The 56,005-nt window shown below is 69.2% G+C and carries 54 protein-coding genes and 1 pseudogene (2 of these 55 cut by a window edge); 25 read left to right on the top strand and 30 right to left on the bottom strand.

What is annotated here, in order from left to right:
* The 10 genes and pseudogenes from ACWHMB_RS07235 to ACWHMB_RS07190 all read left to right on the top strand — a co-directional run.
* Positions 1 to 377, top strand: partial view of an amidohydrolase family protein gene (locus ACWHMB_RS07235; RefSeq protein ID WP_293223445.1) — the 3' portion only. It extends 556 nt beyond the left edge of the window; only the last 377 of its 933 coding nucleotides appear in the window; its start codon lies beyond the left edge, outside the window; it ends in the stop codon at positions 375 to 377.
* 2 nt (positions 378 to 379) lie between these two features.
* Positions 380 to 751: pseudogene (ligA, locus tag ACWHMB_RS07230) on the top strand (protocatechuate 4,5-dioxygenase subunit alpha); the annotation flags it as partial.
* A gap of 144 nt (positions 752 to 895) precedes the next feature.
* Positions 896 to 1,744 (top strand): class III extradiol dioxygenase subunit beta, encoded by an 849-nt coding sequence (locus ACWHMB_RS07225; protein WP_377480805.1) that lies wholly within the window; start codon positions 896 to 898, stop codon positions 1,742 to 1,744.
* 44 nt (positions 1,745 to 1,788) lie between these two features.
* Positions 1,789 to 2,745 (top strand): Gfo/Idh/MocA family oxidoreductase, encoded by a 957-nt coding sequence (locus tag ACWHMB_RS07220; protein WP_377480449.1) that lies wholly within the window; start codon positions 1,789 to 1,791, stop codon positions 2,743 to 2,745.
* Between the two features lie 42 nt (positions 2,746 to 2,787).
* Positions 2,788 to 3,957, top strand: a complete 1,170-nt coding sequence (locus ACWHMB_RS07215) for an ABC transporter substrate-binding protein (RefSeq protein WP_377480453.1) — start codon at positions 2,788 to 2,790, stop codon at positions 3,955 to 3,957.
* 30 nt (positions 3,958 to 3,987) lie between these two features.
* Positions 3,988 to 4,842 (top strand): branched-chain amino acid ABC transporter permease, encoded by an 855-nt coding sequence (locus ACWHMB_RS07210; RefSeq protein ID WP_377480456.1) that lies wholly within the window; start codon positions 3,988 to 3,990, stop codon positions 4,840 to 4,842.
* Between the two features lie 11 nt (positions 4,843 to 4,853).
* The gene (locus tag ACWHMB_RS07205; RefSeq protein WP_377480459.1) at positions 4,854 to 5,885 is read left to right on the top strand and encodes a branched-chain amino acid ABC transporter permease; all 1,032 of its coding nucleotides are present in this window, start codon (positions 4,854 to 4,856) and stop codon (positions 5,883 to 5,885) included.
* A gap of 101 nt (positions 5,886 to 5,986) precedes the next feature.
* On the top strand, positions 5,987 to 6,706 hold the full coding sequence (locus ACWHMB_RS07200; RefSeq protein ID WP_377480463.1) for an ABC transporter ATP-binding protein: 720 nt from the start codon (positions 5,987 to 5,989) through the stop codon (positions 6,704 to 6,706).
* A complete protein-coding gene (locus ACWHMB_RS07195) occupies positions 6,699 to 7,433 on the top strand; it encodes an ABC transporter ATP-binding protein (protein ID WP_377480467.1) in 735 nt (244 codons plus the stop codon). Before ACWHMB_RS07200 ends, ACWHMB_RS07195 begins: the two co-directional genes overlap by 8 nt.
* Positions 7,430 to 9,322: an FAD-binding monooxygenase gene (locus ACWHMB_RS07190; RefSeq protein ID WP_377480469.1), complete on the top strand. Its 1,893-nt coding sequence runs from the start codon at positions 7,430 to 7,432 to the stop codon at positions 9,320 to 9,322. The genes ACWHMB_RS07195 and ACWHMB_RS07190 overlap by 4 nt, the downstream gene beginning before the upstream one ends.
* A gap of 479 nt (positions 9,323 to 9,801) precedes the next feature.
* Here ACWHMB_RS07190 and ACWHMB_RS07185 read toward each other — a convergent pair whose 3' ends face one another.
* The 14 genes from ACWHMB_RS07185 to mltG form a co-directional block, all read right to left on the bottom strand.
* Entirely contained in the window at positions 9,802 to 10,236 is a 435-nt protein-coding gene (locus tag ACWHMB_RS07185) for a MerR family transcriptional regulator (RefSeq protein ID WP_377480808.1), read from the bottom strand.
* A gap of 129 nt (positions 10,237 to 10,365) precedes the next feature.
* A complete protein-coding gene (locus ACWHMB_RS07180) occupies positions 10,366 to 10,728 on the bottom strand; it encodes an integration host factor subunit alpha (RefSeq protein ID WP_293223982.1) in 363 nt (120 codons plus the stop codon).
* A gap of 19 nt (positions 10,729 to 10,747) precedes the next feature.
* Positions 10,748 to 13,186: a phenylalanine--tRNA ligase subunit beta gene (gene pheT / locus ACWHMB_RS07175; protein WP_447648487.1), complete on the bottom strand. Its 2,439-nt coding sequence runs from the start codon at positions 13,184 to 13,186 to the stop codon at positions 10,748 to 10,750.
* A 12-nt stretch (positions 13,187 to 13,198) separates the two neighbouring features.
* On the bottom strand, positions 13,199 to 14,269 hold the full coding sequence (pheS, locus tag ACWHMB_RS07170) for a phenylalanine--tRNA ligase subunit alpha (protein WP_447648486.1): 1,071 nt from the start codon (positions 14,267 to 14,269) through the stop codon (positions 13,199 to 13,201).
* Between the two features lie 119 nt (positions 14,270 to 14,388).
* Positions 14,389 to 14,745 (bottom strand): 50S ribosomal protein L20, encoded by a 357-nt coding sequence (gene rplT / locus ACWHMB_RS07165; protein WP_293223988.1) that lies wholly within the window; start codon positions 14,743 to 14,745, stop codon positions 14,389 to 14,391.
* A 27-nt stretch (positions 14,746 to 14,772) separates the two neighbouring features.
* Positions 14,773 to 14,976 (bottom strand): 50S ribosomal protein L35, encoded by a 204-nt coding sequence (gene rpmI / locus ACWHMB_RS07160; RefSeq protein WP_009517525.1) that lies wholly within the window; start codon positions 14,974 to 14,976, stop codon positions 14,773 to 14,775.
* 140 nt (positions 14,977 to 15,116) lie between these two features.
* Positions 15,117 to 15,734 carry a translation initiation factor IF-3 gene (infC, locus tag ACWHMB_RS07155; RefSeq protein ID WP_293225372.1) on the bottom strand — a complete coding sequence of 206 codons (618 nt, stop codon included), beginning with the start codon at positions 15,732 to 15,734 and terminating at the stop codon, positions 15,117 to 15,119.
* 86 nt (positions 15,735 to 15,820) lie between these two features.
* On the bottom strand, positions 15,821 to 17,728 hold the full coding sequence (thrS, locus tag ACWHMB_RS07150; protein WP_377480478.1) for a threonine--tRNA ligase: 1,908 nt from the start codon (positions 17,726 to 17,728) through the stop codon (positions 15,821 to 15,823).
* Between the two features lie 257 nt (positions 17,729 to 17,985).
* Complete coding sequence (locus tag ACWHMB_RS07145) at positions 17,986 to 18,660, bottom strand: ankyrin repeat domain-containing protein (RefSeq protein ID WP_377480480.1); 675 nt, start codon at positions 18,658 to 18,660, stop codon at positions 17,986 to 17,988.
* Positions 18,657 to 19,463 (bottom strand): TatD family hydrolase, encoded by an 807-nt coding sequence (locus ACWHMB_RS07140; RefSeq protein ID WP_293225366.1) that lies wholly within the window; start codon positions 19,461 to 19,463, stop codon positions 18,657 to 18,659. Before ACWHMB_RS07140 ends, ACWHMB_RS07145 begins: the two co-directional genes overlap by 4 nt.
* Positions 19,464 to 19,490: 27 nt before the next feature.
* On the bottom strand, positions 19,491 to 19,871 hold the full coding sequence (locus ACWHMB_RS07135; protein WP_293225364.1) for a PilZ domain-containing protein: 381 nt from the start codon (positions 19,869 to 19,871) through the stop codon (positions 19,491 to 19,493).
* A gap of 22 nt (positions 19,872 to 19,893) precedes the next feature.
* Entirely contained in the window at positions 19,894 to 20,973 is a 1,080-nt protein-coding gene (locus tag ACWHMB_RS07130) for a DNA polymerase III subunit delta' (protein WP_377480483.1), read from the bottom strand.
* Positions 20,974 to 20,981: 8 nt separating this feature from the next.
* On the bottom strand, positions 20,982 to 21,638 hold the full coding sequence (tmk, locus tag ACWHMB_RS07125; protein WP_293222097.1) for a dTMP kinase: 657 nt from the start codon (positions 21,636 to 21,638) through the stop codon (positions 20,982 to 20,984).
* On the bottom strand, positions 21,638 to 22,639 hold the full coding sequence (mltG, locus tag ACWHMB_RS07120) for an endolytic transglycosylase MltG (RefSeq protein WP_377480811.1): 1,002 nt from the start codon (positions 22,637 to 22,639) through the stop codon (positions 21,638 to 21,640). The genes tmk and mltG overlap by 1 nt, the downstream gene beginning before the upstream one ends.
* Before the next feature lie 45 nt (positions 22,640 to 22,684).
* Between mltG and ygfZ the strand changes: the two genes are divergently transcribed.
* Entirely contained in the window at positions 22,685 to 23,623 is a 939-nt protein-coding gene (gene ygfZ / locus ACWHMB_RS07115) for a CAF17-like 4Fe-4S cluster assembly/insertion protein YgfZ (protein ID WP_377480486.1), read from the top strand.
* Between the two features lie 3 nt (positions 23,624 to 23,626).
* Here the strand turns inward: ygfZ and ACWHMB_RS07110 are convergent, their stop codons facing one another.
* The 8 genes from ACWHMB_RS07110 to ACWHMB_RS07075 all read right to left on the bottom strand — a co-directional run bounded on the left by ACWHMB_RS07110 (position 23,627) and on the right by ACWHMB_RS07075 (position 32,106).
* Positions 23,627 to 24,508: a YbgC/FadM family acyl-CoA thioesterase gene (locus ACWHMB_RS07110; RefSeq protein WP_293222101.1), complete on the bottom strand. Its 882-nt coding sequence runs from the start codon at positions 24,506 to 24,508 to the stop codon at positions 23,627 to 23,629.
* Positions 24,509 to 24,580: 72 nt separating this feature from the next.
* Complete coding sequence (locus tag ACWHMB_RS07105) at positions 24,581 to 25,534, bottom strand: alpha/beta hydrolase (RefSeq protein ID WP_377480489.1); 954 nt, start codon at positions 25,532 to 25,534, stop codon at positions 24,581 to 24,583.
* A gap of 38 nt (positions 25,535 to 25,572) precedes the next feature.
* On the bottom strand, positions 25,573 to 26,754 hold the full coding sequence (locus ACWHMB_RS07100) for a M20 aminoacylase family protein (protein WP_293222103.1): 1,182 nt from the start codon (positions 26,752 to 26,754) through the stop codon (positions 25,573 to 25,575).
* A gap of 33 nt (positions 26,755 to 26,787) precedes the next feature.
* Positions 26,788 to 28,086: an MFS transporter gene (locus ACWHMB_RS07095; protein ID WP_377553519.1), complete on the bottom strand. Its 1,299-nt coding sequence runs from the start codon at positions 28,084 to 28,086 to the stop codon at positions 26,788 to 26,790.
* Positions 28,087 to 28,227: 141 nt separating this feature from the next.
* Entirely contained in the window at positions 28,228 to 29,145 is a 918-nt protein-coding gene (locus tag ACWHMB_RS07090) for a 2-keto-4-pentenoate hydratase (RefSeq protein ID WP_377480496.1), read from the bottom strand.
* Between the two features lie 64 nt (positions 29,146 to 29,209).
* A complete protein-coding gene (locus ACWHMB_RS07085; protein ID WP_377480499.1) occupies positions 29,210 to 30,154 on the bottom strand; it encodes an AEC family transporter in 945 nt (314 codons plus the stop codon).
* 17 nt (positions 30,155 to 30,171) lie between these two features.
* Positions 30,172 to 31,074, bottom strand: a complete 903-nt coding sequence (locus ACWHMB_RS07080; protein WP_377480502.1) for an NAD(P)-dependent oxidoreductase — start codon at positions 31,072 to 31,074, stop codon at positions 30,172 to 30,174.
* A 72-nt stretch (positions 31,075 to 31,146) separates the two neighbouring features.
* Positions 31,147 to 32,106, bottom strand: a complete 960-nt coding sequence (locus ACWHMB_RS07075; protein WP_377480505.1) for a Bug family tripartite tricarboxylate transporter substrate binding protein — start codon at positions 32,104 to 32,106, stop codon at positions 31,147 to 31,149.
* 190 nt (positions 32,107 to 32,296) lie between these two features.
* Here ACWHMB_RS07075 and ACWHMB_RS07070 point away from each other — a divergent pair, with 190 nt between their 5' ends.
* The 14 genes from ACWHMB_RS07070 (at position 32,297) to ACWHMB_RS07005 (ending at position 46,731) form a co-directional block, all read left to right on the top strand.
* The gene (locus ACWHMB_RS07070) at positions 32,297 to 33,088 is read left to right on the top strand and encodes a crotonase/enoyl-CoA hydratase family protein (protein WP_377480508.1); all 792 of its coding nucleotides are present in this window, start codon (positions 32,297 to 32,299) and stop codon (positions 33,086 to 33,088) included.
* A gap of 54 nt (positions 33,089 to 33,142) precedes the next feature.
* The gene (locus ACWHMB_RS07065; protein WP_377480511.1) at positions 33,143 to 35,044 is read left to right on the top strand and encodes a feruloyl-CoA synthase; all 1,902 of its coding nucleotides are present in this window, start codon (positions 33,143 to 33,145) and stop codon (positions 35,042 to 35,044) included.
* Between the two features lie 14 nt (positions 35,045 to 35,058).
* The gene (locus tag ACWHMB_RS07060; protein WP_377480514.1) at positions 35,059 to 36,306 is read left to right on the top strand and encodes a thiolase family protein; all 1,248 of its coding nucleotides are present in this window, start codon (positions 35,059 to 35,061) and stop codon (positions 36,304 to 36,306) included.
* Positions 36,307 to 36,498: 192 nt separating this feature from the next.
* Entirely contained in the window at positions 36,499 to 37,263 is a 765-nt protein-coding gene (locus ACWHMB_RS07055; RefSeq protein ID WP_377480516.1) for an SDR family NAD(P)-dependent oxidoreductase, read from the top strand.
* Positions 37,264 to 37,271: 8 nt separating this feature from the next.
* On the top strand, positions 37,272 to 37,685 hold the full coding sequence (locus ACWHMB_RS07050; protein ID WP_293222123.1) for an acyl-CoA thioesterase: 414 nt from the start codon (positions 37,272 to 37,274) through the stop codon (positions 37,683 to 37,685).
* A 62-nt stretch (positions 37,686 to 37,747) separates the two neighbouring features.
* The gene (locus ACWHMB_RS07045; RefSeq protein ID WP_293222127.1) at positions 37,748 to 38,884 is read left to right on the top strand and encodes an ABC transporter substrate-binding protein; all 1,137 of its coding nucleotides are present in this window, start codon (positions 37,748 to 37,750) and stop codon (positions 38,882 to 38,884) included.
* 68 nt (positions 38,885 to 38,952) lie between these two features.
* Positions 38,953 to 39,429 (top strand): MarR family winged helix-turn-helix transcriptional regulator, encoded by a 477-nt coding sequence (locus ACWHMB_RS07040; RefSeq protein WP_377480520.1) that lies wholly within the window; start codon positions 38,953 to 38,955, stop codon positions 39,427 to 39,429.
* A gap of 151 nt (positions 39,430 to 39,580) precedes the next feature.
* A complete protein-coding gene (locus ACWHMB_RS07035) occupies positions 39,581 to 39,889 on the top strand; it encodes a winged helix-turn-helix transcriptional regulator (protein ID WP_293222131.1) in 309 nt (102 codons plus the stop codon).
* Between the two features lie 73 nt (positions 39,890 to 39,962).
* Positions 39,963 to 40,307: an FKBP-type peptidyl-prolyl cis-trans isomerase gene (locus tag ACWHMB_RS07030; RefSeq protein ID WP_377480524.1), complete on the top strand. Its 345-nt coding sequence runs from the start codon at positions 39,963 to 39,965 to the stop codon at positions 40,305 to 40,307.
* A gap of 187 nt (positions 40,308 to 40,494) precedes the next feature.
* The gene (gene grpE / locus ACWHMB_RS07025; protein WP_377480527.1) at positions 40,495 to 41,079 is read left to right on the top strand and encodes a nucleotide exchange factor GrpE; all 585 of its coding nucleotides are present in this window, start codon (positions 40,495 to 40,497) and stop codon (positions 41,077 to 41,079) included.
* 111 nt (positions 41,080 to 41,190) lie between these two features.
* On the top strand, positions 41,191 to 43,191 hold the full coding sequence (gene dnaK / locus ACWHMB_RS07020; RefSeq protein ID WP_377480813.1) for a molecular chaperone DnaK: 2,001 nt from the start codon (positions 41,191 to 41,193) through the stop codon (positions 43,189 to 43,191).
* 87 nt (positions 43,192 to 43,278) lie between these two features.
* Positions 43,279 to 43,869, top strand: a complete 591-nt coding sequence (locus ACWHMB_RS07015) for a TMEM175 family protein (RefSeq protein WP_377480530.1) — start codon at positions 43,279 to 43,281, stop codon at positions 43,867 to 43,869.
* Between the two features lie 45 nt (positions 43,870 to 43,914).
* On the top strand, positions 43,915 to 45,054 hold the full coding sequence (dnaJ, locus tag ACWHMB_RS07010; protein WP_447648485.1) for a molecular chaperone DnaJ: 1,140 nt from the start codon (positions 43,915 to 43,917) through the stop codon (positions 45,052 to 45,054).
* A 15-nt stretch (positions 45,055 to 45,069) separates the two neighbouring features.
* Positions 45,070 to 46,731: a phosphoethanolamine transferase gene (locus ACWHMB_RS07005; RefSeq protein ID WP_377480536.1), complete on the top strand. Its 1,662-nt coding sequence runs from the start codon at positions 45,070 to 45,072 to the stop codon at positions 46,729 to 46,731.
* A gap of 54 nt (positions 46,732 to 46,785) precedes the next feature.
* On the opposite strand, the gene ACWHMB_RS07000 is transcribed toward ACWHMB_RS07005, so the two are convergent.
* From ACWHMB_RS07000 to ACWHMB_RS06965, 8 genes are all read right to left on the bottom strand, one after another.
* The gene (locus ACWHMB_RS07000) at positions 46,786 to 47,904 is read right to left on the bottom strand and encodes a PA0069 family radical SAM protein (protein WP_377480539.1); all 1,119 of its coding nucleotides are present in this window, start codon (positions 47,902 to 47,904) and stop codon (positions 46,786 to 46,788) included.
* A 26-nt stretch (positions 47,905 to 47,930) separates the two neighbouring features.
* Entirely contained in the window at positions 47,931 to 49,283 is a 1,353-nt protein-coding gene (locus tag ACWHMB_RS06995) for an ATP-binding protein (protein WP_377480542.1), read from the bottom strand.
* Positions 49,280 to 49,945, bottom strand: a complete 666-nt coding sequence (locus ACWHMB_RS06990) for a response regulator transcription factor (RefSeq protein ID WP_377480545.1) — start codon at positions 49,943 to 49,945, stop codon at positions 49,280 to 49,282. Before ACWHMB_RS06990 ends, ACWHMB_RS06995 begins: the two co-directional genes overlap by 4 nt.
* 4 nt (positions 49,946 to 49,949) lie before the next feature.
* Positions 49,950 to 50,522, bottom strand: a complete 573-nt coding sequence (locus ACWHMB_RS06985) for a DedA family protein (protein WP_377480548.1) — start codon at positions 50,520 to 50,522, stop codon at positions 49,950 to 49,952.
* Between the two features lie 82 nt (positions 50,523 to 50,604).
* Positions 50,605 to 51,048: a hypothetical protein gene (locus ACWHMB_RS06980; protein ID WP_377480551.1), complete on the bottom strand. Its 444-nt coding sequence runs from the start codon at positions 51,046 to 51,048 to the stop codon at positions 50,605 to 50,607.
* Between the two features lie 56 nt (positions 51,049 to 51,104).
* Entirely contained in the window at positions 51,105 to 52,715 is a 1,611-nt protein-coding gene (locus ACWHMB_RS06975) for an ArnT family glycosyltransferase (RefSeq protein ID WP_377480555.1), read from the bottom strand.
* 34 nt (positions 52,716 to 52,749) lie between these two features.
* Positions 52,750 to 53,550 (bottom strand): COG4705 family protein, encoded by an 801-nt coding sequence (locus tag ACWHMB_RS06970; RefSeq protein ID WP_377480558.1) that lies wholly within the window; start codon positions 53,548 to 53,550, stop codon positions 52,750 to 52,752.
* A 118-nt stretch (positions 53,551 to 53,668) separates the two neighbouring features.
* Positions 53,669 to 56,005, bottom strand: the 3' portion of a protein-coding gene (locus ACWHMB_RS06965; protein WP_377480562.1) for an efflux RND transporter permease subunit. It continues 741 nt past the right edge of the window; 2,337 of the gene's 3,078 nt are visible here — the last part of the coding sequence; the start codon falls outside the window, past its right edge; its stop codon occupies positions 53,669 to 53,671.

Below are 56,005 nucleotides of genomic sequence, written 5' to 3'. Positions count from 1 at the left end.
ATCACATGGGCCGACCTGATGTGACCAAGTCGGTCGACGGCCCCGAGTTCGAGCTGTTCATCAAGTTCATGCGCGAGCACGCCAACGTGTGGAGCAAAGTCAGCTGCCCCGAGCGCCTGTCCGTCAGCGGCCCGCCGGCGCTGAATGGCGAGCGCGCCGCCTACCGCGACGTGGTGCCGTTCGCGCGCCGCATCGTCCAGAGCTTTCCCGACCGCGTGCTGTGGGGCACCGACTGGCCGCACCCCAACCTCAAGCAGCACATGCCCGACGACGGGCTGCTGGTGGACTTCATCCCGCACATCGCGCCCACCGCCGATCTGCAACGCCAGCTGCTGGTCGACAACCCGATGCGCCTGTACTGGCCCGAGGAGGCCTGAGCATGTCCCTGAACAAACCCTATCTCGACGTCCCCGGCACCACCATTTTCGATGCCGACCAGAGCCGCAAGGGCTACTGGCTCAACCAGTTCTGCATGAGCCTGATGAAGGCCGACAACCGCGCGCGCTTCAAGGCCGACGAGGACGCCTACCTGGCCGAATGGCCCATGACCGACGAGCAGAAGGCGGCCGTGCGCGCGCGCGACTTGAACTGGATGATGCGCACCGGCGGCAACATCTACTTCCTGTCCAAGCTGGGCGCCACCGACGGCCTGAGCTTCCAGCAGATGGCCGGCAGCATGACCGGCATGAGCGAGCAGCAGTACCGCGACATGATGGTGGCCGGCGGGCGCAGCCCCGAGGGCAACCGCGTGGTGGGCGAGCACGGCGACGCGCAGGGCCCGGTCAACCAGAGCGCGGCCTGGAAGGACTGGGAACAGCAGACGCAAAAACGCCTTGCAGCGGCCGTCCAGCAAGCGCACGATGCTTCCAATAAAGCAGCAACCGGTCATGCCCGCATCAGCGCCTCGGTGTATTCCTCGCACGTGCCGGCGATCGGCGCGGCGATCGACCACGGCAAGACGGCCGAGCCCTACTGGGCGCCGATGTTCGCCGGCTTCGAGCCCAGCAAGGCGTGGATGAAGACGCATCGGCCCGACGTGGTGTTTTTGGTCTACAACGACCACGCCACCAACTTCGACCTCAGCGTGATTCCCACCTTCGCCATCGGCACGGCGGCCGAATTCGAGCCCGCCGACGAAGGCTACGGCGCGCGCCCGGTGCCCAAGGTGATCGGCCACCCCGAGCTGGCCTCCCACATCGCCCAGTCGGTGATCCAGCAGGGGTTCGACCTGACCCTGGTGAACGAGCTGAAGGTAGACCACGGCCTGACGGTGCCCATGAACCTGATGTTCGGCACGCCCGCCGAATGGCCGGTGCGGGTGATCCCGTTTCACGTCAACGTGGTGCAGTACCCCGTGCCCTCGGGCGCGCGCTGCTTCGCGCTGGGGCAGGCCATCCGCCGCGCCATCGAGAGCTTCGACCAGCCGCTGAACGTGCAGATCTGGGGCACCGGCGGCATGAGCCACCAGCTGCAGGGCCCGCGCGCCGGCCTGATCAACCGCAAGTGGGACAACGCCTTCCTGGACCGCCTGATCGCCGACCCGCAGGACTTGTCGGCCATGCCCCACATCGACTACGTGCGCGAGGCCGGCAGCGAGGGCATCGAGCTGGTGATGTGGCTGATCGCCCGCGGCGCCATGGCCGACGCCGGCGGCGGGCGCTCGCCGCGCGTGGCGCACCGCTTCTACCATGTGCCGGCGTCGAACACCGCCGTCGGCCATCTAATTTTAGAAAATCAGGCCTGAGCCCGCGTCCATCAAGCGCGAGCAGCTATCAAACGAGAAGCATCATGACCCAACCCATCAAGGTCGCGCTGGCCGGCGCCGGCGCCTTCGGCATCAAGCACCTGGACGGCATCCAGAACATCGACGGCGTCGAGGTGGTGTCCCTGGTCGGGCGCCGCCGCGAACCCACGCAGGCGGTGGCCGACAAGTACGGCATCGGCCACGTGGCCACCGACCTGGCCGAGAGCCTGGCGCGGCCGGACGTCGACGCGGTGATCCTGTGCACGCCCACGCAGATGCACGCGGCGCAGGCCATCCAGTGCCTGCAGGCGGGCAAGCACGTGCAGGTCGAGATTCCGCTGTGCGACAAGCTGGCCGACGGCCAGCGCGTGCTGGACGCGCAGCGCAAGGCTGGCCGCGTGGCCATGGTCGGCCACACGCGCCGCTTCAACCCCAGCCACCAGTACGTGCACAAGAAAATCGCGGCGGGCGAGTTCCACGTGCTGCAGATGGACGTGCAGACCTATTTCTTTCGCCGCACCAACATGAACGCGCTGGGCCAGCCGCGCTCGTGGACCGACCACCTGCTGTGGCACCACGCCGCGCACACGGTCGATCTGTTCGCCTACCAGGCCGGCAGCCCCATCGTGCAGGCCAATGCGCTGCAGGGCCCCGTCCACCCCGAGCTAGGCATCGCCATGGACATGAGCATCCAGCTCAAGGCCGCCAATGGCGCGATCTGCACGCTCAGCCTCAGCTTCAACAACGACGGGCCGCTAGGCACCTTCTTTCGCTACATCGGCGACAGCGCCACCTACATCGCGCGCTACGACGACCTGGTCAATGGCAAGGAAGAAAAAATCGACGTGTCCAAGGTGGCGGTGTCGATGAACGGCATCGAGCTGCAGGACCGCGAGTTCTTCGCCGCCATCCGCGAAGGCCGCGAGCCCAACGCCAGCGTGGCCCAGGTGCTGCCCTGCTACGAGGTACTGCAACAGCTCGAACAGCAGCTGAACGCCTGACCGACGCCCAACCTTTTTGATTTGCCAACCAAGGAGAACGACATGAGACTGAGCAAGACCCTGGGCGTCGCCGCCCTCGCGCTGGGCGCCGCCCTGGCCTTCGGCCCGGCACAGGCCAAGGACCTGAAGATCGGCCTGGTGCTGTCGATCTCCGGGCCCTTCGCCGACTACGGCAAGCAGATCCGCCGCGGCATCGACCTGTACATGGCCGAGCACGGCGACACCGTGGCGGGCCGCAAGGTGCAGCTGATCGTCAAGGACGACACCGGCATCGCGCCGCAGATCGCCAAGCGCGAATCGCAGCAGCTCATCATCAACGACAAGGTCGACATCCTGGCCGGCTACGACCTCACGCCCAACGCCTTCTCGGCCGCGCCGCTGGCCACCGAGGCCAAGGTGCCGATGGTGGTGATGAACGCGGCCACCGCCTCGGTGGTCGAAAAATCGCCCTACATCGTGCGCACCTCCATGACCATGCCGCAAAGCGCCTGGGCCATGGCGCAGTGGGCGCATGCCAACAAGGTCAAGAGCGCCTACATCGTGGTCGCCGACTACGGCCCGGGCCATGACTCGCAGGCCGTGTTCACCAAGACCTTCACCGGCCTGGGCGGCAAGATCGTCGGCGAGGTGCGCACGCCGGTGAACACCACCGACTACTCGCCCTTCCTGCAGCGCCTGAAGGACGCCAAGCCCGACGCGGCCTACTTCTTCGTGCCGCCCGGCAGCTCCATGGTGGCGCTGTCCAAGGGCTTTCGCGAACTGGGCCTGGACAAGCTGGGCATCAAGGAAATGGGCCCCGGCGACATGACCGACGAAAGCTCGCTGGCCGCGCTGGGCGACGCCGCGCTGGGCTTCATCACCGCCTTCCACTACTCCGACGCGCACGACTCGCCCGAGAACAAGGCTTTTACCGCCGCCTATGCCAAGGCCTACAAGGACGACCGCCCCAACTTCATGACGGTGGGCGGCTACGACGGCATGCACGTGATCTACGAGGCGCTGAAGAAGACCAAGGGCGACGCCAGCGGCGACGCCTTCATCGCCGCCGTCAAGGGCCTGAAGTGGATCAGCCCGCGTGGCCCGGTCGAGATCGACCCGAAGACGCGCGACATCGTGCAGAACGAGTACATCCGCAAGCTCGAGCGCGTGGACGGCGTGCTCAAGAACGTCGAGTTCGACACCTTCAAGGCCGTCAACCCGCAAACGCCCTGATCGACCGGGGCCACGGCCCAGGGAACAACCATGACGATCCTCTTTGACGGCATCGCCTCCGGCATGCTGCTGTTTCTGATCAGCGTCGGCCTGTCGGTCACCCTGGGCCTGATGAACTTCGTCAACCTGGCGCACGGCGCATTCGCCATGATCGGCGGCTACGCCTGCGTGGTGCTGCTCAACGACTACGGCGTGCCCTTTCTGGCCACCCTGCCGTTCGCGGTGCTGGTGCCGGCCCTGGTCGGCATCGTGCTGGAGCGCACGCTGTACCGGCGCCTGTACGCCGCCTCCGACCTGGATCAGGTGCTGTTCTCGCTGGGCCTGGTCTTCATGGCGGTGGCCGGCGCGCACTATTTCTTCGGCGCCCAGCAGCAGCCGCTGCACCTGCCGGACTTTCTGAAGGGCCAGATCCATCTGCCGGGGCTCGACGTCGGGGTGTATCGTCTGTTCCTGGTCATCGTGGGCCTGGTGGTGGCTTTCGGCCTGCAGTGGTCCGTCGTCAAGACGGCGTTCGGCGCCCGCCTGCGCGCCGCGGTGGACAACCAGCGCGTGGCGCGCGGCATGGGCATCGACGTCAACCGCGTGTTCAGCCTGACCTTTGCCCTGGGCTCGGCCCTGGCCGGCCTGGGCGGCGCGCTGGGGGTGGAGATGCTGGGGCTCGACCCCGAGTTTCCGGTCAAGTACCTGGTGTATTTTTTGATCGTCGTTTCGGTGGGCGGCAGCGGCAACATCCTGGGCTCGCTGTATGCCGCCATCCTGCTGGGCGTGGCCGACGTGGTGGGCAAGTACTACATCCCGCAGATCGGCGCTTTCATCATCTACGCGGTCATGGTGGCCACGCTGATCTTTCGCCCCCATGGCCTGTTCGGCCGTGCCCACAAGTAAAGAGGCCCCGCATGACGACCTCGATTCGCGGCACGGCGAACGCCGACGTGCTGACCCGCTTTCGGCGCTCGGCGCACTGGAAGCCGCTCGAATACGCCTTCTGGTGCCTGCCGGTGCTGGCCTACTTCGCCTTTCCGGGCAACTACCTGCTGCTCAGCCAGATCGCCATCACCGGGCTGTTCGCGCTGTCGCTCGATTTGATCTTCGGCTACGCCGGCGTGATCTCGCTGGGCCACGCGGCCTTCTTCGGCGTCGGTGCCTACACCGTCGGCCTGATGGGCTCGCACGGCTGGAGCGACCCGCTGCTGGGCCTGCTGCTGGCGGCGCTGTTTGCCGGCATCGTCGGCTTTCTCAGCAGCTTCCTGCTGCTGCGCGGCAGCGATCTGTCGCGCCTGATGGTCACGCTGGGCGTGGCGCTGATGTTCTTCGAGCTGGCCAACAAGCTGACGCGCATCACCGGCGGCGTGGACGGCCTGCCGGGCATCACCATCGGCCCCATCCTGGGCGTGTTCGACTTCGACATGTTCGGCCGCACCGGCTACATCTATTCGGTCGTCGTGCTGTTCGTGCTGTTCTGGCTGGCGCGCCGGCTGGTGCGCTCGCCCTTCGGCCAGAGCCTGCGCGGCATCCGGATGAACGCGCTGCGCATGCCCGCGCTGGGCGTGCCGGTGAACCGCCGGCTGGTCAAGATCTACACCATCGGCGCGGCCTATGCCGGGGCGGCCGGCGCGCTGCTGGCGCAGACCAACCAGTTCGTCTCGCTCGACGTGCTGAGCTTTCAGCGCTCGGCCGACCTGCTCTTGATCCTGATCCTGGGCGGCGCCGGCCACCTGTACGGCGGCCTGATCGGCGCCGTGGTGTTCGTGGTGCTGCACGACCAGCTGTCGGACCTGAACCCGCAGTACTGGCAGTTCTGGCTGGGCCTGATCCTGGTGCTGCTGGTGTTGTTTGCGCGCGGCGGCATCCTGGGCACGGCGCAGCAGTGGATCGAGTCGCGCCGCCAGCGGACGCAGGCACGCCAGCGTGCCGGGAGCACGTCATGAGCGCCGCCGGGCCGTCCCAAGGCGCGAAGGCCCCCTCGGGGGGCAGCGCAGCAGGCGCAGCCGCGAAGCGTGGGGGCGCTGTTTTACAAACCCATGACCTGGTGCGCACCTTCGGCGGCTTCGTCGCCACCGACCACGTCAACCTGGTGGTCGAGCCGGGCGCGCGCCACGCCCTGATCGGGCCCAACGGCGCCGGCAAGACCACCCTGATCAACCTGCTGACCGGCTACCTGGAGCCCAGCGCCGGCCGGGTCGAGCTGCTGGGCCAGGACGTGACCACCATGGCCCAGCACGAACGCTGCCGCCAGGGCCTGGTGCGCACCTTCCAGATCAACCAGCTGTTCGCCGACATGACGGTGCTCGAATCGGTGGCCATGGCCGTCAGCGAGCAAAGGGGCCTGGGCACGCGCTGGTGGAAGCCGCTGGCCGGGCACGGCGAGGTGGTGGACCAGGCGGCCGCCATTCTGGAGCGCCTGAAGCTGCTGCCCGACGCCTACGAACGCACGCGCAACCTGGCCTATGGCCGCCAGCGCCTGATCGAGATCGCGCTGGCGCTGGCCATGCGCCCCAAGGTGCTGCTGCTGGACGAGCCCGCCGCCGGCGTGCCCACCAGCGAAAGCCAGGAACTGTTCGAGACCATAGCCGAGCTGCCGCGCGAGGTGACCATCGTGCTGATCGAGCACGACATGAACCTGGTGTTCCGCTTTGCCGAGCGCATCTCGGTGCTGGTGTCGGGCGCGATCCTGGTCGAAGGCGCGCCCGACATGATCGCCCAGCACCCGCGCGTCAAAGAGGTTTATCTGGGAGAAAGCCATGGCTGAGCTGCTGCGCATGGAGCAGGTGTGGGCCGGCTACGGCGACGCCATCATCCTGGAAGACGTGTCGTTCACGCTGGCGGCCGGCGACAGCCTGGCCCTGCTGGGGCGCAACGGCATGGGCAAGACCACCCTGCTGGCGACCCTGATGGGCGCCACGCGCCTGCGGCGTGGCCGAATCCCCTTCGAGGGGCGCGACATCGCCACCCTGCCCAGCCACCAGCGCGCCCGCGCCGGCCTGGGCTGGGTGCCGCAGGAGCGCGACATCTTCCGCTCGCTCACGGTGGAAGAAAACCTCACGGTGGTGGCGCGGCCGGGCGAATGGAACCTGGCGCGCGTGTACGAGATGTTCCCGCGCCTGCAGGAGCGCCGCGCCAACATGGGCAACCAGCTGTCGGGCGGCGAGCAGCAGATGCTGGCCATGGGCCGCGCGCTGATGCTCAACCCCAAGGTGCTGCTGCTGGACGAGCCGCTGGAGGGCCTGGCGCCCATCATCGTGCAGGAGCTGCTGCACATCATCGACCGCATGGTGCGCTCCGGCAGCATGGCCGTGGTCCTGGTCGAGCAGCATGCGCGCCAGATCCTGCCCATCACGCGCCAGGCGCTGGTGCTCGAGCGCGGGCGCGTGGTGCACGCCGGCCCCAGCGACGCACTGCTGCGCGACGACGCCGCGCTGGACGCCTGGCTGGGCGCCGGCGCCACATCCGAATCCAACCACGAGACAACGCAATGAAGTTCCATCACCAAGGCTATGTATCCGGCGACCCGCGCATCCAGCCGGCGGCCGGCGTCGGCATCGACCGCCCCACCGAGCTGCCCGAGCAGGTCGACGTCCTGATCGTCGGCGCCGGCCCGGCGGGCATGCTGGCCGCCGCCCAGCTGGCGCAGTTTCCGGACATCGACACCCGCATCGTCGAGCGGCGCTCGGGCCGGCTGGAGGTGGGCCAGGCCGACGGCATCCAGCCGCGCAGCGTCGAGACCTTCCAGGCCTTCGGCTTTGCCGACCGCATCGTGGCCGAAGGCTGCCTGATCGTCGAGACCGCGTTCTGGAAGCCCGACCCACAGGCGCCCGCGCGCATCGTGCGCACCTCGCGCGTGCTGGAGGACCCCAACGGCGTCAGCGAGTTTCCGCACATCACCGTCAACCAGGCGCGCGTGCTGGACTACTTTGCCGAGGCCATGGCCAACGCCGCCACGCGCATGACGCCGGACTGGGGCCTGGAGTTCCAGGACCTGCAGGTGGCCGACGCGGGCGACTACCCGGTCAGCGTCACGCTGGTGCACGGCGACGGCCCCAACAAGGGCCAGACCCGCCGCGTGCGCGCACGCTACGTGGTGGGCGCCGACGGCGCGCACAGCCGCGTGCGCGGGGCCATCGGCTGCACGCCCTCGGGCGACACCTCCAACCACGCCTGGGGCGTGATGGACGTGCTGGCCGTCACCGACTTTCCAGACATCCGCGTCAAGTGCGCCATCCAGTCCAGCCACGACGGCAGCATCCTGCTGATCCCGCGCGAAGGCGGGCACATGGTGCGTTTTTACGTCGACCTGGGCGACGTCGACCCCAACGCGCGCGCCACGGTGCGCCAGACCACCGTGGAGCAGACCATCGCCCGCGCGCAGAAGATCATGCACCCCTACACGCTGGACGTGCGCGAGGTGGCCTGGTACAGCGTGTACGAGGTGGGCCACCGCGTGTGCGACCGCTTCGACGACGTGCTGGCCGAGCACGCGGGCCAGCGGGCGCCGCGCGTGTTCATCGCCGGCGACGCCAGCCACACGCACAGCGCCAAGGCCGGCCAGGGCATGAACGTGTCCATGCAGGACGGCTTCAATCTGGGCTGGAAGCTGGCCCACGTGCTGCAGGGCCGCAGCCCCGCGCGCCTGCTGTCCACCTATTCCGCCGAGCGCCAGCGCATCGGCGAGGACATCATCGCCTTCGACAAGCGCTGGGCCTCCATCATGGCCAAGCCGCCGGGCGAGGCGCAGGACGCCAGCGAGCTGGAGCAGGGCTACCTGCAGATCACCGAATTCGCCCAGGGCTTCATGACGCAGTACCAGCCCTCCATGATCACCGGCCCGGCGCAGCACCAGGCGCTGGCCACGGGCTACCCGATCGGCAAGCGCTTTCGCTCGGCCCGCGCCACGCGCGTGGCCGACGGCGCGGCGCTGCAGATCGGCCACGAAGCGCGTGCCGACGGCCGCTGGCGCCTTTACGTGTTTGCCGACAAGGCCCCCGCCGGCGCCGACTCGGCCGTCAAGGCGCTGGCCGACTGGCTGGCCCAGTCGCCGCGATCGCCGGTGCATGGCTTCACCCCGGCAGGGCTGGACGCCAACGCCTGGTTCGAGCTCAAGGTGGTCTACCAGCAGGAGCACACCGCGATCGACCTGGGCCAGGTGCCTGCCGTCTTCCTGCCGCGGATCGGCGCGCACGGGCTGATCGACTACGAAGGCGTATACGCCACCACGCCCGGCGACGACATCTTCGACGTGCGCGGCATCGACCGCCAGGGCGCGATGGTGCTGGTGCGCCCCGACCAGTACGTGGCCCACGTCCTGCCCCTGACCGCCACCGAGGCGCTGGGCGATTTCATCGCGGGTTTTGCTTTGCCGCAACGCTGAGCCACCCTCTCCCAATCACTCACACGATTTCGCATTCGAAAAGATAAAACTACCGGCCGCGGGGTGGGATCAGGCCGTTGGGGCGCCCGGCTCCGTTCATGTCCCCCGCCGGCCTGCGGCCGGCTCCGCCTTCACTTCACTGCGCCGGGCACCCCAACGACCTGATCCGAGGCGTCGCGGAAAGATCGGGCTGCCTGATGTGTGACCGCCGCATCCCGCCAAGGGGCTTGGGTGGGCAGCGCAGCGAGGTAAAGGAGGAGATGTCCGTCGCAGACGGACAGCGGGGGACAGGAGCGGAGCTGCTCACCCATGCCCCTTGGCGCGCCACCGCCCGTCGTGGGCTCTCGACACGTTGATTGCGACTTGCTTGGTATCAGTGAGCCTTTGCCAGGCCTCTTTGCCGCGCAGGGCAACACGCTGGGCGAGCGCGAGGCCTGGCTCATCGCCACCGAGGCGCTCCGGCCCCGCTCGCAGGCCGATCAAAAATCGACGGTCAGCAAGCGGCGGATCTCGCGCAGCTCCGCCGCCACGGCGGCCAGGCAGTCGGCCGACGCGGAGAGGGTGGTTGGGCCATGGCCTTCATGGCGGGCCTCCACGCCTTCGCCCGACGCCGCACTGCCAGCGCCGTCATCGGCAAGCTCCAGGCTGTGGCCATGCTGGGGCCCTTGCGCCAGCTTGAGGCGCGCGCCGTGGATGGAAAAGCCCTGCTCGTACAGCAGTTCGCGGATGCGGCGGATCATCAGCACCTCGTGGTGCTGGTAGTAGCGCCGATTGCCCTGGCGCTTCATGGGGCGCAGCTGGGTGAACTCCTGCTCCCAATAACGCAGCACGTGCGGCTTGACGGCGCACAGCTCGCCGACCTCACCGATGGTGAAGTAGCGTTTGGCGGGAATCGGCGGCAGGATCGGTTGCATCGCGGCCATGACAGTGCGCAGCGCAGACAGTGGACAGGTCTTGCATGTTGCCGTGCTCGGGCGCGTTCGGCAAGCGGCTCGGCGGGGTCAGCGTGAACGATGGGTTGCGCGCGCCCCGATCTGCCGCCTTCAGTCGACGTCCCCGTCGGTGCCGGCCGTGCCCTGCACCTGATCCTTGAGCTTCTGGCTGGCGTGAAAGGTGACGACCTGGCGCGCCTCGATGGGAATGAGCTCGCCCGTGCGCGGATTGCGGCCGGGGCGCGGCGCCTTGATGCGCAACTGGAAGTTGCCGAAGCCCGAGAGCTTGACCTCCTCGCCGCGCATCAGCGACTGGCTGATCAGCTCGAAGAAGGCATCCACCATGTCCTTGGCTTCGCGCTTGTTCAGGCCGATCTGCTCGAACAGCAACTCTGCCAGCTGGGCCTTGGTCAAGGCCGAGGTTTCCAGGCTGTCGACCGCCAGCGTGGCGACGGGGGATCGGTCCGCGGACATAGGCTGCTTCCTCCTTCGCTCAGGCCCGCAGGCGCGCGCCCAGTTGCGCCTGCAGCGCGGCCAGCACGGCGCCGACCGCCGCATCGATGCGTTCGTCGGTCAGGCTCTGACCCTCGGCGTCGTCCAGCACCAGGCGCAAGGCCATGCTCTTTTCGCCCGCGGCCATGCCCGCCGCAGTCTCGGTGCCGGGCTTGGGCCGGTAGATGTCGAACAGGGTGACGTCCAGCAGGCGTGCACCCACGGCGGCGCCGCGCACGCACTGCTGCAACTGCTCGTGCGTCACACCCTCGGCGACGACCACGGCGAGGTCGCGCTCGACCGGCAATTGGCGCGGCAGCGCCGCCAGCACGGGCATGGGGCGCTGCAGCACGGCCTGCAGGTCCAGCTCGAACAGCACCGGCGCATGCGACAGGCCCCAGGCCTGGCGCCAGCGCGGATGCAGCTCGCCCACATGGCCGATGAGCTGCCCGTCCACCGCCACGCTGGCGCAGCGGCCGGGGTGCAGGGCCGGGTGCTCGGCGCGCTCGAAACGGGCCGGCCGCGGCGCCAGCAGCGCCTGCACGTCGCCCTTGGCGTCGTAGAAGTCGGCCGGTCGCTCGACGCCGCCCCAACCCTGGCGCTGGGCCGGCCCATGGATCAGGCCCGCCACGCGCAGCGGCTGGTTCACGCCGCGCACGCTGTGGTCGGTGGTGGTCACCGAGGCGTCGCGCAGGAACACGCGCCCGACCTCGAACACGCGCAGACGGCTGGCGCGGCGGTCGACGTTGTGCTTGAGCACATCCAGCAGCGAGCCCAGCAGCGACGAACGCATCACGTTCATCTGGCTGGCGATCGGGTTGAGCAGGCGCACCGGGTTGGCGTTGCCCGCCAGATCGCGCTCCCAGGCTTCGTCGACAAAGCTGAAGTTGATGGTTTCGAGATAGCCCAGGTCGGCCAGCGCATGGCGCACGTCGAAGGCGCTGCGGCGCGACTCCGAGCGCGTGCGCGGCACGATGGGCGCCAGCGGCGCGGTCTCGGGCAGCTGCTGGTAGCCGATGATGCGCGCCACCTCCTCGATCAGGTCTTCCTCGATGCGCAGGTCGAACCGGTACGCGGGCGGCGCCACGGTCACCGTGCCCTCGCCTTCGACAAAGGCGAGGCCCAGGCGGCGCATGACGTTCGCGCACTGCGCCTGCGTGAGCGGCATGCCGATCACCTTGGCGGCGCGCGCCACGCGCAGCGTGACCGGCGCCGGCGCGGGCAGTTTGGGCTGCTGGTCGTCGATCGGGCCGCACTGCGTCTGCGGCGTGCCGCAGATGTCGATGATCAGTTGCGTGATGCGCTCGATGTGCGCCACCGTGAGCGACGGGTCGACGCCGCGCTCGAAGCGGTGGCCGGCGTCGGTGGCGAAGTTGTAGCGGCGCGAGCGGCCGGCCACGGCGTCGGGCCACCAAAAGGCGGCCTCGACGTAGATGCTCTGGGTGTCGTCCGACACCGCCGTGGCGTCGCCGCCCATGATGCCGGCCAGCGACTCAACGGCCTGCGCATCGGCGATCACGCCCACACTTTCATCCAGCTCGACGGTGTTGCCGTTCAGCAGCTTGAGTTGTTCACCCTTGCGGCCCCAGCGCACGTCGAGCCCGCCGTGAATCTTGTCCAGATCGAAAATGTGCGAGGGCCGGCCGTACTCGAACATCACGTAGTTGGAGATGTCCACCAGCGCCGTGACGCTGCGCTGGCCGCAGCGCGCCAGGCGATCGACCATCCACGCGGGGGTGGCGGCACGCGTGTCGACGTGGCGGATCACGCGACCCGAGAAGCGCCCGCACAGATCGGGCGCGCTGACGGTGACGGGCAGCAGTTCGGCCATGCTGGCAGGCACCGGCGCGATGGCCGGCGTTTGCAGGGGCGCGCCGGTCAGCGCCGCGAGCTCGCGCGCCACGCCGTAGACGCTGAGCGCGTGGCCCAGGTTGGGCGTGAGCTTGAGTTCGAACACGGTGTCGTCGAGTTGGAGCGCGGCGCGCAGGTCCTGGCCCACGGGCAGGCCCGCCGCCAGCTCGAGCAGGCCACCGTGGTCGTCGGACAGGCCCAGCTCGCGCGCCGAGCACAGCATGCCCTGGCTTTCCACCCCGCGCAGCTTGCCGACCTTGATGACGAAGGGCTTGCCGTCTTCGCCCGGCGGCAGCTCGGCGCCCACCAGCGCGCACGGCACCTTGATGCCGACGCGGGCGTTGGGCGCGCCGCACACGATGTTCAGCAGTGCGCCCTGCCCCGCGTCGACCTGGCACACGCGCAGGCGATCGGCATTGGGGTGTTGCTGCGCCTGCCTGATCTCGCCCACCACGATGCGGGTGAACGGGGGCGCGACCGGGCGCAGCGACTCGACCTCGAAGCCACCCATGGTCAGGGTGTCGGCCAGCGCTTGCGTGGACAGCGGCGGGTTGCAGAAGCTGCGCAACCAGGATTCGGGAAACTGCATGAAAAACCTCGATCAGCGGAACTGGCTCAGGAAACGGGTGTCGCCCTCGAAGAACAGGCGCAGGTCGTTCACGCCGTAGCGCAGCATGGCCAGGCGGTCGATGCCCGAGCCGAAGGCAAAGCCGATGAAGCGCTCGGGGTCCAGCCCCATGTTGCGCACCACCTGCGGGTGCACCTGGCCCGAGCCCGACACCTCCAGCCACTTGCCGGCCAGCGGGCCGCTGGAGAACTGGATGTCGATCTCGGCGCTCGGCTCGGTAAAGGGAAAGTAGCTGGGCCGAAAACGCAAGCTCAGCTCGTCGGTCTCGAAGAACGCCTTGCAGAAGTTGAGGTAGGTGACCTTCAGGTCCTTGAAGCTCACGTTCTCGCCCAGCCACAAGCCCTCGACCTGGTGGAACATGGGCGAGTGCGTGGCGTCGTTGTCCACGCGGTAGGTGCGCCCGGGGGCGATCACGCGGATCTCGCTCATCTCGCCGCGCGCCAGTTGTGCCGCGTGCCGCTTGGCATGCGCCGTGGCGTAGCGGATCTGCATCGGGCTGGTGTGGGTGCGCAGGCAAAAGGGCTGGCCGTCTTCGCCGTTCAGGTCCACGTAGAAGGTGTCCTGCATCGAGCGCGCCGGGTGGTTGGGCGGGTTGTTCAGCGCCGTGAAGTTGAACCAGTCGCTTTCGATCTCGGGGCCGTCGGCAATGTCGAAGCCCATGCTGGCAAACACCTGCTCGATGCGCTCCCAGGCGCGCGAGATGGGGTGCAGGCCGCCCATGCCGCGCTCGCGGCCGGGCAGCGTCACGTCCAGCGCCTCGGCCTGCAGCTGCCGCGCCAGCTCGGCGTCCTGCAGCGCCTGGCGGCGCGCGCCCAGCGCGGCCTCGATGGCCTGCTTGGCCTGGTTGATGGCGGCGCCACGCGACTTCTTCTCGTCGATGGCGAGTTGGCCCAGGCCCTTCATCAGCTCGGTCACGCGGCCGGCCTTGCCCAGAAACTGCGCCTTGGCGTTTTCCAGGTTGGCGGGCGTGCCGGCCTGCTCGAAGCGCGCGCTGGCGTCCTGCACCAGGGCGGCCAGATCGCTGGAGTCGGCGAAAGCATTCATGGGGTTCAGCGCTCAAAAATCCGAAATGAAAAAGGGATTGAAGCCAAATCGGCCTCAACCCCTTGAACCACCTGCGCAGCCAGCTATTGATTTTATAGTTGTGCGCGGTGGCGCTGGCGTCAAGCCAGCTTGGCCTTGGCCTGCTCGACGATACCGGCAAACGCGGCCTTGTCGTGCACGGCCAGATCGGCCAGGACCTTGCGGTCGAGCTCGATGCCGGCCTTGTTCATGCCGTTGATGAACTGGCTGTAGGTGATGCCGCATTCACGCGCGGCGGCGTTGATGCGGGCGATCCACAGGCGACGGAAGTCGCGCTTCTTGTTGCGGCGGTCACGGTAGGCGTACTGGCCCGCCTTCATCACCGCCTGCTTGGCGACGCGGAAGACGTTCTTGCGGCGGCCGCGGAAACCCTTGGCCAGGGCCAGCACCTTCTTGTGACGAGCACGGGCGGTGACACCACGTTTGACGCGAGGCATGTCGTTTTCTCCTGGTTCGTCGGTTGATCAAAGGCCGGCAAAGGGCAGCATCTGCGCCATGTGACCCATGTTGGTCTCATGCACATTCACCGCACCGCGCAGGTGGCGCTTGTTCTTGGTGGTCTTCTTGGTCAGGATGTGACGCTTGAAGGCTTGACCGCGCTTGACGGTGCCACCGGGACGAACGCGAAAACGCTTTTTCGCGCTGCTCTTGGTCTTCATTTTGGGCATGTGACATGCTCCTTTTTGCTTGTGCTCGCGAGGCGTGTGCAACACCGTTGCACCCTTGATTGGCCCCGAGCCACTTCTTGCGGCAGACCTTGCAATCTGCCCGTTCGCCGGGCAAGCCCGGCAAATGCTTCACATCCGCGTCAGCCGGCCGAAGCCGGCGTCGCCGTCGCTTCGCCGGCGGGGGCGGCGGCCTTGGGCGCGCCCTGGGCCACCTTCTTGCGCGCCGGCGCCAGCATCATGATCATCTGGCGGCCTTCCAGCTTGGGGAACTGCTCGACCACGATGGTGTCGGCCAGGTCGGCGCGCACGCGATCGAGCAGCGCCATGCCCAGCTCCTGGTGCGTGATCTCGCGGCCGCGAAAGCGCAGCGTGACCTTGACCTTGTCGCCATCGGCCAGAAAGCGGCGGATGTTGCGCAGCTTGATGTTGTAGTCGCCGTCATCGGTGGCCGGGCGAAACTTCACTTCCTTGATTTCAATGACCGTCTGCTTGGCCTTGGCCTCGGCCGCCTTCTTCTGCTCCTGGTACTTGAACTTGCCGTAGTCCATCAGGCGGCAGACAGGCGGCACGGCGGTGGCGGCGATCTCGACCAGATCGACGTCCAGTTCGCCGGCCATGCGCAGGGCCTCTTGAATGGGCACGACGCCCAGGGGCTCGTTGTTGGGGCCGTTCAGGCGCACTTCGGGCGCCATGATTTCTCGGTTCAGACGATGCGCGCGCTCCTCACGATGGCGGCGGTCACGAAAATTGGTAGCGATGGTATCGGTTCCTCAAGTCAAACACTATGAACAACATAGCTAAAGCCGCCCGTATGACGCGGACTAAAGCGCAATTTCAATGAAAATCAGGCTTTAGAGGAGATGTCCTGCGCGATGCGTTTGGAAAACGCTTCGAGAGGCTCCACGCCGAGGTCCAGATTACCCCGCCCACGCACCGCGACGGCGCCGGCCGCTTTTTCCTTGTCGCCCACGACCAGGATGTAGGGCAGCTTTTGCAACGAATGCTCGCGTATTTTATAGGTAATTTTCTCGTTGCGCAGATCGGTCTCCACCCTAAGCCCTTGATCGCGCAGCGTTTTCGCCACATGGCGCACGTAGTCGGCCTGCGCGTCGGTGATGCCGGTGACCATCACCTGCACCGGCGCCAGCCACACGGGCATGGCGCCGGCGTGCTGCTCGATCAGGATGCCGATGAAGCGCTCCAGGCTGCCGACGATGGCTCGGTGCAGCATGACGGGGGTGTGGCGCGCGCCGTCCTCGCCCACGTATTCGGCGCCCAGGCGCTCGGCCATGGAAAAGTCCACCTGCATGGTGCCGCACTGCCACTGGCGGCCGATGGCGTCCTTGAGCGTGTACTCGATCTTGGGGCCGTAGAAGGCGCCGTCGCCCGGGGAAATCTCGAAGTCGCAGCCCGAGGCCTTCAGGCTTTCGATCAGCGCGTGCTCGGCCTTGTCCCACACCGCGTCGGCGCCGATGCGCTGCTCGGGCCGCGTGGCCACCTTGTAGATGATGTCGGTGAAGCCGAAGTCGGCATACACCTTCTGCAACAGCGCCGTGTAGGCCGTGCACTCGGCCAGAATCTGGTCCTCGGTGCAGAAGATGTGGCCGTCGTCCTGCGTGAAGGCGCGCACGCGCATGATGCCGTGCAGGCCGCCGCTGGGCTCGTTGCGGTGGCAGGCGCCGAACTCGCCGTAGCGCAGCGGCAGGTCGCGATAGCTCTTGACGCCCTGCTTGAAAATCAGGATGTGGCCCGGGCAGTTCATCGGCTTGAGCGCGTATTCGCGCTTTTCGCTCTCGGTGGTGAACATGTTCTCGCGGTACTTGTCCCAGTGGCCGGTTTTTTCCCACAGCGACTTGTCCAGCAGTTGCGGGCCCTTGACCTCCTGGTAGCCGTTGTCGCGGTACACGCGGCGCATGTACTGCTCCACCTCCTGCCACACGGCCCAGCCCCGGGCGTGCCAGAACACGGTGCCGGGCGAATGCTCGTCGATGTGGAACAGGTCCAGCTCGCGCCCCAGCTTGCGGTGGTCGCGTTTTTCGGCCTCTTCCAGCATGTGCAGGTACTGCGCCAGCTCGTCCTTGGTCGCCCAGGCCGTGCCGTAGATGCGCTGCAGCATCTCGTTGCGGTGGTCGCCCCGCCAATAGGCGCCGGCCACCTTCATCAGCCTGAAATACTTGAGCTTGCCGGTGCTGGGCACGTGCGGGCCGCGGCACAGGTCCTCGAAGGCGCCTTCGCGGTACAGGCTCACGTCCTCGTTGCTGGGGATGCTGGCGATGATCTCGGCCTTGTAGTTCTCCCCCAGGCCCTTGAAGTAGGCCACCGCCTCGTCGCGCGGCAGCACGCGGCGCACCACCGGCTCGTCCTTGGCGGCCAGCTCGGTCATCTTCTTCTCGATGGCGGCCAGGTCCTCGGGCGTGAAGGGGCGCTTGTAGCTGAAGTCGTAGTAAAAGCCGTTTTCGATCACCGGGCCGATGGTGACCTGGGCGTCCGGAAACAGCTCCTTGACGGCGTAGGCCAGCAGGTGGGCGCTGGAGTGGCGAATCATCTCCAGCCCGTCGGCATCGCGCGCCGTGACGATGGTGAGCGGCGCATCCGACGTGATCGCGTAGCTGGTGTCGACCAGCTTGCCGCCCAGCTTGCCGCCCAGGGCCGCCTTGGCCAGGCCGGGGCTGATCGACTGCGCCACCTCGGCCACCGTGACGGAACCCTCGAAGTCGCGTTTCGAGCCGTCCGCCAGCGTGATTTGAACCATGTTCTTGCTCCAACAGGGGCCCTGCGCAGGGCCGGAAAGTCAACAAAAAAGCGCGGCCGGGACCGCGCTTGGGATGCGGGAGGCTGGCGTTGCGGGCCAGGCCGGGCCGCGGGTGGCGAACGGTCTCAAACCATGAGGGGAGCCTGGTAAGTTCGCGGTGTCATAACCCGTCGCTGCCTTTCTCGCTCTTGTTGCCGTGGGGCACCCGAGGTGCCAAGGCATCGGATTTTACGCGCAAGCACGGCGCTTGCCACTGCTCACCACTGTCCGCGCGGCACGCCCTGGGCGCGGCGCAGCGCCTCGATGATCAGGTCGGCCGAATTGCGGTGGTTGCTCATCTGCGCCAGGTCCAGCGCCGTCTTGCCCCCGCTGTTGCGCATGTTGACGTCGGCACCGGCCTGGATCAGCAGTTTCACCGCCTCGGGCGTGCTGTAGAAAGCGGCCATCATCAGCGGCGTGTTGCCGTTGGGCGCCTGGGCGTCGATGAAGGCGTAGTGCTCCAGCAGCAGGTCCATCATCTTCAGGTGGCCCTTGGTGGCGGCGTAGTGCAGCGGCGTCCAGCCGGGCTTGTTGACGTCGGCGTCCTTGTCGATCAGCGCGCGCGCGATGTCCAGGTCGCCCTTGTAGGCGGCCATCATCAGCACGCTTTCGTCCTTGGTGTTGCGCTGCTCGCCTTTGGTGCGGCGCGCGGCCACCAGCAGGCGCGCGACCTTCAGCGAGTCTTCTTCCAGCGCCAGGTACAGGCCGGGCACGCCCTTGTCGGTCTTGGTGTTGGGGTCGAAGCCGTCCTCCAGGATGCGGCGCATGGCCCCTTCGTTGTCCTGCAGGATGGCGCGGACGAAGTCGCCCGTGTCATAGGCCCAGGCGGGCGCCCGCAGGCCGGCGCCCAGCGGCAGGCCGAACAGCGCCCGGACGAAAGCGGCGCGCCTCATGCCGCCACCCGCGAGAACAGGCGCGTGAAGTTGGCGCTGCTGGCCTCGGCGATGCGCTGCACGCTGACGCCGCGCAGCTCGGCCAGGCGCGCGGCCACGTGGGGCACCAGCGCGGGGGTGTTGGTCTTGCCGCGAAAGGGCACGGGCGCCAGGTAGGGCGAGTCGGTCTCGATCAGCAGGCGGTCTTCGGGCACCCAGGCGGCCACGGCCTGCAGATCGCGCGCGCTCTTGAAGGTGACGATGCCCGAAAACGAAATGTAGAAGCCCCGCTGCAGCGCGGCGCGCGCCACCTCGGCGCTTTCGGTGAAGCAGTGGAACACCCCGCCGGCGCTGCCCGCGCCGCCGTCCTCGCCCTCTTCGTCGAGGATGGCCAGGGTGTCGGCCGAGGCCGCCCGGGTGTGGATGACCAGCGGTACCCGCGCCTGGCGCGCGGCACGGATGTGGGTGCGAAAGCGCGCGCGCTGCCAGTCCAGGTCGGCCACGCCGCGGCCGCCCTTGCGCTCGTCCATCTGGTAGTAGTCCAGCCCGGTCTCACCGATGGCCACCACCCGGGGCTGGCCGGTGGCCGCCACCAGTTCGGCCACGCTGGGCTCGTGCACGTCCTCGCTGTCGGGGTGCACGCCCACGGTGGCCCAGAAGTTGTCATGGCCGGCCGCCAGCGCCTGCACCTGCGGAAACTCTTCCATGGTGGTGGAGATGCACAGCGCGCGCGTGACCTGGGCCGCGGCCATGGCCGAGCGAATGGCCGGCAGATCGGCCGCCAGCTCGGGAAAAGTCAGGTGACAGTGGGAATCGGTGAACATCCGGCCCGGATGGTACCGCCACCGCCTTCAGAACGTCTGCGTGGTGCGGTCGGAGCCGAGCGAGGAGCCCAGCAGCTGCTCGATCTTGGCCTTGAGCTGCTCGGACTTCTCGTCCTTGGGAAAGCGGATGCCCACGCCCTGGGTGCGATGGCCCGCGGCGCGCGTGGGCGTGATCCAGGCCACCTTGCCCGATACCGGGTAGCGCTGCGGGTCGTCCAGCAGGCTCAGCAGCACGTAGATCTCGTCGCCCAGGCGGTGCTCGCGCGCGCTGGGCACGAAGATGCCGCCCTCGCTGAAAGCGGGGATGTAGGCCGCGTACAGAGCCGCCTTTTCCTTGATGGCCAGCTGGATGACACTGGGCCGGGCCGCCTGCAGGGCGGCGCTTTGCGTGGACGAGGATAGGGACATGGCGTGCCGGGGCAAAGAGCCTTCAGAGCTTGGAGTTTAGGGCCTGGCGGGCGGCGTTGACCAGGAATTCCGTCACCAAACCGGGGTTTAGCGGATGCTCGGCGCTGCGCGCGGACTCGGCCAGCTGCTTCCACCAGCGCGTGAGCGCCGCCTGCGACAGCGCGCGCGCGGGCAGGTCGGCGGCGTCGAAAAAGCGCGGCGGCGCGCCCACCTGCCGCGCCAGCAGGTCGTGGCACAGCTTTTGCAGGCGCGCCACGGCCTCGGGCACGGGCACGCCGGCCAGGGCGGCGACGTCGCCGCGGCCGAGCGCGCGCGGCAGCTCGGCCCAGGCGCGGGCGCCGTCGGCCTCGCCCGCCAGCGCCAGCGCCAGCGCGGCGGCCGGGCGCCCGCCGGCGGCGCGCAGCAGGCCGGGGGCCAAGGCGGCGGCCACGCCCTGCTCCGCCAGCCAGGCCAGCGCCTCGGGCTCGGCCGGCCAGGCCAGGGTGTGGGCCTGGCAGCGGCTGCGGATGGTGGGCAGCAGCAGGTGCGCGGCATCGCTGGCCAGCACGAAGCGCGCATCGCCCGGCGGCTCTTCCAGCGTCTTGAGCAGGGCGTTGGCGGTGACCGCGTTCATGCGCTCGGCCGGGTAGACCAGCAGCGCCTTGCCGCGCCCGCGCCCGCTGGTGCGCTGGGCGAAGTCGATGGCCTCGCGCATGGCGTCGACGCGGATGTCCTTGCTCGGCTTGCGCTTCTTGTCGTCGATCTCGGCCTGCGCCTTTTCCGGCAGCGGCCAGCCGCGCGCCAGCATTTCGGTCTCGGGCATCAGCACCACCAGGTCGGGGTGGGTGTGCACGTCGATGCCGTGGCAGCTGGGGCATGCACCGCAGGCGCCCAGGGGCGTGGGGGCATCCGAGCCGCCGCCGGGCCGCCCCAAGGCGGCGAGCGCCCCCTCGGGGGGCAGCGAACCACGCGCAGCGGGGAGCGTGGGGGCATCACACAACCACGTGCGAACAAGACTCAAGGCCAAGTCGAACTGGCCCAAGCCCGAGGGCCCCTGCAGCAGCCAGGCGTGGCCGCGCTGGGCCAGCAGGGCTTGCAGCTGGCGCGCGATCCAGGGGGCCATGGCCGCGCTCACAACCACCCCCGGGCCTGCACGGCGGCCCGCACGGCCTGGCGGACGGCGGCCGGGGGCTGGTCGGCATCGATGCGGGCAAAGCGCGCCGCGTCATCGTGCGCCCGGCGGGCGTAGCCGGCGCGCACGGCCTCGAAGAAGGCGCGGGGCTGGGCCTCGAAACGGTCGGGCGCGCGCGCCGCGGCCAGGCGCCGGGCGGCCACGGCCGGTGGCAGGTCGAACCACAGGGTCAGGTCGGGCTGCAGCCGGGGTTTTTGAATCAAATCAGCCTCTGGCCCGCTCAGGGTCTGCGCAAGCCGCTCCAAAATCAGGAGTGAATCCCAGTCGAAGCCGCGCCCGCCGCCCTGGTAGGCGAAGGTGGCGTCGGTGAAGCGGTCGCACAGCACCACCTCGCCACGCGCCAGCGCCGGCACGATGACCTGGCCCAGGTGGTCGCGCCGGGCGGCGAACATCAGCAGCGCCTCGGTCAGGGCGTCCATGGCGTCGTGCAGGGCCAGCTGGCGGATCTTCTCGGCCAGCGGCGTGCCGCCGGGCTCGCGCGTCAGCACCACGGCGCGGCCAGCGGCGCGAAAGGCCTGGGCCAGGGGCTCGATGTGGCTGGACTTGCCGGCGCCATCGATGCCCTCGAAAGTCAAGAACAGGCCCGCGCCCGCCATCAGTTGCCCCCTCCGCGCTGATATTTGTTGACCGCCCGATTGTGCTCGTCCAGCGTGGGGCTGAAGTGGCTGGAGCCGTCGCCGCGCGCCACGAAGTACAGCGACTGGGTGTCGGCCGGCTGCACGGCGGCCATCAGCGAGGCCTTGCCCGGCATGGCGATCGGCGTCGGCGGCAGGCCGGCGCGGGTGTAGGTGTTGAAGGGCGTGTCGGTGCTGAGGTCGCGCCGGCGCAGATTGCCGTCGAAGGCCTCGCCCAGGCCGTAGATCACGCTGGGGTCGGTCTGCAGGCGCATGCCCCGCTTCAGGCGGTTGATGAAGACGCCGGCGATCTCGGCGCGGTCGGCCGCCTGGCCGGTTTCCTTCTCGACCAGGCTGGCCAGGATCAGCGCCTCGTCGGGCGACTTGAGCGGCAGGCCCGGCGCGCGCGCGTCCCAGGCCGCCGCCAGGCGCTTGTCCATCAGCTGCAGCGCCTCGCGCAGCACGGCCAGATCGCCCGAGTTCTTGGCGTACAGATAGGTGTCGGGAAAAAAGCGCCCCTCGGGCGCCACGCCGGGGCGGCCCAGCGCGCTCATGATCTGGGCCGGCGTCATGGCCGCCGTGTCGTGCGTCAGGTACTCGGCCTGCGCCAGCGCCTGGCGCACCTGCTTGAAGGTCCAGCCTTCGACCAGGGTCACCGGCAGCATGACGCGGTCGCCGCGCACCAGCTTGTCCAGCAGGTCGCCAGCGGTCATGCCGCGCGTGAGCTCGTAGTCGCCCGGCTTGATGGTTTGCTGTTGCTCCACCTTCCAGCGGAAATAGGCGTACAGCAGCTCGGCCGGCGCACGCACCCCGGCCTTGACCGCCTGGCGCGCCGCCGTGCGCAGCGAGGCGCCGGCCGGCACGCGCACCTCGATGGTGTCGCCGCTCAGCGTCAGCGGCTGCGTCACCCACCAGCCCAGCGCGCCGGCCACGAGCACGGCGGCGACGAGCAGCAACAGCAGAAGGCGGCGCAGGAAGCGAATCAACACGGCAGGAAAAAATCAGGGGCGACCATGATAATTGACGGCATGCCCGCCCCTGTGTCTGAATCTGCCACCGCCCTGTCCGGCATCGCCGCCCTGCCCCACCAGGCCGTGATCCGTGCCCAGGGCGAGCAGGCCGCCGCCTTTTTGCAGGGCCAGCTGACGCAGGACGTCGAAGCCATGGCCGTCGGCCAGGCGCGCCTGGCGGCGTACTGCAACGCCAAGGGCCGCATGCTGGCCAGCTTCGTCGTCTGCCGGCGCGCGGAGGGCGAATTCTGGCTGGTGTGCAGCCGCGACCTGCTGGCGCCCACGCTGAAAAAGCTGTCGATGTTCGTGCTGCGCGCCAAGGTGCGCCTGACGGACGCGTCGGATGAGCTGGCGGTGTACGGCCTGATCGGCGACGCTATCGATACAGTAGCTTCCGGTGCCCGTCCATCAAGCGTCGAAGGTCAAAATGACGCTGATTTTCTGGCCCCCTTGCCGCCGGCCGACGGCGCCGCCCGCGCGCTGTGGATCGGCCCGACGGGCCGCCCGCCGCCGGCCGGCCCCGCCCTGTCCATCGAGCTGTGGGACTGGGCCGCCGTGCGCAGCGGCGTGGCCACTCTCACGGCGCCGGTGGCCGAAGCCTTCGTGCCGCAAATGCTCAACTACGAATCCGTCGATGGTGTCAGCTTCAAGAAGGGCTGCTATCCCGGCCAGGAAGTCGTCGCGCGCAGCCAGTTTCGCGGCGCCATCAAGCGGCGCGCCTACGTCGGCTGGGTCGATGGCGCGGCGCAGGCGGGGCAGGACGTGTTCGCGGCGGACGATCCCGCCCAGCCCTGCGGCCTGATCGCGCAGGCCGCCGCGGCGCCTGCGGGCGGCACGGCGGTCATCGTCTGCCTGCCGCACGCGCTGGCCGAGGCCGGTGCGCGCCTGCGCGTGGGCGCGGCCGACGGGCCGCCCCTGACGGGGCTGCGCCAGCCCTACCCCCTGATCGAAGTCTGAGACTCAGCCGCCCAGCGCCTTGCGCATGGCGATGTGCGCGATGCCGACCTCGTCGAAGGGCTGGCCGTAGGGCGCGTAGCCCAGCCGGCGGTAAAAGCCCTCGGCGCTGCGCTGGGCGTTCAGGCGCGCCTCGCGGTCGCCGCGCTCACGCGCGGCCCGCTCCAGCGCGGCGATGACCTGCTCGCCCAGACCGGCGCCGCGCACCTCGCGCAGCACGGCCATGCGGCCGATGCGCGCCACGCCCGGCTCGTCGGGCAGCAGCCGGCCGGTGGCGACGGGCTGGCCCAGGCGGTTGCGCACCACGGCGTGCAACACCTGGGCATCCAGGGCGTCCCATTCGTCTTCGCGGGCGATGCCCTGCTCCTCGACGAACACGGCGGTGCGCACGGCGCGCGCCGCCTCGCCCAGCGTGGCCCAGTCGCCGGTGGCGACCTCGGTCACCGGCTCGCCGGCGTCGAAGCCCTGCAACAGGGCGCGCAGCGCGGGCGGCACCGGGCGCGCGGTTTGGGTGGCCGGGTCGGCAAAAACGTAGACCAGCTCGCCGGTGATGAGCAACTGCTCGCCGCGGAAGATGGCGCCGGCCATGCTCATCGACGAGGTGCCCACGCGCGCGCAGCGCAGGCCGATGTCCAGGCTGTCGTGCATGCGCGCCGAGGCGTGAAACTCGACGCCGGCCTTGCGCAGGTACAAATCGCCCTGCAGCGCGGCCATGGCCTGGGCGTAGGGCAGCGCCAGCGCGCGCCAATAGCCGGTGACCGCGGTGTCGAAGTAAGTCAGGTAGTGCGCGTTGAAGACGATGGCCTGCATGTCCACCTCGGACCAGCGCACGCGCAGGTGCTCGAAGAAGCGAAAGTCGGCGCGGCGGGGCAAGGGGTTCTGATCCATGATTTGTGAGTCAAACAAGGCGCTAGCGCTTGATGGGAAAGCGCGAGCAGCTATCAAACATATAGTATCCGGTCACAGGCCGAAGGCCGCGCGCAGCGCCTGTGCCGCGTCGTGGTGAAAGCGCCGCGCCTCGGGCAGCGCACGGCCCATCTGCGCAAAGCCGTGCACCATGCCGCGGTAGATTTCGAGGTCCACCGGCACGCCGGCCAGGCGCAGCTTGTCGGCGTACAGCACGCCTTCGTCGACCAGCGGGTCGCATTCGGCCAGGGCGAACCAGGCGGGCGCCACGCCGTCCACGTCGTCGGCCTGCAGGGGGGCAAAGCGCCAGTCCTCGCGCTGGGCCTCATCGATGTATAGCCCGAAGAACCAGTCGATCTGCGCCTGGTCGAGCATGGGGCCGTCGGCGTAGGTGGCGTGCGAGGGCGTGTCCTGGTGCGCGGTGGTGCCGGGGTAGATCAGCAGCTGCAGCGCCAGCCGGACGCCGAGGTCGCGCGCATGGATGGCGCCGACCGCGGCCAGGGTGCCGCCGGCCGAGTCGCCGCCAATGGCCAGGCGCGTGCCGTCCAGGCCCAGCGTGCGTGCGCCCTCGCCCGCCAGCCAGGCCAGCGCGTCCCAGGCGTCGTTGACGGCGACGGGAAAGCGGTGCTCGGGCGCCAGGCGGTAGTCCAGCGTCAGCACGGCCGCGCCGCTGAGGTGGGCCAGCATGCGGCACAGCGTGTCGTGCGTGTCGATGCTGCCGATGGTGAAGCCGCCGCCGTGCAGGTACAACAGCACCGGCAGCCCCGGCGCGGTCGAAGGCGCCAGCAGGCGGGCGCGCAGGGGCGTGCCGTCGCGCGCGGGGATGCGCAGGTCCTGCACGCGCGCCAGCGGCGGCTTGGGCACCTCCAGCACGCCGGCGGATTTTTCGTAGGCCTGCTTGGCGGCCGGCGCGCTCAGGGTGCGCAGCGGCGGATAGGGGGCGCGCGCCATGCGATCCAGCAGCAGGCGCATGGCGGGGGTCAGGCGGGCCTGGATTTCGGGGCTCATCGCCGGCGAATTTAACCGCAGCGCCGCCGCGCCGGCCATCAGACCAGAAAGCGCTCGGCCAGCAGCTTCCAGTAGGCGGCGCCGATCACCACGTTGCCGTCCTTGAAGTCGAAGCCCGGGTTGTGCACCATGCAGTCGCCCGCGCCGTCGCCGTTGCCGATCAGCAGATAGCTGCCGGGGCAGTGTTCGAGCATGAAGGCGAAGTCCTCGCTGCCGCCCAGCGCCGCGCCCTGCGGCACCACCTGGCTGGCGCCCAGCAGTTCGAGGCCGACCTGGCGCGCGAACTCGGTTTCTTTCTCGGTGTTGATCAGCACTGCGTAGCCGCGCTGATAGTCGATCTGGGCGGTGCAGCCGAAGCTCTTGGCCTGCGCGTGCACCAGTTCGGTGATGCGCTCCTGCAGCAGGTTGCGCACCTTCGGATCGAGCGAGCGCACGCTCAGCTCCAGATGCGCCGTCTCGGGGATCACGTTGTTGGCGCGGCCGGCCTGCAGCACGCCCACGGTGACCACGCCCATGCCCATCGGGTCGACGTTGCGCGCCACCACGGTCTGCAGCGCCATCACCAGGCTGGCGGCGGCCACCACCGGATCGACGGCCTTGTGCGGCATGGCGCCGTGGCCGCCGCGGCCGGTGATGGTGATGACGACCTTGTCGGACGAGGCCATCATGGCGCCGGTGTGAAAGATCAGGTGCCCCTGCGGCCAGCCCGGCATGTTGTGGATGCCGAAGATGGCGTCGCACGGGTACTTGGTGAACAGGCCGTCGTTCATCATGCGCACGGCGCCGCTGTCGGCGGTGCCGTACTCTTCGGCCGGCTGAAAGATCAGGTTGAGCGTGCCCGAAAACCGGCCCGACTCGGCCAGCGCCTTGGCCGCGCACAGCAGCATGCTGGTGTGACCGTCGTGGCCGCAGGCGTGCATCACGCCCTGGTGGCGGCTGGCGTAGGCCAGGCCGGTCTGCTCGACGATGGGCAGCGCGTCCATGTCGGCGCGCAGGCCCAGCCGGCGCTGACCGCTGCCGCGCTTGAGCTGCCCGACCAGCCCGGTGCCGCCCAGGCCGCGCTCGACCTGGTAGCCCCAGGACTGCAGGCGCTCGGCCACCAGATCGCTGGTGCGCTGCTCCTTGAAGGAAAGCTCGGGGTGCTGGTGAATGTCGTGCCGCAGGGCGACGAATTCATCGGCGTAGGCGTGCATCGCCTGCAGGGTGTCGGAGGTGGACATGAACGGACTCCAGTCGATCGGGCACAAGCCATTTCAATGCTGCAAAACCCGGTCCTTGCCGGTTTCGCGCATCAGCAGGATGGCGATCACCGTGATCACGCTGGTCGGCACCACGTAGAGCGCCGGCGCCGCCGGGTTGCCGGTGACCTTGAGCAGCCAGGTGATGACGATCTGCGCCGTGCCGCCGAAAAACGCCACGCCGAAGGCATAGGCGATGGACAGGCCCAGCGCGCGCACATGGCTGGGAAAGAGCTCCGGAATGGCCACCAGCGAGGGCGCGCCGCCGATGGCCGTCAGGCCGCTCAGGGTGACCGAGGCCAGCAGCAGCGTGCCGATGCTGGGGTGATTGATCAGCAGCGCGAACACCGGGTAGGTCAGCACCACGATGGCCACGCGCGACCACAGCATCACCGGCTTGCGCCCGTACAGGTCGGACAGCCAGCCGCCCAGCAGGCTGCCGACCCAGGTGGACAGGCCGAACACCACCGTGGCCATCATGCCGATCACGGCCGACAGCTTGAGCGTGGTGACCGCATAGGTCGTCATGTAGATCGCCGCATAGGTCGAGATCGTCGTGCCCAGGATGAGCATCAGCGCCAGGACGATGGGGCGGATGTGGTTCCTGATTTCGACCAGCGGGTTCTTGACGGCTTCGCCGGGCGCGCCGTGCTCCAGGCTTTCGGGCATGTGGCGGCGCAAGAAGATGGCGATGGGAATCAGCGCCAGCCCGAGCATGAAGGGCACGCGCCAGCCCCAGGCCAGCATCTGCTCCTTGCTCAGGGCCAGCGTCAGCGCCACGCCGACGATGCCGGCCGCCAGCGACGCGATGCCCTGGCTGGCCAGCTGCCAGCTACCGTACAGGCCGCGCCGGCCGGGCGGCGCGATCTCGATCAGGTACGAGCTCGACGGCCCCACCTCGCCACCCAGCGCGAAGCCCTGGATCAGGCGGCAGGCGATGACGATCAGCGGCGCCGCCATGCCGATGCTGGCGTACGAGGGCGTGAGGGCCATGCCCAGCGTGCCGACGGTGATCAGGCCGATGGTCAGCAGCATCGCCGGCTTGCGCCCCACGCGGTCGGCAAAGGCGCCGATGAACAGCCCTCCCAGCGGCCGCGTGATGAAGCCGACGCCGAACACCGCCACCGACAGCAGCACGCTGACCAGCGGGTCGTGCGTCGGAAAAAACGTCTCGCCGATGTAGACGGCGAAAAACGCGTAGGTGGTGAAGTCGAAGAACTCCAGCGCGTTGCCCGCCACGGTGGCGGCAACGATGCTGGGCGATGCGCGCGGGGCCGCGTGCGCCGTCGCGCCGCCTGGCCGCTGCGCGGGGATGGACGGGGCCTTGCTGCCCACAGGGACCGAGCCGGTTGTCACGATGGTTTCTCCTCACGGCGCAGCCTGCGCGCCTCGATGAGCATCATGCTCCCAATCGAGCGCGGCCGCCAAGGCCAGCGGCGCGGCGCGCAAGAGTCCTCAGCGGAACGTCACCGTCACCGGCTGCAGGCCCGGCACGCCGCCGTAGTGCACGGTGGCCTGCAGGCCCGGCTTGGGCGGCAACAGGGCCGAGAACGAGCCCAGGCTGATCAGCTGCCCCGGCTGCATCGCCAGGCCCTGCGCCTTCAGCGCGCCGGCCAGCCACACCACGGCGTTCAGCGGGTGCTCCAGCACGTCGCTGCCCTTGCCGCCGCCCAGCCTGGCGCCGTGGGCGTCGGTCAGGCTGACGTTCATGTCGCGCAACTCGGTCAGCAGCCGGGCCTGGCCGGCGGCGTCCTGCGGCACCGGCAGCGCGGGGCCGCGCACGCCCAGGCGCGCGCCGACGTTGATGGCGCTCACGCCCACGCCATTGAGCTTGGGCGGCGCCTGCACCATCAGGTCGGGCAGCTCGATGAAGGGCACGATCTGGTCGACGTGCCGCAGCACCTCGGCCGGGGTCTTGGCGGCGTTGATGGCGGCGTCCTTCACGCGCACCAGCAGGTCGGCCTCGTACAGCGGGCGCGCGCCGAAGGCGGCGTCCACCGTGGCGCCGCTGTTCAGCAGCATGCTCGAATACAGCGCGCCCCACACCGGCTGGTCGGTGTTGAATTTCTTCTGCACCGCCGGGTTGGTCAGGCCCGCCTTGTAGCCCACCAGCGGCCCGTCCTGCGCGGCCAGGCGCTGCTGCAGCTTGGCGCGGGTGCAGGCGGCGTCCGCCATGGTCATGGACTCGGGCGGATTCATGGCCGGCTTGCGGGCGTTGTAGTCGGCCATCCAGGTGGCGACCTGGGCGTCGCTCAGGCAGCCGGCGGTCTGCACGATGGGCGCGTGCGAGGGCGCGCTGGCGCAGGCGGCCAGCAGGGTGGCCGCGGCCACCACGGACAGGCCACGAAGCAGATGGCGGGGGGAAGCGTGCATGAAGGTCTCCTCGGGTGTCGTTGGAATGGGGCTTTGATCCTAGCGCAAGCCCGTCGCGGCGCCATCACCCCAGCCAGCCCATCAGCACGCTGATGCTGAAGAACGAGGCCACCGTGGTGCCCAGCAGCGCGGCGGCGGCCAGGCCTTCCTCGCCGTGGCGGCCGGCCAGGATGGGGTAGATGCTGAACATGGGGCAGGCGGCGGACACGATCAGGCCGGTGCGCAGCGCCGGGTCGACCAGCGGCAGGCCCAGTGCGGTGGCGCCCGCCAGCACGCCCAAGGTCAGCAGCGGGTGGGCGATGAGCTTGCCGGTGGCGATGCGCGCCACGGCGCGGCCCATGCCGCGCAGGCGCAGGCCGGCCAGCGCGCCGCCGATGACGAACAGCGACAGCGCCGCGCTGGACTGCGCCAGCAGGCCGACGGTGCGCTCGATGGGCGCCGGCAGCCTGAGCCCGAGCCACGCGGCCAGCAGCCCGGCCGCCAGCCCCAGCACCAGCGGGTTGCGCCACAGCCCGGCCGCGGCGCCGCGCAGCACCGCGCGCCAGTGGCGCCCGCCGCCGGCGCTGTCGGCCAGCGCCAGCAGCAGCGGGATCAGCAGCAGGTTCTCGACCAGCATGTTCATGCCCAGGACGACCGCCGCGTTGGAGCCGCCCAGCAGCAGCAGGTTGATGGGGTAGCCGACGAAGCCGGTGTTGGGGCAGCTCATGCCCATGGTCTGCACCACGGCCGGCAGCGGCGCCTGGCGCGCCACGCGCCGCGTCCACAGCAGGCCGGCGGCCATGGTGGCCAGGCCGCCCAGCGCATAGATGCCCAGGTAGCGCCCGTCCAGGATGTCGCCCACGGGGCGCTTGCCGACGGCGTCGAACAGCAGCGCCGGCAGCGCGATGTACAGCACGAACTGGCCCAGCACCCGCATGTCGCCGCGCTGAAACAGCCCGGCGCGCGTGGCCAGCCAGCCCAGCGCGATGCACAGGTAGATGGGGCCGGTGATGCCCAGGATGGCGTGCATAGGCGCCGGCTTTCCGATCAGGCCTTGCGTTGCGCCAGCAGCGCGTCGGCAAAGTCCTGCCAGGGCGCGCCCTGGGCCACACCCGCAAACACGCCGGCACGCGCCTGGTCGGCCACCCACTGTTGCCGGGCGGCAATGGCGGCGGCCATCAGTGGCTCCAAGCCGGCCTCCTGCACCGTGCGCGCCGACTCGCGCATTTCCTCGGCGCGGCGCTGGCCGTGCTGCGCCACGCGGCTGAAGAAATAGGCGCCCTGCGCGCTCCAGTCGATGGACGGAAAAGTCTCGGCCAGCGTGGGCAGCACGTGGTCCTCCACGCCGTAGGCGCGCGCCGTGGTGTAGCTCTCGATCACCAGCGCCTCCAGGCCCTTGATCATCACGCTGCGGCACATCTTGATGGCGCTGGCCACGCCCAGCTGCGCACTGACCGCGGTGGCGTCCATGCCCCAGGCGCCCAGGCGCTGCGCCAGCTCGGCCGCGTGCGCGCCGCCCAGCAGCATGGGCACGCGGATGCCGTAGGGCGGCACCGAGGTCATCACCCCAGCTTCGACGTAGTGCGCGCCGGCGCCGTCGATGTGGCGCGCGCACTGCCGCTTGGTGCCGGGCGAGGCCGAGTTGAGGTCGAGAAACCAGGTGCCGGGCCGGATGTGGCGCGCCGCCTCCTCGGCCACCGCCAGGGTGTTGGACGCGGTGACGGCCGAGATGACGAGCTCGCTGGCCGCGCACAGCGCCTGCGCCGAGTCGTGCGCCTGCACGCCGGCCCGCGCGGCATGCCGGCGCTCGGCGGGCGCGGTGTCGGCGCGCGCGAACTTCAGGTCCCAGGCGCCGACGCCGGCCACGCCGGGCTGGGCCCGCAGGCCGGCGGCAAAGATCTGGCCCACCTCGCCGTAGCCGATCAGGCCGATGCGCAGCGCTTCAGACATGACGAAAACTCCTCATTCGATAGCTGCCTGCGCTTGATGCATGCCGGCTGCAGGCCGATTTGGCTTGAAACTTCACATCTTTTGAATCTTGGCCTTGGCGATCACCTCGCCCCAGCGCCGGATGTCGCCGGCCAGCATGGCCTGCGCGTCCTGGGGCGTGCCGGGGTGCGGGTCGAGGTTGAGCGCCTCCAGCTTGGCGCTCACCTCGGCGTCCTTCAGCGCGGCGTTGACGGCCTGGTTCAGCCGCCCGATCACGGCGGCCGGCGTGCCCGCAGGCACGGCCAGGCCGTTCCAGGACGCGGCGTTCAGGCCCTTGACGCCCGCCTCCTGCGCGGTCGGCACGTCGGGCAGCAGGCGCGAGCGCTTGGCGCCGGTCACGGCCAGCGGCTGCAGCACCTTGCCCTGGATCTGCGTCAGCAGCGGGCTCAGGATGTCCAGCCCGGCCTGGATCTGGTTGCCGCGGATGGCGGCCACCACGTCCGGCGTGCCCTTGAAGGGCACCACCTGCAGGTCCAGCCCGGCGGCGCTCTTGAACCACTCGGCCGCCAGGTTTTGCGTGGTGCCGATGTTGGGCGTGCCCAGGTTCAGCTTGCCGGGGTTCTTGCGCCCGTAGTCGAGCAGATCACCCAGCGTCTTGAACGGGCCGCCCGCCTTGCCGACGATCACCAGGTCGAACGTGGCCAGCGGCGCCACCGGCGCAAAGGCCTTGAGCGTGTCGTAGGGCAGCGACTTGAACAGCGCCTGGCTGACCGCCGTGCCGCTGGAGATCAGCAGCAGCGTGTAGCCGTCGGGCGCGGCCGCCGCCACCGCCTGGCCGGCGATCACGCCGCCGGCACCGGGCTTGTTGTCGATGATCACCGGCTGGCCCAGGCTGCGCGCCATGTGCTCGCCCACCGCGCGCGCCGTGATGTCGGCCGCGCCGCCCGGCGCATTGGGCACGGCGATGCGGATCGGCCTGGACGGATAGTCCGCCGCCCGCGCCGCGCCCAGCGGGACGGCGGCGGCCAGGGTGAGGAAGTCACGGCGTTGCATGGGGTACTCCGGGAGGTTCAAGATCGGCGCGGCTGGCGGTCGTTGGACAGTCTATCGGCGCGCCACCGATCGTGGCGCGGCGCGTCGATCTGGAAATGACAGCAATCAGGGTTATCCCGAGGAAAAATCGTGCCTCAGGCGCTTGAATTTAATTATTAAAAATAAATAATAAACGCATTGGAGAACACGGATGCAGAGCAAGCCCAAAGATCTTTCCGTCAGCTTGGCTGGCGCCAGCCAGCAGATCGCCGTCGTGCGCCTGACGCGCGGCGCCAAGCGCAATGCGTTGTCGGACGGCCTGGTGGCCGAGCTGCGCGACGCCTTCCAGAACCTGCCCGACACCGTGCGCGCCGCCGTGCTGGACGGCGAGGGCGAGCATTTTTGCGCCGGGCTGGATTTGTCCGAGCTGAAGGAGCGCGACGCCGGCCAGGGCCTGCACCACTCGCGCAGCTGGCACGTGGCGCTGGACGCCATTCAGTATGGCCCGGTGCCGGTGGTGGCCGCGCTGCACGGCGCGGTGGTGGGCGGCGGGCTGGAGCTGGCCGCCAGCGCCCACATCCGCGTGGCCGACGCGACGACGTTTTACGCCCTGCCCGAAGGCTCGCGCGGCATCTTCGTCGGCGGCGGCGGCTCGGTGCGCATCCCCAGGCTGATCGGCGTGGCGCGCATGACCGACATGATGCTCACCGGCCGCGTCTACAACGCCGAGGACGGCGAGCGCCTGGGCTTCGCCCAATACGGGGTGCCGGCCGGCAGCGCCTTCGACAAGGCGCTGGAGCTGGCCGAGCGCATTGCCGGCAACGCGCCGCTGACCAACTACGCGCTGATGCACGCGCTGCCGCGCATCGCCGAGCAACCGGCCGACCACGGCTACCTGACCGAGGCGCTGATCAGCGCCATCGCCCAGGCCGCGCCCGAGGCCAAGGCGCGCGTGCGCGACTTTCTGGCCGGCAAGGCGGGAACCAAGGTCAAAAAGGGCTGAAGCCCAGGTGTGGCAAGCGCCACCAGCTATCAATTCAGGACTATGGAGAACCCCATGACCGCGCAGGCCACCGCCGCCACGGCCTCGCCCCGCTACCGCGCGCTGCGCTTCGGCGTCACCCGCGCGCTGATGCGGGGCGGCGCCGACGGCACGCAATACCTCAGCGCCGACCAACCCTTGCAGCCCTTCGGCCAGCGCATGTCCGACCGCCTGGCGCACTGGGCGCGTGCCACGCCCGACGTGAGTTTCATGGCCCAGCGCCAGCGTCTGCCGGACGGCAGCCTGGGCGCGTGGCGCCACCTCACGTACGCGCAGGCGCTTCATGGTGCGCGCTGCATCGGCCAGGCGCTGCTGGAGCGCGGCCTGTCGGCCGAGCGGCCGGTGCTGATCCTGAGCGAGAACAGCCTGGAGCACGCGCAGCTGGCGCTGGGCTGCCTGTGGGCCGGCGTGCCCTGGTGCCCGGCCTCGCCTGCCTATTCGCTGGTCAGCCAGGACTTCGGCAAGCTGCGCCACGTCATGCAGACCCTGACGCCCGGCCTGATCTGGGCCGACGACGGCGCGCGCTACGGCAAGGCCATTGCCGCCACCGCGCCGGCGGGCGTCGAAGTGGTGCTCTCGCGCAACCCCGACGCCGCCGCGCTGCAGGGCCGCGCCAGCACGCCGCTGGCCGCGCTGCTCGCGACCGAGCCCACGCCCGCCGTCGACGCCGCGCAGGCCGCCACCGGGCCGGACACCATCCTCAAGTTCCTGTTCACCAGCGGCTCGACCAAGCTGCCCAAGGCAGTCGTCAACACCCACCGCATGTGGTGCGCCAACCAGCAGCAGATGCGCCAGTCCATGCCCATCCTGCAGGACGAAAAGCCGATCCTGGTCGACTGGCTGCCCTGGAACCACACCTTCGGCGGCAACCACAACGTGGGCATGGTGCTGGCCAACGGCGGCACGCTGTACATCGACGAAGGCCGGCCCACGCCGGCGCTGGTGGGCGAGACCTTGCGCAACCTGCGCGAGATCGCGCCCACGCTGTACTTCAACGTGCCGACCGGCTTCGACGCCATCGCGCAGGCCATGAAGACCGACGACGTGCTGCGCCGCAACTTTCTCTCGCGCGTCAAGATGTTCTTCTACGCCGGCGCCTCGCTGGCGCAGCCGGTGTGGGAGTCGCTGTTCGAAAGCGCGGAGCGCGAGCTGGGCGAGCGCGTGGTGATGACCTGCGGCTTCGGCATGACCGAATCCTCGCCCTACGGCCTGTTTCCCACCAGCCCCGACATCCAGGCGGGCGATCTGGGCCTGCCCACGCCGGGCATGGAATGCAAGCTGGTGCCGGTCGACGGCAAGGTCGAGCTGCGCTACCGCGGCCCCAACATCACGCCCGGCTACTGGCGCGCGCCCGAGGCCACGGCCGAGGCCTTCGACGACGAAGGCTTCTTCTGCACCGGCGACGCCGTGGCCTGGATCGACCCCGCCGACCCCAACAAGGGCCTGCGCTTCGACGGCCGCATCGCCGAGGACTTCAAGCTGGCCACCGGCACCTTCGTCAGCGTCGGGCCGTTGCGCGCGCGCGTGACCAGCGGCGGCGCGCCCTACATCCAGGACGTCGTGCTGACGGGCCTGAACCGCGGCGAGGTCGGCGCGCTGGTGTTTCCGACCGCCGCGGTGCGCACGCTGACCGACCTGCCGCCCGACGCGCCGCTGGCCGAGGTGCTGCGCCACCGCGCCGTGCGCGCCAGGTTCCAGAGCCTGGTGACCGACCTGTCGCTCACCGCCACCGGCAGCGCCAACCGCGTGGCGCGCCTGCTGCTGCTGGCCGAGCCGCCCTCGATCGACAAGGGCGAGATCACCGACAAGGGCTCGATCAACCAGCGCGCGGTGCTGAAAGAGCGCGACGCGCTGGTGCAGGCGCTGTACGACGAGACGCCCGGCGTCGACGTCATCAAGCCCGAAACCCATTCTTGACGGAGCAAGCCACCATGGCCACCAAGGGATTTTTCACCGCCTTCAACGACGTCTGGATGCTGGACGGCGTGCGCACGCCGATGGTCGACTACTGCGGCGCTTTGGGCCACATCTCGCCCACCGACTTAGGGATAAAGGCCGCGCGCGAAGCGCTCAAGCGCGCCGGCGTCGCCGCCAGCGACATCGGCTCGGTCGTCTGCGGCAACATGGCGCCGGGCGACTTCGACCAGTTCTTCCTGCCGCGCCACATCGGCCTGTACGCCGGCGTGCCGGTCGAGGTGCCGGCCATCATGGCGCAGCGCATCTGCGGCACCGGCTTCGAGCTGTTTCGCCAGGCCGGCGAGCACATCCAGGGCGGCGCCTGCGAGGCCGCGCTGGTGGTCGGCACCGAGAACATGACGCGCAACCCGATCGCCGCGTTCGATCACCGCACCGGCTTCAAGCTGGGCGCCCCCGTGGGCTTCAAGGACTACATGTGGGAGGCGCTGAAAGACCCGGCGCCCGGCATCAACATGATCCAGACGGCCGAGAACCTGGCCAAGAAATACGGCATCACGCGCGAGCAGGTCGATGAATTCGCGGCCAGTTCGTTCGCCCGCGCCGTGGCGGCGCAGCAAAGCGGCTTTCTGGCCGGCGAGATCGTGCCGGTCGTGACCGAGAAGTTCGAGCTGGACGGCTACAAGCCGCGTGGCATCAAGCTGCAGGGCAAGGTGACCGAAGTCGCGCAGGACACGCACCCGCGCCCCTCGCCCGTCGAGGTGCTGGCCAAGCTGCGCCCGGTGTTCGAGGGCGGCGTGCAGACCGGCGGCAACTCGTCGGCCCTGGTCGATGCGGCGGCGGCGGCCGTGGTCGCGTCGGGCGCATACGCCAAGGCGAACGGCAAGCAGCCGCTGGCGCGCATCGTCGGTGCTGCGGCCGTCGGCGTGCCACCCGAAATCATGGGCATCGGCCCGGCGCCGGCGATCCGCCTGCTGCTGGAGCGCACCGGCCTGAAGCTGTCCGACATCGGCCGCATCGAGATCAACGAGGCGCAAGGCGCGCAGACGCTGGCCGTGGCCAAGGAGCTGGGGCTGGACCTGGCCAAGCTCAACGTCAACGGCGGCGCCATCGCGCTGGGCCACCCGCTGGCGGCGACCGGCGTGCGCCTGACGATCACCGTGGCGCGCGAGATGCAGCGCGCCGGCCTCAAGTACGGCATCTCGTCCGCCTGCGTGGGCGGCGGCCAGGGCATGGCGCTGCTGCTGGAGAACCCGGCTGCCTGAATCCAAATACCGAACGCAGAGGACGCGAAGATGACGCAGAGGACGCAAAAGGAAAACCATAAAAAGGCTTTTTCTGCGCCCTCTGCGAATCCTCTGCGTCCTCTGCGTTCGGCTGTTCCATGAGTCAAATTGGCCTCCAGCGCTGATGCAGCAATCGCCGGCAGCTATCCAATCCATAGTAAGGAGCAAGACATGAAGATCCAAGGACAAGCAGCCCTGGTCACCGGTGGTGGATCAGGTCTGGGCGAGGCCACGGCGCGCGAACTGGCGCGGCTGGGCGCCAAGGTGGCGGTGATCGACCTCAATCTCGACAACGCGAAGAAGGTGGCGGCCGACATCGGCGGCTTGGCTGTGCAGGCCGACGTCAGCAGCGGCGACAGCATGCAGGCCGCCATCGACCAGGCGGCGGCCGCGCACGGCCCGGCGCGCATCCTGATGCAGATCGCCGGCATCGGCGCCGCCAAGCGCGTGATCGGCAAGGACGGCAGCGCCGCGCCGCTCGAAGACTTCATCAAGGTCGTCAACGTCAACCTGATCGGCACCTACAACGCTGCGCGCCTGTTTGCCGCCGCCTGTGCCAAGCTCGATCCGATGGAAGACGGCGAGCGCGGCGCCATGGTGTTCACCGCCAGCGTGGCCGCCTTCGATGGCCAGGTCGGCCAGCAGGCCTACAGCGCCAGCAAGGGCGGCGTGGTCGGCATGACGCTGCCGATGGCGCGCGACCTGGCGCAGCACGGCATCCGCGTCTGCACCATCGCCCCCGGCCTGTTCGCCACGCCGCTGATGCGCACCCTGCCCGAGCCGGTGCAGGCCTCGCTGGCCGCCAGCATCCCGTTTCCGCAGCGCCTGGGCAAGCCCGAGGAATTCGCCGAACTGGCCTGCCACATCGTCACGAACGGCCACCTGAACGGCGAGGTGATCCGCCTGGACGGCGCGCTGCGCATGGCGCCGCGCTGAGCACCGCCATGAGCAAGACCACCGTCTACGAAGTGAAAGTGATGTTCGGTGACTGCGACCCGGCCGGCATCGTGTTCTTTCCCAACTTCAGCAAGTGGATGGACGCCTCGTCGCTGGACTTCTTCATGCAATGCGGCGTGCCGCCCTGGCGCGAGCTGAAGGCCTCGCACGGCATCATCGGCACGCCGCTGCTGGAGATCCACACCAAGTTCATGCGTCCCGCCACCTACGGCGACACGCTGCAGGTGCACACCAGCATCGAAAGCTGGGCCGCCAAGACCTTCGTGCAAAAGCACGTGGTGATGAAGGGCGACGCGCTGCTGTGCGAAGGCCGCGAGACGCGCGCTTTTTGCATTCACCCCGAGGGCGGGCGCCTGCAAGCCATTCCGGTGCCCGACTTCATCAAGGACAAGTGCAGCTGAGAGCCTGCACCCGGTCATCCCCCTCCAATGATTTTCCACGCGTCAACCAGGAGACACGCACCATGAAAACCCATGCACTCAAGGCCCTCGTGGCCGCCTGCGCCCTTGCCGCTTGCGGCACGGCGCTGGCCGACATCACCATCGGCGTGATCGCGCCGCTCACCGGGCCGGCCTCGGGGCTGGGCATTCCGGTGGGCAACGAGGTCAAGCTGTGGCCCAAGGAAATCGCGGGTGAAAAGCTCAACGTGATCGTGATGGACGACGCCACCGACCCGACCCAGGGCGTGACCGCCGCCAAGCGCTTCGTGGCGCAGGACAAGGTCGACGTCATCATGGGCTCGGTGGCCACGCCGGTGGCCGCCGCCATCGCCCAGGTGGCCGATGAGTCCAAGACGCCGCAGCTGGCATGGTCGCCGGTGGCGCTGCCCGCGGGCAAGGACCACTGGACCTTCCGCATGCCGCAGTCCAACTCGGTGATGGGCTACGCGGTGCTGGAGCACATGAAGAAGCTGGGCATCAAGTCGGTCGGCTTTCTGGGCTACAGCGACGCCTACGGCGAGACCTGGCTGACCGACTTCAAGCCGATGGCCGAGAAGGCGGGCATCAAGTTCGGCCCGGTCGAGCGCTTTGCCCGCGCCGACACCAGCGTCACCGGCCAGGCGCTCAAGCTGGTGTCGGCCAACCCCGACGCGATCCTGGTCGTGGCCTCGGGCAGCGGCGCCGCCATGCCCGAGATGGCACTGCGCGAGCGCGGCTACAAGGGCAAGGTCTACCAGACCCACGCCGCCGCCACGCGCGACCTGATGCGCGTGGGCGGCAAGGCGGTCGAGGGCACCTACGTCGTCTCCGGCCCGGCCGTGCTGGCCGAGCAGCTGCCCGACTCGCACCCGTCCAAGCAGGAGGCCATCAAGTTCGTGCAGCAGTATGAAAAGGCCTACGGCCCCGGCTCGCGCAACCAGTTCGCCGGCCACGCCTACGACTCGATCACGGTGATGGAAAAGGCGGTGCCGATCGCCCTGAAGACCGCCAAGCCCGGCACGCCAGAGTTTCGCGCCGCGCTGCGCGATGCCTTCGAGCACATCGGCCGCACCGTGCTGGCGCACGGCGTGCTGAACTGGACCGCGCAGGACCACTGGGGCTACACCAACGACACCGGCGTGATGATGAAGGTGGTGGACGGCCAGTTCAAGGTCGAGTGATGCCCGCGCGGGCCGGCGCCGTCGGGTGTGCGAACATCGCCCGGCCTCCGGCCCGCCCGCCCCCTGACGTGACCCAAGACCCGCCGCTCCCGCTCGCCCCTGCTCCTGCCCCCGTCGAGGCGGTGGACACGCGCTTTCTGCAGTCGCTGGTGGGCTTCAACGCCCGCATGGCGGCGCTGAAGATCATTGGCCAGTTCGTGCCGCGCATGGCGCAGTTCGGCCTGCGGGTGGTGGACTTTTCCATTCTGTCGCTGATCCACCACAACCCGGGCGTCACCTCGCGCCAGCTGTGCGATGCCCTCAACCTGCTGCCGCCCAACCTGGTCGGCAAGATCGGCGCGCTGGAGCGCCGCGGCCTGCTGCAGCGCCGCCCCCACCCGCTGGACGGGCGGGCGCAAAGCCTGCTGCTGACGGCCGAGGGCCAGGCCCTGATGCGCGAGGCCGAAAGCGCCGCCTCCCAGCTCGAAACCGAGGCCGCCCAGGCCCTGAGCGCCGCCGAACGGCGCACCCTGATCCGGCTGTTGCAGAAGATTCACGGCAGCTAAGGGATTACCCCAGTTCCGCCGCCGGGATTCTGGATTTTGTAGCGGCCGGCCCACGCCCGGCCGCCGTCGGGAGCTATGAAACTGCTAGCGTGCTACAGATTTGCGATATAGTCTCCTCGACGCATCCAGCGAACCCGAGGAGAAGCCCGACATGAGCTCGAAAGAAAATTCCGCCACCAGCCAGCTGTTAGCGCTGCTTGAGGCGCGCTACGCCATTCGTGTGCTGTGGGCCCTGCGCGACGGCCATCCCCAGACCTTTCGCCTGCTGCAGGACAGCGTCGGCGGCATCACCCCCAACACCCTCAACACCCGCCTGAAGGAGCTGCGCGCGGCCAACCTGGTCACGCACGGCTCGGACGGCTACAGCCTGACCCCCAGCGGGGCCGATTTGACCAAGCGCCTGTCCGACCTGCAGGCCTTCGCCACCAAGTGGGTGGCCGCGCAGGGCAAGAAGAAGTGAACGCGCCCGCCTTGAGCGCGCCGGGCCGCTCCCAAGCGCGAAACCCGCAGCGCGTAGCGCGGAGGGTCGCCCAATGAGCTCGTCCCTGCAAATCACCGACACCCGCGCCGGCGAAGGCGCCGAAGCCCGCCGCGGCCAGACCGTCACCGTGCACTACACCGGTTGGCTCTATGAAAACGGCCAGCCCGGCGCCAAGTTCGACTCCAGCCACGACCGGGGCGACCCGTTCGTCTTTCCGCTCGGCGCCGGCATGGTCATCCGCGGCTGGGACGAGGGCGTGGCCGGCATGAAGGTGGGCGGCGCCCGCACCCTGATCATCCCGCCCGAGCTGGGCTACGGCGCACGCGGCGCCGGCGGCGTCATCCCGCCGGGCGCCACGCTCAAGTTCGACGTCGAGCTGCTGGGCGTCACCGACTGAGGCTGGCCCGTCGCCTTGCCGCCCCCGAAACGCTCCGCCGGGAGCGTTTTTTGTTGCCGGCAGGCCGATCGAGCTCCCGGCATCCGCCAAAATGCGCCTTGGGCCCTCGCACGCCCTTGAAGAGCCGGCTTCGGCACCCATGTGCGAGGAAAGCACCGCCTTTCCGGCTTCAACCCGTCTTCCGAGCATGTCCGACCCCAACTACAACCCGCCCGGCGCGCCCCGCCCCCCGTCCCCCTTCGACAGCCCCCTGAGCCCCGAGGAAATGGAGGCCGCCGCCGCGGCCGACGCCGCCGATTCCATGGCCCAGGAGCAAAACACGCAGGCCGAGCTGACGGCCCTGCAGGCCAAGGTGACCGACCTGGTCGAGCAGGCCATGCGCGCCCAGGCCGAGGCGCAGAACGCCCGCCGCCGCGCCGACGAGGAAGTCGCCAAGGTGCGCAAGTTCGCCGTCGAGTCCTTTGCCGAGAGCCTGCTGGCCGTGGTCGACAGCCTGGAAGCCGCGCTGAAGGTGGAAAACGCCAGCGCCGAGCAGCTGCTGGAAGGCACCCAGGCCACCCACCGCCAGCTGATGAGCGTGCTGGAGCGCAACAAGGTGAGCGAGGTCAACCCGGCGCCAGGCGCCCGGTTCGACCCCACGCGCGAGCAGGCCATCGCCATGGTGCCGGCCGACCAGGACCCGAACACCATCGTCGCCGTGCTGCAAAAGGGCTACGTCATCGCCGAGCGGGTGCTGCGGCCAGCCATGGTGACCGTCGCCGCCCCAAAATGAAGCCCCCACGCTCCCCCGCTGCGCGCGGTGCGCTGCCCCCCGAGGGGGCTTTTTTTGCCTTGGGGCGGCCCGGCGGCAAAAAATCTCAAATCGCAGTCGCACGCTTGAAATCTGCGATCGGCAGCCGCACTTGCATCCACATCTGAATCTCAAAATTTTTCGCGGAGAACCAACATGGGAAAAATCATCGGTATTGACCTGGGCACCACCAATTCGTGCGTCGCCATCATGGAAGGCAATGCGACCAAGGTGATCGAGAACGCCGAGGGCGCGCGCACCACCCCCTCCATCGTCGCCTACCAGGACGACAACGAGGTGCTGGTCGGCGCGCCGGCCAAGCGCCAGGCCGTCACCAACCCCAAGAACACCATCTACGCCGTCAAGCGCCTGATCGGCCGCAAGTTCGACGACAAGGAAGTGCAAAAGGACATCGACCTGATGCCCTTCAAGATCATCAAGGCCGACAACGGCGACGCCTGGGTCGAGGTGCGCGGGCAAAAGCTGGCCCCGCAGCAGATCAGCGCCGAGATCCTGCGCAAGATGAAGAAGACCGCCGAGGACTACCTGGGCGAGCCCGTGACCGAGGCCGTGATCACCGTGCCGGCCTACTTCAACGACAGCCAGCGCCAGGCCACCAAGGACGCCGGCCGCATCGCCGGCCTGGACGTCAAGCGCATCATCAACGAGCCGACGGCCGCCGCGCTGGCCTTCGGCCTGGACAAGCAGGCCAAGGGCGACCGCAAGATCGCCGTCTATGACCTGGGCGGCGGCACCTTCGACATCTCGATCATCGAGATCGCCGACGTCGACGGCGAGAAGCAGTTCGAGGTGCTGGCCACCAACGGCGACACCTTCCTGGGCGGCGAGGACTTCGACCAGCGCATCATCGACTACGTCATCGGCGAATTCAAGAAGGAAGCCGGCGTCGACCTGAAGAACGACGTGCTGGCCCTGCAGCGCCTGAAGGAAGCGGCCGAAAAGGCCAAGATCGAGCTGTCCTCCAGCGCCGCCACCGACATCAATCTGCCCTACATCACGGCCGACGCCAGCGGGCCCAAGCACCTGAACATCAAGCTCACGCGCGCCAAGCTGGAGGCCCTGGTCGAAGACCTGATCGCCCGCTCCATCGAGCCCTGCCGCACCGCCATCAAGGACGCCGGCATTGCCGTGGGCGACATCAACGACGTGATCCTGGTCGGCGGCCAGACGCGCATGCCCAAGGTGCAGGACACCGTCAAGGAGTTCTTCGGCAAGGAGCCGCGCAAGGACGTGAACCCCGATGAAGCGGTGGCCGTGGGCGCCGCCGTGCAGGGCCAGGTGCTGAGCGGCGACCGCAAGGACGTGCTGCTGCTGGACGTCACCCCGCTGTCCCTGGGCATCGAGACCCTGGGCGGCGTGATGACCAAGATGATCACCAAGAACACCACCATCCCGACCAAGTTCGCCCAGACCTTCTCCACCGCCGACGACAACCAGCCGGCCGTGACCATCAAGGTCTACCAGGGCGAGCGCGAGATGGCCAGTGGCAACAAGGCGCTGGGCGAGTTCAACCTGGAAGGCATTCCGCCGGCGCCGCGCGGCCTGCCGCAGATCGAGGTGACCTTCGACATCGACGCCAACGGCATCCTGCACGTGTCGGCCAAGGACAAGGGCACGGGCAAGGAAAACAAGATCACCATCAAGGCCAACTCGGGCCTGTCCGAGTCCGAGATCCAGCAGATGGTGAAGGACGCCGAGCTGAACGCCGCCGAGGACCACAAGAAGCTGGAGCTGGTGCAGGCGCGCAACCAGGGCGACGCCCTGGTGCACAGCGTGCGCAAGTCGCTCGCCGAGCACGGCGACAAGCTGGACGCGGCCGAAAAGGGCCAGGTCGAAGCCGCCATCAAGGAACTGGAAGAAGCCCTCAAGGGCGACGACAAGGCCGCGATGGACAGCAAGACCGAGGCCCTGATGACGGCCAGCCAGAAGCTGGGCGAGAAGATGTACGCCGATGCGCAGGCGGCCGCGCAGGCCGCCGGTGCCGCGGGCGGCGCGCCGGGTGGCGCGCAGGCGTCGGCTCCGGCCGACGACAACGTGGTCGACGCCGAGGTCAAGGAAGTCAAGAAGGATTGACCTCGCGGCGCCATCGCGCAACGGGCGGCGGGCGCAAGCTCGGCCGCCTTTTGCGCTGAACGACAGGCAGCCAGAGGGGGCAAGGGCATGGGCAAGACGCGATTCGAAGCCTTCAGCGACGGCGTGATGGCCATCATCCTCACCATCATGGTGCTGGAGCTGAAGGTGCCGCACGAGCCGACGCTGGCCGCGCTGGCCCAGTTGTGGCCGGTGTACCTGGCCTATGTCATCGCCTTCGGCAACGTGCTGGCCAACTGGATGGCCCATCACCACTTGTTTTCCCAGGTCGAGCGCATCGACGCCCGCATCCTGCTGCTCAACGGCGTGCTGCTGTTCTTCATGTCGCTGGTGCCTTTCGCGCTGGACTACGGCAGCGAATTCCACTGGCGCCAGCCGCTGCCGGCCGCCTTCTACGGCGTGGTGATGGTGGCCGTGTGCCTGGCCTTTGCCGCCTTGCGCGCGGCCGTGGGCCGCGCCGAGCCGGCGGTGGCCGCGAGCGAACGCACGCAGGTGCGCGCCAGCTGGCTGATGGCCGCCGTCTATCTGCTGGGCGCGGCGGTCGCCGCCCTGGCGCCGCTGGCGGCGCTGCTGTTCTATGCCGCGGTGCCGCTCAGCCGCCTGCTCACCGCGCCGCAGTACCGCGCCCCGCCCGAGCCCGAGGCCACGCCGTCCGCCTGACACCCGCCGCCCCCTCATTCGAACACCGATCACGCACGTTTTCCCATGGCCACCAAACGCGACTACTACGACGTCCTGGGCGTTCCCAAGAACGCTTCCGACGATGAGATCAAGAAGGCTTATCGCAAGCTGGCGATGAAGTTCCACCCCGACCGCAACCAGGGCGAGGCGGCGGCGGCCGCCGAGGCCAAGTTCAAGGAGGCCAAGGAAGCCTACGAGATGCTGTCGGACGCGCAGAAGAAGGCCGCCTACGACCAGTACGGCCATGCGGGCGTGGACCCCAACATGCGCGGCGGCCCCGAGGGCTTCGGCGGCTTTGCCGAGGCTTTCGGCGACATCTTCGGCGACATCTTCGGCGGCGGCGGCCGAGCCGGCGGCGCGCGCGGCGGGCGGCAGGTGTATCGCGGCGCCGACCTCAGCTACGCCATGGAAATCACGCTGGAAGAGGCGGCCGCCGGCAAGCAGGCGCAAATCCGCATCCCCAGCTGGGACGACTGCGGCACCTGCCACGGCAGCGGCGCCAAGCCGGGCACCAGCGCCAAGACCTGCACCACCTGCAACGGCCAGGGCGTGGTGCAGATGCGCCAGGGCTTTTTCAGCGTGCAGCAGACCTGCCCGCACTGCCGCGGCACGGGCAAGATCATCCCCGAGCCCTGCACCACCTGCCACGGCCAGGGCAAGATCAAGAACCAGAAGACGCTGGAGGTGCAGATTCCGGCCGGCATCGACGACGGCATGCGCATCCGCTCCACCGGCAACGGCGAGCCGGGCAGCAACGGCGGCCCGCCGGGCGACCTGTTCATCGAGATCCGCACCAAGAAGCACGACATCTTCGAGCGCGACGGCGACGACCTGCACTGCGTGGTGCCGATCGGCTTTGCCGCCGCCGCGCTGGGCGGCGAGATCGAGGTGCCCACGCTGGGCGGCAAGGCGGCCATCGAAATCCCCGAGGGCGCGCAGGCCGGCAAGCAGTTTCGCCTGCGCGGCAAGGGCATCAAGGGCGTGCGCTCGTCCTACCCGGGCGACCTGTACTGCCACATCAGCCTGGAAACCCCGGTCAAGCTGACCGAGCACCAGCGCAAGCTGTTGAAGGAGTTCGACGAGTCGCTGAAAAAGGGTGGCGCCAAGCATTCGCCCAGCACCGAGCGCTGGACCGACAAGGTGCGCAACTTTTTCAGCGCCTGAGCGCCGCCCGCGGCCGTGACGAACCGCCCTTCCCTCTCCGCCGCGCGGCGCGGCCTGCGTCCCCTCACGGTGATGGTGCTGGCGGCGCTGTGGGTGGCCAGCATCGGCAACCTGGCGCTGTGGCGCGGCCTGGCGGCGCTGCCCGAGCTGGGCAACACGCGCGGGCTGCTGTTCGGCCTGGCCTTCGCGCTGATGATCGGCGCGGTGCACGTGGCGCTGTCGGCCCTGTTCGCCTGGCGCTGGACGCTCAAGCCGATGCTGACGGTGGTGCTGCTGGCCGCCGCGGCGGGAGCGTACTTCATGCTCAGCTACGGCGTGGTGATCGAGCGCACGATGATGGTCAACGTGCTGCTGACCGACTCGCGCGAGGCGCGCGAGCTGCTGAGCTGGCGCATGGCGGGCGCGCTGCTGCTGCTGGGCGTGCTGCCGGTGGCGCTGCTGTGGCGCACGCGCATCGCGTGGCCCACACCGGGCAGGCAGGCGCGCAACAACCTCTTCACCGTGGTGGCGGGACTGGCCGTGGCCGTGGCCGCCATGGGCCTGTCGTTTCAGGACCTGTCGGCCACCATGCGCAACCACACGCAGCTGCGCTACCTGATCAACCCGCTCAACTCGTTCTACGCCATCGCCATCCTGGGCCAGCAGCCCATCCAGCGCAACGGCGCCGCCGTGCTGCCGCTGGGCGAGGACGCCCATGTGGCGCCGCGTCCGGCGGACGCGCGCCCGCCCTTGGTGCTGCTGGTGGTCGGCGAAACCGCGCGCTCCGACCACTTCGGGCTGAATGGCTACGCCCGCGACACCACGCCCGAGCTGGCCGCGCGCGGCGTGGTCAGCCTGCGCAACGCCTGGTCCTGCGGCACCAACACCGCCGCCTCGGTGCCCTGCATGTTCTCACCGCTGGGGCGCGTGGCTTTCAACGAGCGCCAGGACAACACCGAGGGCCTGGCCGACGTGCTGCAGCACGCCGGCTACGCCGTGCTGTGGCTGGACAACCAGGCCGGCGGCTGCAAGGGCGTGTGCGACCGCGTGCCCACGGTGGACGACCAGGCGCTGCAAACCCCCGGCCTGTGCGATGCCGAGGGCGAATGCCTGGACGAGGTGATGCTGAACGGCCTGGACGAGCGCATCGCCCAGCTGCCCTTTGATCGGCGTGCGCGCGGCGTGGTCGTCTTCATGCACCAGATGGGCAGCCACGGCCCGGCCTACTACAAGCGCTCGCCCAAGGCGTTCAAGAAGTTCGAGCCCGAATGCACCACCAATGCGCTGCAGCAGTGCTCGCGCGAGCAGGTGGTCAACGCCTACGACAACACCATCGTCTACACCGACCACGTGCTGGCCAGCGACATCGACTGGCTGAAGGCGCACGAGACGAACTGGGCGCCGGCGCTGATGTACCTGTCCGACCACGGCGAATCGCTGGGCGAGAACAACCTGTACCTGCACGGCCTGCCCTACCGCTTTGCGCCCGACGTGCAAAAGCACATTCCCTGGATCTTCTGGCTCTCGCCTCAGTTCCAGCAGCAAAGCGGCATCACACAGGCCTGCCTGGGCAAGCTGCGCGACGAGAAGGTGTCGCAAGACGATTACTTTCACACCGTGCTGGGCCTGCTGGGCGTGGCCACCCGCGTATACCAGCCGGCGCGTGACATGGGCGTGATGTGCCGCGCGGCCGGTTGAAACTATTAGTTTGATAGCTGCTCGCGCTTGATCGGCGAGGGCCAGGGCCGAAAATCATTCAAAAAGCTCGGCCTGGCCACCCAGCGCGGCCGGCCGAAAGCGGCCGACATCCAGCGCGATGCGCTGGCGGTTCAGGCCCAGGCGCCGGCAGGCGCGCTCGAAGCGCTGGCGCAGCAGGTCGGCCCACAGGCCCTGCCCGTGCATGCGCTGGCCCCAGGCGCTGTCGTAGTCGCGGCCACCGCGCAGATCGCGCACGCGGGCCATGACGCGCTCGGCCCGGTCCGGCACGTGCACCTGCAGCCACTGCTGGAACAGCTCGGACAGCTCCCAGGGCAGGCGCAGCACGGTGTAGAAGGCGCTCATGGCGCCGGCCGCGCGCGCGGCGGCCAGCACCTGCTCCATGTCCTCGTTGACGAAGGGAATCTGCGGCGCCACGCTGACGCCCACCGGCACCCCGGCCTCTGCCAGCGTGCGCAGGGTGCGCAGGCGCCGGTGCGGCGCGGCGGCGCGCGGCTCCAGCCGGCGCGCCAAGCCGGCGTCCAGCGTGGTGATGGTGACGTACACCGCCACCAGGCCCTGCGCGGCCAGCGGCGCCAGCAGGTCCAGGTCGCGCTCGATGCCGCTGGACTTGGTGACGATGGAAAACGGGTGGCGCGCCTGCGCCAGCACCTCGATCAGCGCACGCGTGAGCCGCAGCTGGCGCTCCAGCGGCTGATAACAATCGGTGGCCGAGCCGATGTTGATGACCGAGGGCCGATAGCGCGGCGCCGCCAGCTCGCGCGCCAGCACGGCGGCGATGTTGCGCTTGGCGATGATGCGCGTCTCGAAGTCCAGCCCGGGCGACAAACCCAGGTAGCTGTGCGTGGGCCGCGCAAAGCAGTAGATGCAGCCGTGCTCGCAGCCGCGATAGGGGTTGACCGAATAATCGAACGCGATGTCGGGCGAGTCGTTGGCGCTGATGGCGCTGCGCGCATCCTCGAAGATCACTTGGGTGGCCGGTGGCGGCGCCGCGTCTTCATCGACCGCCTGCACATCACCCCAGCCGCCGTCGAAGGCGCTGCGCTGGTCGCGCTCGAATCGATGCGCCAGCCGCGACACTGCGCCGCGCCCCTTGTGCGGCAACAGCGGGTTCGGGACGGCATCGGATTCAGGATGTGGCGGCGGCGCTTGCATAACTGTATTTTCATACAGTTATTCGACTACCGCAATGGAGCCTCGCCGTGGGCCGGCAGCAGCACCCGCACCAGCAAGCCGGCCGGCACGGCCGGGTCGGCATCGTCGAGCGACACCCGCGCCCCCAGGCGCTGGGCGATGGCCTGCACGATGGCCAGGCCCAGGCCCGAGCCGGCCTGCTCGTTGCCCGGGGTGCGGTAGAAGGGATCGAACACGCGCTCGCGCTCGGCCGGCGCGATGCCGGGGCCGCTGTCCTGAATGCGCAGCAGCACGCCTTCGGGCCGGGACTCGACCGACAGGTCGACCCGCCCACCGGCCGGGGTGTAGCGAATGGCGTTGTCGACCAGGTTCTTGACGAGGGTCAGCAGGTCCAGCTCGCTGGCCGGCACCCGCGCATCGCCCTCGCCGGCCACGCCCACATCGATCTGCCGCGCCTCGGCCAGTGGCAGCAGGTCCTGCAGCACGCGCCGGAACACGGCCTGCATCGACACACCGGCGGCCGGCGGCTCAGCTCGTTGCTGCGCCCGCGCCAGCGACAGCAGCTGCTCCAGCAGTGCGCGGCCGCGCTCGATGCCCTGGCGCAGCACCGCCAGGCGCTCGCGCGCCAGCTCGGACATGGGCGCCTGCTGCAGGCGCTCGGCCTGCAGGGACAGGGCGGTCAGCGGCGAGCGCAACTCGTGCGCGGCGTCGGCCACGAAGCGGCGCTGGCCGTCCAGCGTTTGTGCCACGCGGCCCAGCAGGCGGTTGATGGCCCGCACGAAGGGGCGCACCTCGGCCGGCAGGTTGTGGTCCGCGATCGGCTGCAAATCGCCCTCGCCGCGCCGGTCGATGGCCTCGGCCAGCCGCACCACGGGCCGAAACATGCGCCGCACCAGGCTCACCACCACGAACAGCAGGATCGGCACCAGCACCGCGAACGGCAGCACCGTGCGCAGCGCGCTGCCCTGCGCGATGTCGTCGCGAAAGTCGGCTTCCTGCGCCACCACGATGCGCATGCCGCCGGCCGAGGTCTTGACCAGCACGCGAAAGCTTTCGCCCGACAGCATCATGGTGTGCAGGCCGTCGGGCGTGGTCACCGGCACGGGCAGCGGGCCGCCCTGGTCGATCGTCAGGCTCCTGGGGTTGTCCTGACCCAGTACCTGCACGTACAGGCGTGAGGCATCGTCATGGTCCTCGAAGTGGCCATCGGCCAGGGCCGGCACCGCCGCGTTCGTGCCGCGCCCCTGCGTCAGCGTAGCCACCTGGCGCAGCACGTCGTCCTGCAGCTCCTGCGCCTCGTCGTATGCCGCCGCGAACGAGAGCACGCCGGCCACCAGCGCCACCCCGGCGATGGTGCCCAGCAGCGCCAGCGACAGCTTGCGCTGCAGCGACGCGTTCAAACGCCCTTGGAAACCATCCATCCCACGCCCCGCACGTTCTTGATGACTTCGCTGCCCAGCTTGCGCCGCAGCGCATGGATCAGGTATTCGACCGCATTGCTCTCCACCTCCTCGCCCCAGCCGTAGATGCGGTCTTCCAGCTCGCCGCGCGAGAGGATGGCCCCCGGGCGCAGCAGCAGCGCCTGCAACAGGGAGAACTCGCGACTCGACAACTGCACCGCCGCCGCGCCCGCGACGCCCGCCTCGCGCGTGGCCGGGTCCAGCGACACCACGCCATTGCCCAGCACCGGCGCCGCCTGCCCGCCCCGGCGCCGCAGCACGGCGCGCATGCGGGCCAGCAGCTCGGCCATCTCGAAGGGTTTGAGCACGTAGTCGTCGGCGCCGCCGTCCAGTCCGCGCAGGCGGTCATGAAGGCCGTCGCGTGCGGTGATGATGAGCACCGGCACCGGGTTGCCGCGGGCGCGCAGGGCCTGCAGCACGGCCAGGCCGTCCTTGCCGGGCAGCCCCAGGTCCAGCAGCACCAGGTCGTAGTGCTGCGCGGCCAGCGTGGCCAGCGCCGTCTGGCCGTTCTTGACCCAGTCGGCCGCGTAGGACGCGTCCTTGAGCGAGCCCTGGACGGCCTCACCGATCATGAGGTCGTCTTCCACCAACAGCACCCGCATCGCTTCATTCCTCCCGTGTCGCGCGCAAGGCCAGCTTGCGGCGCGACCAAAGCCACCACAGGCCCACGCCCAGTAGCAGGGCGCCCACCCACAGCAGTTCGTCGGCGTCCACGCCGCCCAGCATCCGCGCCGCCGCCTGGCCAAAGCCATAACCCACGCCGGCCACGATGATCGCCCAGACGATGGCGCCAGCCAGGTTGAGCAGCAAGAAGCGCAGCCAGGGTACGCCGCTCATGCCGATGGCGATCGGCCCCGCGACGCGCAGGCCGTACAGAAAACGCACCGCCAGGATCACCGGCGTGTGGTGGCGCTCCAGCAGCTCACGCGCCCGCGCCGTGCGCGCATGCAGCGACGGCCAGCGCGCCAGCAGCCGGCTGCCGTGGCGCCGCCCGAGCCAAAAGAACAGCTGGTCGCCGGCAAAGCTCGCCAGCGTGGCCACCGCGATCACGGTGGGCAGTACCAAGTGGCCCCGGCTGGCCGTGGCGCCCGCCAGCAGCAGCACGGTCTCGCCTTCCAGAAAGGTGCCCACGGCCACTGCCAGGTAGCCGTAGTGCTGGATCAGTTCAGGAACGTTCACAAGCCAGGACTCCCCCATCCCCTGCGCCGGCAGCGTCGGGCCCGCCGAGGATAGCGCGCATGACCGAGCGAAGCGGCGCCGTTCACGCCTTGCCGGCCATGCCGTCGATGGTGTTCAGCAAGGCCGTCAAGGCCTGCTTGCAGTCGGCCGCGTTCGGCGGGTCGGCGCGCAGCGCCTTCAGCGCCCGGTCGATGGCCTTGTCCATCCCATGCCAGTCGTCGGCAGCGCGCGGCTTCAGCCCCGCCTCGGCCGCGTCCCAAGCGACTTCGAGATCCTTGATGCGCGTCTTGGCCGCCGCCAGGTCGCCCCGGTCGACGATGGTCGCGACGTCGGCGGCAATGGCCCGAAACGATGACAGGTCGCCCAGCGCCGAAGCGGCCCTGGCCTGGGGCGCCGCACGCGGCTGCCCCGCAGTGGGCGGCGGCAGCGGCGGCTCGACCGATTTGGAGCAGCCAGCGGCCGCCAACAGCAGAGCCAGCATCGAGCCGGCGGCCAAGCAACGGAGCGACAGGGTTGACGAAGACATGACAGGTTTCCTTTCTGATGGGAAAAATCAATGCTTGAAGGCGCCGTCCACGCCGCTCAACGCGTAGCGACCGGCCGCTCGGATGCCGGCAGCGGCGACGATCGATACAGCGTCCAGGCACGGCCGCGGTCCACCAAGCGCCAGGCATCCGCAATCGGCGGATCGCGCGGACCGGGCCGGTTCGGCGCCAGCAGCCATCGCCCTGGCACGTGCGCCTCTTGCTGCAGGGCATCCGGCGTGCGCAGCACCTCGGCCGCCAGGGCCGGTTCAAAGCCGCCGGCGTCGAGCAGTACCCGGCGCCAGGTGTCGCCCTCTTTCGCACGCAGGCGCGGCCAGTCCTGCACCACCACCAGCGGCGAGCGCAGGCGGGCGACGAAGGGCAGATCGAAGGGGTAGTCGCCGGTCACCAGAACGACGTCGCCGGGCGCCAGCCGCGTGCGCAATTCGAGCGCCACGTCGCGCGCCATGCCCTCGCGCCGCTGCACGTGCGGATAGGCCACGGTCAGCCCGACGCTGAACAGCACCGGCAGCAGGGCCAACGCGGCCAGCCACGCCCGCGCGGTGCGGCGCCCGTCCATCAGCCGGTGCCAACCCAGCGCGGCCAGCACCGCCAGCGGCGGCAGGGCCGGAAAGATATAGCCGATCAGCTTGGACTGCGGAATGCTGAAAAACAGCAGGATCACGGCCAGCCAGATCCAGCACAGCGCGACCCACGGATCCTTGCCAGTGCGCGCTGTCATGGCGCGCCGCGTACGCAGCCGCGCCCAGCCTTCCAGCCCGGCGAACACGCTCCAGGGCGCCAGCAGCAGCGCGATGCCAACCCCATAGAACCACCAGGGCTGCGCGTTGTTGAAGCCGGTGCCGAGGTAGCGCGAGAACTGCTGCACGCCGAAGAGGTAGGCCAGCGCGCCGGGAAACTGGCGCCCGATCACCACGAACCAGGGCAGCGCCACCCCAAAAAAGACCACCAGCCCACGCACCCACGGCAGGCGCCAGACCCGACGCCACTGGCGCGTCCAGCTCACCCACGCCAGCATCACCAGCGCCGGCAGCGCCACGCCGATCAGCCCCTTGGTCAGCACGCCCAGCGCGCAGGCCAGGAAACCCAGGCAGGCCCAGCCGGCGTGCGGCGCTTGCCGATCGGGAAACGAAAACGCGCGCGCGAACGACCAGATCGCCACGCTGATCCAGGTCGCCACGCCCATGTCGTGGTTGACATAGGGGGCGCCGATCAACATCGCGCCGCTGGCGCCCAGCATGAAGGCCGCGCGCCCGGCCACCGCCGCGCCCAGCAGCTGGCGCACCACGATGAAGCCGAACCACACCATCAGCAAGCCCAGCAGCACGCCCGGCAGGCGCACCGCCCAGGGGTGGACGCCGAACACCGCCAGGCTGGCCGCCTGCAGCCAGTGCGTGAGCGGCGGCTTGTGAAAGAACGGCAGGCCGTTCAGGCGCGGGACCAGCCAGTCGCCCGACACCAGCATCCAGCGGCTGACCTCGGCGTAGCGCCCCTCGTCCGGCACCGACAGCGGGCGCGCCGCCGACAGCGCCAGCAGCAACACCGCGAGCGCGCCGAACCACAGCCCGGCACGGCGCGTGTCCAGCGCACGCTGCGCACCGTCCGCCCGTGGCTCGGCGGTGCCCGTTCCCATCGGCTTGGCGCTCATGGCTTGCCTCGCTTGGATCACCGATTCGAGCGCATCAACGGACGGCATTGGAGCGGTCGAGCGTCCGCTCCAGGTCGCGGTCGCTCACGGTGTACTGCTCCACGCCGACCAAGGCGACGATCACGGACAGGAACAGCACGCTGGTCCAGGTGGCACCCATGCCCAGGCCGCCATAGGCCTTGGCCTGGGTCAGCAGGTCACCCAGCGCGGCGCCGAAGGGGCGCGTGAGGATGTAGGCGATCCAGAAGGTCAGCACGGCGTTGCCGCCCAGGCGCCAGGCCAGATAGCTCAGTCCGATCAACATGCCGAAGGCGACGGCGCCGCGGGTGAAGCCCAGGTGCAGGGCTTCGGTCGCCAGGTCGCCGGCGGCCGTGCCCAGCGCGAAGGTGCAGAGGATGGCGGCCCAGTAGAACAGCTCGCGCCGCCGCGTGACGATGTCGTGGATCGACAGCGTGCCTTCCACCCGGTACCAGACGGCAAAGACGATCGCCAGCAAGAGCGCGAACACCGGCGTGCTGACGTAGAGGCTGACGCCCAGCCGATCGGTGAACAGGTCGGTGATCTGCGTGCCCACCACGCTCACCAGCACCACCGTGAGCCAGTAGATCCAGGGCGTGTAGCGAGGGGTGCGCAGCTGCCAGATCAGGGCCGCGACCAGCAGCGTGGCCATCAGGGCGCGCGTCATGCCCTGGCCCAGGCCGGCGTTGACGGCCAGATAGTCGGCCCCGGTCTCGCCGACCGTGGTGCACATAATCTTGACGATCCAGAACGACAGGGTGATCGCCGGGACCTTGATGAACCAGTCCTCGTCCATCGTGATGGGCAGCGTTTTCATGGAGTTCCTCCGGTAGCAGTGAAGAAACTCCAGCTTGCGCCGCCCGACTTAGCCCAGCCATAGGCGTGGCGGCGTAGCGGGCAGGGTTCGCGCAGGGCAAGCCAGCACGCCTGCTGTTTCACTCCAGTGAGTTTTCGGCACGCTTGGGCCGCAGCGTCAGCCCGATCAGCACCGGCATCACCAGCAGCACCAGCGGCAACTGCACCAGGGCGCCGGCGATGATGGCGATGGCGAGCGGCTGCAGCATCTGGTCGCCCGAGCCACTGATGGCCGCGCCGATCGGGATCAGCGCCAGGATCATCGCGAGCGTGCTCATCAGGATCGGGCGCAGGCGGTTCAGCGCCGCGGCCTTGACGGCCTCGCGGGCCTCCATGGTCTGGCGCAGCGTCTGGTATTCGGACACCAGGAAAATCGCCATCTCGGTCGCGATGCCGATGATCATCACCATGCCCATCATGGCCGTGATGTTGAGTTCCACGTGCGTCAGCCACAGGCCCACGAACACCGCGCCGGTCGAGAGCAGCGAAGTCCCCATGATGATGAGCGGCAGCAGCAGGCTGCGGTAGAGGAACATCAGCAGCACGATCTCGGCCACCACGGCGGCGACGAAGACGCGCAGCATGCCGCGCGCCGCCTGCTGCTGCTGCTGGTAGGCCCCGCCCAGCGTGTAGCTGACGCCGGGCGGGATCAGGCCGGGCTCGGCCAGCAGCGTTTTCACGCCGGCGATGGTGGAGCCCAGATCCAGCGAGCCGTTGGTTTGCGCCGTGACGGCGACGATCTGCTGCAGGTTGTCGCGCGTGAGCTGGGGCTCGCCGGAAACGAAGGTGGTGGTGGCGACGGAGTGCAGCGGAAAGATCGCGCCGTTGGCGCCCTGGATTGGCAGATCGCCCAAGCGCTCGCGGTAGATCGGGTCGTGCGGTGCGGCGAGCTTGAGGCGCACGCCAATGTCCTGGTGCGCGCCGAGGTAGCGCGTGACCACGGTGCCGTCGAGATAGCCCGAGACCTGCGCCTGCACCTCGGCGGTCGTCATGCCTTTCAGTGCTGCGGCGGTCGGATCGACGTGGATTTCGATCGCGTCGCCCGCCGGCACCACGCCGCTGTCCACCGAGGACGCCTGGACGCCTTTCGCCTTGGCCAGCGCATCGGCCACTTTTTGCGCCACGCTGCCCAGCCTGTCGGGATTGACGGCACTGAGCTGGATCACCACCGGCTGACGCCGGCCGAGCATGTCGCCGATCATGTCGCCCATGAGCTGGTGCGTGTCGAAGTCCACGCCGGGCACGAGCCGCGTGATCTTGCCCGAGACGTCGTCCATCACGGACCAGATGTCGGGCCGTTTGCCGGGGTCGACCAGGCGCACGACGAAGTCGCCCTGATAGGTTTCCACGAAATCACCGCCAAAGCCTGCACCGGTTCGGCGTGAATAGCTCGCGACGTGGGGGTTTGCCTTGAGGATGCCTTCGATCTGCGCCAGTTCCCGGTCCGTCTCGGCCAGCGAGGTGCTGGGCGCTGCGCGGTAGTCGAGCACGAAGCCACCCTCGTCCATCTTGGGCAGGAAGCCGGTGCCGACGTGCTGGTAACCGAAGTACCCTGCGGCAGCCAGCAGCAGGAAGCCCGCCACGATCAGCCACGGCCAGCGAAACAGTCGGTCGAGCGCGCGCGCATGCACGCAGTGCGACCAGGTTTCCTTGCCATGGCCGGGGTCGGTCCAGCGGCTGAAATCGACCAGGCCGCGCGCGAGCAGCGGCACCACGAACACGGTGAACAGAAACGAAATGATCAGCGCCGCTGCCATGGTGAGCGACAGGAACTTGAAGAACGACCCGGTCACGCCCGAGAGGAAGGCAAGCGGGATGAAGATCACGATGGTGGCCAGCGACGAGCCCATCATGGGCGCGAGGAATTCGCGCGCCGCATCCAAAACCCCGGCTTTCGGATCGGCCACGCCCGGCTGCGCCACGCGTCGCGCGATCTGCTCGATCATCACGATCACGTCGTCGATCAGCAGGCCGATCGCCGCCGCCACACCGCCCAGCGTCATGATGTTGATCGTCATGCCGAGCAGCCAAAGCACCAGCACGGCGCACAGCACCGACATCGGCACCACGATCATCGCCACCAGCGTCATGCGCCAGTTGCGCAGGAACCAGAGCAGCACACCCGCGGCGAACACCAGGCCGATGGCAATCGCTTCTTCCAGCGCGGCGATCGAGGAACGCACGAGCTGCGTCTGGTCGTACCACTTGTCGAGGTGGATGGAAGGCGGCTGCGTTTTCATGAAGGTCGACAGCCTGGCGTCGATCTCCTTGGCCAGCGCCAGCGAATTGGCTTGGCCCTGCTGGAACACGCTGAAGTTGACCGAGGGCTTGCCATTGGTCTTGACCAGCAGCCACTCCGGCACCGCGCCCATCTGGATGGTCGCGACTTGCGACAGGGGAATCACCGCGCCCTTGGG

Source organism: Ottowia pentelensis (assembly GCF_964341695.1).
The sequence above is the reverse complement of the archived record's forward strand: the minus strand, read 5'-3'. Positions and strand labels throughout refer to the sequence as shown.

Excerpts from the sequence above, each read along its gene's own strand:
- ACWHMB_RS07000 (WP_377480539.1), bottom strand. The coding sequence starts at position 47,904 with ATGCAAGCGCCGCCGCCACATCCTGAATCCGATGCCGTCCCGAACCCG.
- ACWHMB_RS07195 (WP_377480467.1), top strand. The coding sequence starts at position 6,699 with ATGGCTGAGCTGCTGCGCATGGAGCAGGTGTGGGCCGGCTACGGCGAC.
- ACWHMB_RS07185 (WP_377480808.1), bottom strand. The coding sequence starts at position 10,236 with ATGCAACCGATCCTGCCGCCGATTCCCGCCAAACGCTACTTCACCATC.
- ACWHMB_RS07030 (WP_377480524.1), top strand. The coding sequence starts at position 39,963 with ATGAGCTCGTCCCTGCAAATCACCGACACCCGCGCCGGCGAAGGCGCC.
- rplT (WP_293223988.1), bottom strand. The coding sequence starts at position 14,745 with ATGCCTCGCGTCAAACGTGGTGTCACCGCCCGTGCTCGTCACAAGAAG.
- ACWHMB_RS07065 (WP_377480511.1), top strand. The coding sequence starts at position 33,143 with ATGACCGCGCAGGCCACCGCCGCCACGGCCTCGCCCCGCTACCGCGCG.
- ACWHMB_RS07145 (WP_377480480.1), bottom strand. The coding sequence starts at position 18,660 with ATGAGGCGCGCCGCTTTCGTCCGGGCGCTGTTCGGCCTGCCGCTGGGC.
- ACWHMB_RS07015 (WP_377480530.1), top strand. The coding sequence starts at position 43,279 with ATGGGCAAGACGCGATTCGAAGCCTTCAGCGACGGCGTGATGGCCATC.
- ACWHMB_RS07085 (WP_377480499.1), bottom strand. The coding sequence starts at position 30,154 with ATGCACGCCATCCTGGGCATCACCGGCCCCATCTACCTGTGCATCGCG.
- ACWHMB_RS07205 (WP_377480459.1), top strand. The coding sequence starts at position 4,854 with ATGACGACCTCGATTCGCGGCACGGCGAACGCCGACGTGCTGACCCGC.
- rpmI (WP_009517525.1), bottom strand. The coding sequence starts at position 14,976 with ATGCCCAAAATGAAGACCAAGAGCAGCGCGAAAAAGCGTTTTCGCGTT.
- ACWHMB_RS07045 (WP_293222127.1), top strand. The coding sequence starts at position 37,748 with ATGAAAACCCATGCACTCAAGGCCCTCGTGGCCGCCTGCGCCCTTGCC.
- ACWHMB_RS07140 (WP_293225366.1), bottom strand. The coding sequence starts at position 19,463 with ATGTTCACCGATTCCCACTGTCACCTGACTTTTCCCGAGCTGGCGGCC.
- ACWHMB_RS07215 (WP_377480453.1), top strand. The coding sequence starts at position 2,788 with ATGAGACTGAGCAAGACCCTGGGCGTCGCCGCCCTCGCGCTGGGCGCC.
- thrS (WP_377480478.1), bottom strand. The coding sequence starts at position 17,728 with ATGGTTCAAATCACGCTGGCGGACGGCTCGAAACGCGACTTCGAGGGT.
- ACWHMB_RS07105 (WP_377480489.1), bottom strand. The coding sequence starts at position 25,534 with ATGAGCCCCGAAATCCAGGCCCGCCTGACCCCCGCCATGCGCCTGCTG.
- ACWHMB_RS06970 (WP_377480558.1), bottom strand. The coding sequence starts at position 53,550 with ATGAAAACGCTGCCCATCACGATGGACGAGGACTGGTTCATCAAGGTC.
- ACWHMB_RS07100 (WP_293222103.1), bottom strand. The coding sequence starts at position 26,754 with ATGTCCACCTCCGACACCCTGCAGGCGATGCACGCCTACGCCGATGAA.
- ACWHMB_RS07035 (WP_293222131.1), top strand. The coding sequence starts at position 39,581 with ATGAGCTCGAAAGAAAATTCCGCCACCAGCCAGCTGTTAGCGCTGCTT.
- ACWHMB_RS06980 (WP_377480551.1), bottom strand. The coding sequence starts at position 51,048 with ATGTCTTCGTCAACCCTGTCGCTCCGTTGCTTGGCCGCCGGCTCGATG.
- ACWHMB_RS07050 (WP_293222123.1), top strand. The coding sequence starts at position 37,272 with ATGAGCAAGACCACCGTCTACGAAGTGAAAGTGATGTTCGGTGACTGC.
- grpE (WP_377480527.1), top strand. The coding sequence starts at position 40,495 with ATGTCCGACCCCAACTACAACCCGCCCGGCGCGCCCCGCCCCCCGTCC.
- ACWHMB_RS07080 (WP_377480502.1), bottom strand. The coding sequence starts at position 31,074 with ATGTCTGAAGCGCTGCGCATCGGCCTGATCGGCTACGGCGAGGTGGGC.
- ACWHMB_RS07110 (WP_293222101.1), bottom strand. The coding sequence starts at position 24,508 with ATGGATCAGAACCCCTTGCCCCGCCGCGCCGACTTTCGCTTCTTCGAG.
- ACWHMB_RS07210 (WP_377480456.1), top strand. The coding sequence starts at position 3,988 with ATGACGATCCTCTTTGACGGCATCGCCTCCGGCATGCTGCTGTTTCTG.
- ygfZ (WP_377480486.1), top strand. The coding sequence starts at position 22,685 with ATGCCCGCCCCTGTGTCTGAATCTGCCACCGCCCTGTCCGGCATCGCC.
- ACWHMB_RS07220 (WP_377480449.1), top strand. The coding sequence starts at position 1,789 with ATGACCCAACCCATCAAGGTCGCGCTGGCCGGCGCCGGCGCCTTCGGC.
- ACWHMB_RS07180 (WP_293223982.1), bottom strand. The coding sequence starts at position 10,728 with ATGTCCGCGGACCGATCCCCCGTCGCCACGCTGGCGGTCGACAGCCTG.
- ACWHMB_RS07190 (WP_377480469.1), top strand. The coding sequence starts at position 7,430 with ATGAAGTTCCATCACCAAGGCTATGTATCCGGCGACCCGCGCATCCAG.
- ACWHMB_RS07055 (WP_377480516.1), top strand. The coding sequence starts at position 36,499 with ATGAAGATCCAAGGACAAGCAGCCCTGGTCACCGGTGGTGGATCAGGT.
- ACWHMB_RS07070 (WP_377480508.1), top strand. The coding sequence starts at position 32,297 with ATGCAGAGCAAGCCCAAAGATCTTTCCGTCAGCTTGGCTGGCGCCAGC.
- pheT (WP_447648487.1), bottom strand. The coding sequence starts at position 13,186 with ATGCAGTTTCCCGAATCCTGGTTGCGCAGCTTCTGCAACCCGCCGCTG.
- ACWHMB_RS07135 (WP_293225364.1), bottom strand. The coding sequence starts at position 19,871 with ATGTCCCTATCCTCGTCCACGCAAAGCGCCGCCCTGCAGGCGGCCCGG.
- ACWHMB_RS07075 (WP_377480505.1), bottom strand. The coding sequence starts at position 32,106 with ATGCAACGCCGTGACTTCCTCACCCTGGCCGCCGCCGTCCCGCTGGGC.
- pheS (WP_447648486.1), bottom strand. The coding sequence starts at position 14,269 with ATGAATGCTTTCGCCGACTCCAGCGATCTGGCCGCCCTGGTGCAGGAC.
- ACWHMB_RS06990 (WP_377480545.1), bottom strand. The coding sequence starts at position 49,945 with ATGCGGGTGCTGTTGGTGGAAGACGACCTCATGATCGGTGAGGCCGTC.
- dnaJ (WP_447648485.1), top strand. The coding sequence starts at position 43,915 with ATGGCCACCAAACGCGACTACTACGACGTCCTGGGCGTTCCCAAGAAC.
- tmk (WP_293222097.1), bottom strand. The coding sequence starts at position 21,638 with ATGGCGGGCGCGGGCCTGTTCTTGACTTTCGAGGGCATCGATGGCGCC.
- ACWHMB_RS07130 (WP_377480483.1), bottom strand. The coding sequence starts at position 20,973 with ATGGCCCCCTGGATCGCGCGCCAGCTGCAAGCCCTGCTGGCCCAGCGC.
- ACWHMB_RS06975 (WP_377480555.1), bottom strand. The coding sequence starts at position 52,715 with ATGAGCGCCAAGCCGATGGGAACGGGCACCGCCGAGCCACGGGCGGAC.
- ACWHMB_RS07090 (WP_377480496.1), bottom strand. The coding sequence starts at position 29,145 with ATGCACGCTTCCCCCCGCCATCTGCTTCGTGGCCTGTCCGTGGTGGCC.
- ACWHMB_RS07060 (WP_377480514.1), top strand. The coding sequence starts at position 35,059 with ATGGCCACCAAGGGATTTTTCACCGCCTTCAACGACGTCTGGATGCTG.